The organism is Antarctobacter aquimaris (genome assembly GCF_900184945.1).
Lineage (GTDB): Bacteria > Pseudomonadota > Alphaproteobacteria > Rhodobacterales > Rhodobacteraceae > Maliponia > Maliponia aquimaris.
In genome coordinates this window covers 55,219-110,113 of record NZ_FXYF01000012.1, presented here as the reverse complement: position 1 = coordinate 110,113, position 54,895 = coordinate 55,219, and the positions used below count along the sequence as shown (strand labels likewise).

Sequence of the window (54,895 nt, the reverse complement as noted above, 5' to 3'; positions counted from 1 at the left end):
TAGGCACTCTGTGGCTTGAACCCCAGCCGCAGGTCCTGCCCTTCCTCGATGTCGTGCTGGCCGAACAGCCGCGCGGTGATCTGGTGGTCGTTCAGATGCGCGATCACGTTTGTGTCGCCGCCCAGCTTTTCGACGTGGCTGACGTGGATCGCCAGCGGCCCGTCGTCCGACAGGAACAGGTCCTCGGGGCGCACGCCCAGTGTCCGCTTGTCGCCTTCGTTCACCAGCCCGGCGGGAAAGAAGTTCATCGAGGGCGACCCCAGGAACCCGGCGACGAACTGGTTGGCCGGGTTGTTGTACAGCTCCATCGGGCTGCCCACCTGCTCGACCCGCCCGTCGCGCAGCACCACGATCTTGTCGGCCAGCGTCATCGCCTCGGTCTGGTCATGGGTGACGTAGATCATCGAGGCGCCCAGCTTGCGGTGCAGGGCGGCGATCTCCAGCCGGGTGTTCATCCGCAGCGCGGCGTCGAGGTTGGACAAGGGTTCATCGAAGAGAAACAGCTTGGGCTCGCGCACGATGGCGCGGGCGATGGCGACGCGCTGGCGCTGGCCGCCCGACAGCTCGGACGGAAAGCGGTCCAGGTAGGGCTCCAGGTTCAGCATGGCGCTGGCCTTGGCCACGCGCTGCTCGATCATCTCCTTGGACTGGCGTTCCTGCTTCAGCGCCAGCGTCATGTTGCCCCGCACGTTGAGGTGCGGGTACAGCGCGTAGCTCTGGAACACCATCGCGATGCCGCGCTTGGACGGCGGCACCACGTTGACCACCTCGCCGGCGATCTCGATCTCGCCGGATGTGGCATCCTCCAGCCCCGCGATCACCCGCAACAGCGTGGACTTGCCGCAGCCCGAGGGGCCGACGAAGACGACGAATTCGCCCTCCTGCACCTCGAGGTCGAGGTCCTTCAGGACGTGAACCTTGCCAAAGGACTTGTTCACCTTGGTCAGTTTCAGGGCGGTCATTGCGCGGCCTCCTCAAGCGAGACGGGGCGCCCGGTGCGGATGCTTTCATCGGCAGCGAGGCAAATGGCAAGCGACATGACGGCGTCGCTCATGTGGCGGGTGAGGTCGATGTCCTCGGCGATGGCGCGCAGCATGTAGGCGTGTTCGGCGTCGCACAGCTGCTGGTGGCCCGGCTCGTCCGGCATCTCGATGCGTCTGTCACCCTCGGGGCGGTGGACAAGGATGCCGCCCACCTTGGTGTGGCCGTCGATGTCGGCCGAGGCGCCCTTGTTGCCCTCGGTGATGGACACCGCGCCGTTGGGGCTGATCACGTCCTTCACGAAAAAGGCGGTTTCCGACATCATCGGTCCCCAGCCGGCCTCGTACCAGCCGACCGAGCCATCGGCAAAGATCACCTGGAACTGGCCGTAGTTGTACATGTCGGGCGCGATCTCGTCCGACAGGCGCAGGCCCATGCCGTGCACCCGGACCGGCGCCGCATCGGTGATCTGGCACATCACGTCGACGTAGTGCACGCCGCAATCGACGATGGGCGGGGTGGTCTGCATCAGCGCCTTGTGCGTCTCCCACTCGGCGCCGCGCGACTGCTGGTTGAGGTTCATGCGAAAGACAAAAGGCCCGCCCAGCGCCCGCGCCTCGGCGATCAGCCGCATCCAGGACGGATGATGCCGCAGGATGTAGCCGACGACCAGCTTGCGCCCGGTGTCCTGCGCCTTGGCCATCACCCGGCGCGCGTCGGCGACGGTGGTCGCCAGCGGCTTTTCGACAAAGACATGCGCGCCCGCCTCCATCGCCGCGCATGCATAGTCCGCGTGGCTGTCGGAATAGGTGGCGATCACCACGAGATCGGGGTTGGTCGCCATGCCCTCCTCGAAGGTCGGGAACAGCGGGTAGCCCTTCAGCTCTTCCGGCAAGTCGACCGCAGAGCGGTTGACCAGGCCGACGATCTGCGCGTCGGGGTGGTGATGATGGGCCAGCGCATGGCTGCGCCCCATGTTGCCAAGACCGGCGATCAGGACACGGGTCATTTGACAGCTCCCGAGGTGATGCCGCGGACAAGCTGCCGCGAGAAGATGACGTAGAGGACGAGGACCGGCAGGATCGCCATGGACAGCGCCGACAGGACGGCGTTCCAGTCGGTGACGAACTGCCCGATGAAGACCTGGCTGCCCAGCGTCAGGGTCTTGGTCTCCTCCGCCGGGGCGAGGATCAGCGGGAACCACAGGTCGTTCCAGATCGGGATCATGTTGAACACCGCGACCGTCGCCATGGCCGGGCGCACCAGCGGCAGCACGAGGCGAAAGAAGATCGTGTATTCCGACAGCCCGTCGATGCGGCCCGCGTTCTTGAGGTCGTCCGAGACCTGGCGCATGAACTCCGACAGGATGAAGACCGCCAGCGGCAGCCCCTGCGCCGTGTAGACCAGGATCAGCGCCCAGAGCGAATTCACCAGGCCTGTGGCGACCATCATTTCCAGGATCGCCACGGTGCCGATGCGGATCGGGATCATGATGCCCAGCGCCAGGTACAGCCCCAACAGCATGTTGCCGCGAAAGCGGTATTCGCTGAGCGCATAGGCCGCCATGGCGCCGAACAGCAGGATGAAGAACAGCGAGGCAACGGTGACGATCATCGAGTTCTGGAAGTAGAGAAAGAAATCCCCCTGCTTCATCACCGTCTGGTAACCGATGAGCGAGAAACTGTCGGCATCGGGCAGCGCCAGCGGCTCGCGAAAGATCGCCTTGCGGGTCTTGAAGCTGTTGATCAGGATCACGAAGACCGGGAACAGCGCGATAGCCGTGTAGAGGATCAAAGCACCATGCATGGCGACGGTGTTGAGCGGGTTGGAGCGGGCGCGGTTCACAGCTGGTACCTCCGCATGCGGGTCTGGATGCCGAACAGGTAGATGCAGACCCCGATCAGGATGATGGCGAACATGGCCCCGGCGATGGCGGACCCCATGTGCGGGTTGCCCAGCTGCAGTTGGAAGCCAAAGAAGGTGCGGTACATGAAGGTGCCCAGGATGTCGGTCGAGAAATCCGGCCCCGCCAGCGCGCCCTGGGCGGCATAGATCAGGTCGAAGGCATTGAAGTTGCCGACAAAGGTCAGGATCGAGATGATCCCGATCGACGGCAGGATCAGCGGCAGCTTGATCTTCCAGAAGGCGGCCCAGCCGGTGATGCCGTCGACCTCTCCGGCCTCGAGGATCTCCTCTGGGATGGTCAGCAGGGCGGCATAGATCAGCATCATCGGGATGCCGACGAACTGCCAGACCGAGATCAGCGCCAGCGTGGTCAGCGCGTATTCCTCGCGGCCCAACCAGGGGGCAAACAGGGATTTCAGCCCGACCGCGTCCAGCATCGACGGCGCGATGCCCCAGATCGGCGACAGGATCAGCTTCCACGCAAAGCCGACGATGACGAAGGACAGGATCGTCGGAATGAAGATCGCCGAGCGGTACAGCGCGGCAAAGCGCAGGCGCGGATGGCTGAGCAGCGCGGCCAGCAGGATCCCGATGGGGTTCTGCACCAGCATGTGCACCAAAAAGAACCAGAAGTTGTTGCCCAGCGCGTTCCAGAACTGGTCGGCCCAGATCGGATCGAAGAACAGGGTTCGAAAGTTGTCGAACCCGACAAAGACCCGCTCCTGCTCAACCTTGGAGTACAGCGCCAGCCGCAGGGTGTTGAACAGCGGGAAGATCATCACGGCGGTGTAGACGATCACGGCTGGCGCCAGGAAAACGGGAATGTGCCAGCGAACACGAGCGCGCTTCATGGGTCTCTCCGGATTTTCGGGGGGAGGATCCCGGGCGGTCCGTGCCGCCCGGGAAGGAGTGCTGGACGCGCAGCTTACTGCTGCGGGGCGTACCAGCTGGCCAGGCCGTCCTGCAGTTTCTGGCCCAGTTCCTCGGGCGTCGCGGTGCCCTTGATCGCGGCGACCGAGGCGCCCCAGGTCTCGTTCTCGAGGTTGGGCGTGCCACGCGACAGGATCTGGTAGGTCGAGCGGATGGTCGATTCGCATTCGGCGCGCCAGCCGACGATCTCCTTGGCCAGCGGATCCGACAGCTCGACCGGGGTCGAGGACAGCGGGAAGAAGCCCGGCAGCGCGTTGCCGAAGATCTCGGCGAACTCGGGGCTGGCGACCCAGGTCAGGAAGGTGCGCGCAGCTTCGGGGTTGGCGGTCTTGGCGTTCATCCCGATGCCGATGTCGGTGTGATCGGAGATGTAGCAAGTGTCGCCGGCGTTCTGGACCGGCGGCTTGAACGCGCCCATCTCGAAGTCGACCAGCCCGTTGAAGCCGGCGATTTCCCAGGACCCGGCCGGATAGATCGCCGCGCGGCCCAGGGTAAAGATGTTCTGGCTGTCGGGATAGGTCTGCGCCTCGTAGCCGTCGCCCAGGTAGTCCTTCCAGCGCGCCAGCGTGGCATAGGGCGCGACCCACTGAGCGTCGGTCAGCTTTTGCTCACCCTTGATGAGGGCAAGCCGGCCCTCTTCACCCTTCCAGTAGGTCGGCCCGATGTTGTTGTAGCCCATCGTGGCGGCTTCCCACTGGTCGTTGGTGCCCATCGCCATCGGGATGTAGGTGCCGTCCTCCTTGATCGCGTCGAGCACGGCAAAGAATTCGTCCTCGGTCGTCGGAACCGACAGGCCCAGCTCGGCAAAGGCGTCCTTGTTGTAGATGAAGCCGTGGATCACCGAGGCCATCGGCACGCAGAAGGTGGCCGCGCCGTCGTCGGTCTGCCAGGCGGATTTGGCCACGTCCGAGAAGTTGGCCATGGCGTCGAGGTCGCTCAGGTCGGCCAGGTGGCCCGCCTGGTACAGCGCCAGCGAGGCGTCGAAGGGGCGGCAGGTGATCAGGTCACCGGCCGAGCCGGCGTCCAGCTTGGAGTTCAGCACGGCGTTGTACTCGGCGGGCGCGCTGGGGGTGAACTGCACCTTGATGCCGGGATGTTCCGCCTCGAAGGCGGGGATGATCTTGTCCTGCCAGAGGGTCAGGTCGTCGTTGCGCCAGCTTTCGATGGTCAGCGTGACGTCCTGCGCCTGGGCGCCGGTCGCCACCAGCGCCGTCGTCGCCAGTATGAGTGTGAGGGTCTTGCGTGTCATGGTTATCCTCCCGGTTTGATCACGTCAGATTGGCGCGCCAGGGCGGCGCGCAGGTTGCCTTCGGTTTCGCGAAGTAGAGCGGTGGCCGCGTCGGGTGAAAGGCCCATGGCCGCCACCAGGATGGCCGGTTTCACCTCGCCGCCCGCACGGTCGAGCGCCGCTGCTGCCGCGCTGTCGTCGACCTCGGCGATGCGGGCGACGATGCCGGCGGCGCGGGCGCGCAGCTTGATGTTGTCGGCGCGCAGGTTGACCATCATGCCGTCGTGGATGTGGCCCAGGTCGATCGCCATGAGCGTGGACAGCATGTTCAGCGCGATCTTCTGCGCCGTGCCCGCGCCCATCCGGGTGGACCCGGACAGGAGCTCGGGCGGGGTTTGCAGGCAGATGGCATGGTCAGCGCCGTCGAACAGCGCCGCGCCGGTGTTGTTGGCGATGGCGATCAGGGTCGCGCCCTTGGCGCGGGTCAGCGCGGCGGCAGCCAGCGTGTAGGGCGTCGTTCCGCTGGCCGAGACGGCGATCAGCGTGTCGCGCGGGGCGAGGTCGGCCAGCGCCTGCGCCAGGCCTTCGGTGTCGTCCTCGGTGCCGCCGGGCATCTCGACTCCGGTCGGCAGGCCGCCCGCCATGTGGATGCGGATCTGCGCAGAAGGGATCGAGAAGGTGCCGCCCAACTCCTGCGCATCGGCCGCCGCCATCAGGCCCGAGGACCCGGCGGCCGCATAATGCAGCACACCGCCCTGCCGGATCGTGCGCGCCATGGCCAGAGCGCCACTGGCGATGGGGGTCAGCGCATCGCGCAGCACGGCCGCTGCGGCGATCTGCCCTTCAGCCAACAGGGCCGCGACCTCGGCCAACGGACGCTGATCCAGCCCCCGCGCCGCGTCGTGCAATGCCTCTGTGCGCCTGCCAGTCACCCGAATCCCCCCGCCGATTGACGACTAAGATACCTATTTAATACCTCTTGTCGATAGAATTTTTCACCACCCAGGAATTCGACGTGCTTTCGAGTGCCTTAATGAGGTTTTTCACTGTTTGGTATCTCATTCTTCTTCCATTTCCCCAATAGGTATTATAAAGGTATCTTCATGAGCGACTCGTCCACATATCACGTCCTGGCCGTCGATGGCGGCGGCACACGGTGCAGGCTGGCCCTTGCCGAGGGCCCGACCCTCACCACGGTCGAGACCGGCTCGGCCAATGTCTCGACCGACTTCGACGGCGGCGTTCGGGAAATCCGGGAGGGCCTGACGCGACTCGCGGCGCGCACCAGCCGAACGATCGACGACCTGACCCGCCTGCCCGCCTTTGTCGGCCTTGCCGGGGTGACCGGAGAAGCGATGGCCGGGCGGCTGCGCGGCGCCCTGCCCTTTACCCGCGTGCGCATCCTCGATGACCGCCCCGCCGCGTTGCGCGGCGCGCTGGGCGACGCGGACGGCGTCATCGCCCATTGCGGCACCGGGTCATTCTACGGCGCGCGCGCGGGCGGGCAGATGCGGTTCGCCGGCGGCTGGGGACCGGTGCTGGGCGACGAGGCCTCGGCCCAGTGGATCGGCTGCCTGGCGCTGGGCGTCACGCTGGAAACCGTCGATGGCCGCCTGCCTGCCTCGCCCCTGTCGCAGCGACTGCTGGCGGACCTGGGCGATGCGCCGGGCATCGTCCGCTTTGCCGGGCAGGCGCGGCCCACGGATTTCGGCGCGCTGGCGCCTTTGGTGACGGACCACGCCGCGCAGGGCGATGCGCTGGCCCGCCGCGTGATGCAGGCCGGCGCGGACGAAATCGCGCGCGCCCTGCCCGACATCGGTTGGACGCCGGATCAGCCGATCTGCCTGACCGGCGGTATCGGCCCGCACTACGCCCCCTATTTTCCCGCCGCGATGCAGGCCAGGCTGACCCGCCCGGCCGGCGAACCGCTGGCCGGGGCGATTGCCCTTGCCCGCGACCTGGCCCGGGAGACCGCGCCATGAGCGTGACCGACTTCCTGCGCCCCGAAGGCTGGCTGGATGCCGGCGGCGGGCCGCGCTACGTCCAGCTGGGGCGCCGGCTGGAGGCCGGGATCGACAGTGGCGTGCTGCCGCACAACGCCTCGCTGCCGCCCGAGCGCGAGATTGCCGAGATCACCGGTCTGTCGCGCGTCACCGTCCGCAAGGCAATCCGCGAACTGGTGCGCGAGGGGCTGATCGAGCAGCGCCAGGGCTCGGGCTCGTTCATCCGGATGCCGGTGGCCAAGCTGGAACAGTCGCTGTCGCAACTGACCTCCTTCACCGAGGACATGGCGCGGCGCGGGATGGACACCACCTCGCGCTGGCTGGAGCGCGGAGTCTTCCTGCCGACCGCCGAAGAGGTGGCGGCGCTGGGGCTGGGCGACACCGAACAGGTCGCCCGCATCTACCGCCTGCGCGAGGCGGGCGGACGGCCCATGGCGCTGGAACGCGCGACGCTGCCGCTCGACATCCTGCCCAATCCGATCGAGGTCACGACCTCGCTCTATGCGGTGCTCGACCGGCTGGGGAACCGCCCCGTGCGCGCCATGCAGAAGATTTCCGCCATCAACCTGCCGGCGCGCGAGGCGGGCCTGCTGGGCGTGCCCGAAGGCGCGGCGGGTCTGAGCATCGAACGCACCTCCTACCTTGCCAGCGGACGGGTCGCCGAACTGACCCGCTCGCTTTATCGCGGCGACGCCTACGATTTCGTGGCGGAACTGCGCCTGTGACACAGAAAGGCGGAACGCCATGCCCCCCCCCACCACGCAGATGCGCCGCGAAGTCGCCGAGATCCCCGAGGCGGTCGAACGGCTGCTGACAAACGGCGGCGCTGCCATCGCCACGGCCGCCGCGCGGGCGCGCGAGATCGATCCGCCCTACCTGCTTTCGGTGGCGCGCGGCTCGTCCGACCACGCCTGCACCTACCTCAAGTACGCCAGCGAACTGGTGCTGCGGCGGCCCATGGCCTCGGTCGGGCCGTCGGTGGCCTCGGTCTACGGTGTCACGCTGGAGGCGGCGGGGGCGGTCTGCATCTCTGTCTCGCAATCCGGGCAGAGCCCCGACATCGTGCGCATGACGCAGGCGCTGGGCGACAGCGGCGCGATGACGGTGGCGATCACCAACGATCCCGCCTCGCGCCTGGCCGGGATCGCCGACACCACCCTGCCAATCCATGCCGGACCCGAACGCAGCGTTGCCGCGACCAAGACCTTTGTCACGTCGCTGGTGGCCGGGCTCTGGCTGATCGCCGAGATGCGGCAGGACGCCGAGTTGATCGCCGCCATCCGCGCCCTGCCCGGGCAGCTGGAGCAGGCCACGCGCTGCGACTGGTCCGCCGCGGCCGAGGCCATCGACGGCACCTCGCTGTTCACGCTGGGGCGCGGCCCGTCCTGGGCGATCTCGAACGAGGCGGCGCTGAAGTTCAAGGAAACCTGCCTGATCCATGCCGAAAGCTATTCCTCGGCCGAGGTGCTGCATGGCCCGGTGTCCATCGTCGGGCAGGGTTTCCCGGTCATCGCCTTTGCCGCGCGTGACGCCGCCGAAAAGGGCCTGGCCGAAACCGCCGACGCGCTGGCCGCCAAGGGCGCGCGGGTCTTTGCCGTGACCGACCGCGTGAGTGCCGCGACGGCCCTGCCCCATGTCCGCACCGACCATTGGCTGACCGACCCCATCGCCGCGATCGTGTCGTTCTACGGCATGGTGGAGGCCGTCGCCGTGCGCCGCGGCATCGACCCGGACACGCCGCGCCACCTCAACAAGGTCACGGAGACAGTGTGAGCATGGCTGTGCTGACCTTCCGCAACGGCCCGATCTTCGATGGCACCCGCCTGCGGGCCGGGCATGCCGCCCGCTACGAGGACGGGCAGCTTGTGGCGCTCTTGCCCGAGGGGGACTGCGCCAAAGGGGGCGCCGAAGTCGACCTCCAGGGCGATATCCTCAGCCCCGGCTACGTCGATTTGCAGGTCAACGGCGGTGGCGGCGTGCTGCTGAACGACGCGCCCTCCCTCGACACGCTCCGCCGCATCGCCGAGGCGCATCACGGGCTGGGGGTGTCCGCCCTGTTGCCGACGCTGATCACTGACACACCCGACATCACACACGCGGCGATCTCGGCCGCCATCGCGGCCGTGCAGGCAGGTGTGCCGGGGATCGCCGGGCTTCACCTGGAGGGGCCGCACCTGTCGGTCGCGCGCAAGGGCGCACACGACCCCGCCCTGATCCGCCCGATGGAGACCGAAGACCTGCGCGCGCTGCTTGAAGCGGCAAGACAGCTGCCCATCCTCAAAGTCACCATTGCGCCGGAAAACGTCACCGAGGCGCAGGTCAGCGCGCTGGCCAAGGCGGGCGTGCTGGTGTCGCTGGGCCACAGCGACGCGGGGTATGACACCTGCCGGCGCTACTTTGCCGCCGGGGCGCGCTGCGCCACCCATCTGTTCAACGCCATGAGCCAGCTGGGCAACCGCGAACCCGGGCTGGTGGGCGCGGTGCTGGCCAGTGGCCATGTCTCCTGCGGGTTGATCGCCGATGCCGTCCACGTCCACCCCGAAACCATGCGCGCGGCCTGGGCGGCCAAGCGGGGACCGGGCCGGATCTACCTTGTCAGCGACGCCATGGCCGTGGCCGGCACCGACCTCACCGGCTTCACGCTGGGCGGGCGCAGGATCACCCGGCGCGACGGCGTGCTGACCTTGCAGGACGGCACCCTGGCCGGGGCGGACCTGGACCTGACAACGGCGCTGCGGGTCCTGGTGCAGCAGGTCGGCGTGGAACTGGAACAGGCGTTGCAGGCCGCGGTGAGCGTGCCTGCGGCAGTGATCGGGCTGACCTCCGATCTTGGGACCCTGACCGATGCGATCAGGATTTCCCCGGACCTCTCGGCCGTTCGACGCGCCGATCCCCGGTAACACGCGCCGTCGAATAGCCCTCTTTGACAGGGCAGGCGCATCGCCGGGACAGAGCGGCGGCATGGCCTTTCACGCCTCCAAGGGGTGTTTTACCTTTTCGCAGCAAGGGCCTTGGCCAAACGCCCAGACCATGTGAAACTGCCCGTGTCCAGCCACGGCGCGGCGACGACACAGCGAGGAGACCCAGACTGACAACGGACGACAACACAGGCGGCCGGGGCCAGCCCGCATCCGGGACCGATGCCTGAGGTGACGGGAACGGTCTCCATTTCGATCATCTACAGCATGATTGCGCTGATGATGGTTGGCGCACTGTTGTATCCGCTGTTTTCACAACCCCGCACCGCCCGCCTGTCGCTGAAGACCAGCATCCTGGTCGGGGGCGCATTCAGCATCAGCGATGCCGGGCTGATGCTGACCAGCATCGTGATCGAGGACCATGTCTTCCTGAACGCCTCCGCAGGCTTGCTGCTCTTTGCCGGATACCTCGGCGGGCCGGTTGCGGGCCTCATGGCGCTCTTGACCTCGCTGGCACTCCGCGCAGGATATGGCGGCGAAATGCTGCATCTCGGAATGGTCGCGCACACCGCCTACATGCTGGCGGGTCTTGTGCTGCGGCGGGTGCGGCCCATGGCCAACTGGCCCCAGTTCCCCAGCGGACTGCTGGGCCGGGCGGTATTGGCCTTTCTCCTGTTCTACACCGCGGCCATCGGGCTCGCCCTGCTGCTGCGGCTTGCGCCGGACCCCGGGCTGGCCACCAGGTACTTGCCGGTCTTCTACCTGGTCGGGACGCTGTCGGTGACCGGCACCTGGTTTGTCGTGCGGCAAAGCTGGCGTGTCGCCACCCTGGCCCGCGAAAACACCGCAATGCTGAAACAGCTGGAACTGATCTTCGAAACCTGCGGCATCGGGGCTTTCCGCTACGACGGCGAGACGGCCAAGCTGGATTTCCACGAGAGTTTTCAAAAGCTCTATGGCACGGACGGCGATCCCAAGCTGCACCCTTCGGATTTTGCCAGGCGGCAGGTGCACCCCGATGACCAGTCGGCGATGCAGGCCTACATCGCCGAGACGATAACCGGCACCGAGACCCAGGACAGCCACCTGTTTCGCGCCTACCGGAACGACGGCGCGCTGCACCACATGCGCTCCAACTGGAAACTGGAAGGCCTGACCCCGACCGGAAAGAGAAACATCATCGGGCTGCATGTCGATGTGACGGACGTGGTGGTGGCCCAGCGCGAACGGACAAGGGCGCTGGAACACATCGCCGCCATCGCGGAAAACGTGCCGGGCGGCATCTACGAATCGGTCTGGGAAGACGGCGAACCGCGCGAAGTGCTCTACGTCAGTCCGAAATGCGCCGAGATCTGGGGGCTGAGCGTGCAAGACGCGCTGCGCGCGCCCTACCTCATGGCGGCCCGGATGCAACCCGAGGCCTACGAAAAATCGCTCGCCGTCACCCGCGCATCTGTCGAAACCGGCCAGCCGGGAACCGCGCGGCTGTCGATGAAGGACGATGACGGTAAGACGCGCTGGATCGACTTCCGCGTTCAGGCGGTCGCCCAGCCGGACAACACGCACCACGTCTACGGGATCTTCGTCGACGTCACCAGCGAGGTGGCGGCGCTGGAGGAGGCGCGCAAGCAGGCCGAACTGGTTCACCAGGCCCAGAAAACCGAAAGCATCGGCCAGCTGACCGGCGGTGTCGCCCATGACTTCAACAACATTCTCGCCATCGTCATGGGCAATCTCGAACTGCTGCAAGACGAGATCACCGACCCAAAGCACCTGGAGATGATCAACGCCGGGCTGACGGCCAGCCAGCGGGGCGCCGGCCTGACACGCAGCCTGCTGGCCTTTGCCCGCCGCGCCCGGCTGCAACCAGAGGTGTTGGACCTGAATGCCGTCGTACGGCAGGCCAAGACCTGGATGGCGCGCGCGCTGCCCGAATCCATCGAGGTCGAAACCGTGCTGCTGGCGGGGCTCTGGCCGGTCAGGCTGGATGCCGCGTCGCTGGAAAGCGCGCTGCTGAACCTGATCCTCAACGCGCGCGACGCGATGGATGGCCACGGCCAGCTGACCATCGAAACCGCCAACATGCGCATCGAACAGGCGTATGTGGACGCCCGGAACGACGAGGTCCCGCCGGGCCGCTACGTCATGCTGGCGGTCACGGACACCGGATCGGGGATCGACCCGGAGACGCTGGGCCGCATCTTCGAACCCTTCTTTACCACCAAGGCGCCCGGCGCGGGATCCGGCGTGGGGCTTTCGATGGTTCAGGGTTTTGTCAGGCAGTCCGGCGGCAGCGTGCAAGTCTATACCGAGCCGGGCCATGGCACGTGCTTCAAGCTGTATTTCCCGGTTGCGGATGTCGTGGACCAGCCGGTGCCGGAGGACCAGCCTGCGGTGGACCAGCACGCCGGGACCGCCAGCATCCTGCTGGTCGAAGACGACGACAGCGTGCGCGCGGTTCTGACCGCCATGCTGGCGAGCGCCGGCTACCACGTCACCGCCGCGCGCAACGGCGACGCGGCCTATGACCTGGTCAAGGCTGGACCCGGCTTTGACGTGGTCGTCACCGACATCGTCATGCCCGGCAGCCTTCAGGGCACCCACCTCGCCCGTATGGTCCGCAACACCCACCCGAAGATACCCTTTGTCTTCATGTCGGGCTATGCGGCCGAGGCGACGGTGCATGGGAACGGCCTGCGCCCGCAGGACATCCGCCTGATGAAACCCGTGCCGAAAAGCGACCTGCTGCGCGCCGTGGCACAGGCGCTGATGTTCACCCGACGGGCCTGAAAGGACGAACGCGCGTCGCCGGGCGATCCTGCACTGGCGACCGGCCAGGAGGCGGCCCATGTCACCCGGGAACACCACGGCGCGAACCGTGTCGAAGACCCGGGATATCCAGATCAGGCGGAAGATCAGGCACCAGACATCGGTGATACGATCAGATCAACCGAACTCGGGCAGGTACAGCACCGGGTCAAAGAACCGTTGCCCTGGCATGGCGCCCCCCTCCAGCTTGATCTGGACCATCTCGGCCACCAGCTCGCGGCACAATGGCTCCAGCGGGGTCGCCACGATCAACGACACGTAGCCGTCGTCCAGCGCGCGCCGCGACTCGGGCGTGACCTCGTTGACCACCAGCGCGATCGGCCCGGCCCGCGCCTCCTCGCGCAGCGAGGCAATCGCGCCCTCCATGCCGCCCCCGGCCAGGTAGACCCCGACCAGATCGCGGTGCCGCGCCATCAGGTCGAGCATCGCCTCACAGGTCAGCTGGCGGGTCTCGAGGTTGACCAGCGTGTCCAGCACCTCGAACCCCGGCGCCGCCTCGCGGAACTGCGAACGGAACCCCGTCTCGCGCAGCTCGTGGCCATGCCAACGGTTCCCGCCGACAAACAGCGCGATCTTGCCCGGCCGCACCGCCGCGATGCTCAGCATCTGCGCCGCGCCGCGGCCAACCTTCAGATTGTTCAGCCCGAAATAGCCGGCGCGGACGTCCTGCGCGAAATCCGACAGCAGGGTGATGCAGGGCACGCCCGCCTCGGCCAGCCGCGCCACCGCCTCGGCCACGGTGCCGTGGTTGACCGCCGTCGCCGCCACGACATCTGCCCGACCCCGCATCGCCAGCAGGTGGCCTGCCACCTCCGCCGGCGTCTGCGTGTCGGAAAACACGATCTCCGCCGTGACCCGCGCGCCCTGCACTTGCGCGCAGGCGCGCCGCAGCGACTTGGCAAAGCCGGCATAGAACGCCTGCTTCTCCTTGCGCAGGACAAAGCCCAGCCGCACCTCCGGCAAGGGTCGCAGCACGTCCTGCGCGGCCAGGTTGCGGCCCTGGTAGCCCACCCGCGCCGCGGCCTCCGCCACCTTGCGCGCGGTGTCGTCACGCACCCCCGACGCGGCGGCGACCACCCGGTTCACCGTCGCGATGCTGACACCCGCCGCCTTGGCGACATCCAGAAGGGTCGGTCTCTTGGCCATGCCCGTCTTGATACATTCCTATCATGCACCGACAAGGGAATTGAGCCGCAAAGAGAGAAACGGCGCAGGACCGTTGGCAGCGTTTCCCGTCCTGCCCTATGGTTCGGCATCCGCAGGGGGAGGCACGGACATGACGCACCGGGATTATTCGATGCTGGGCACGGACGGCCAACGCGCGGTCGAAACCGGCCTTGCCGCGGCCGAGTGGTATCACACCGAGGTGCCGCGCAAGGAGATGAAGGTGCTGATGCAGCGCGCCGATCAGCCGGCGATCCGCGATACCCTGCTGCTGTTCGGCTGCATGATCGTTTTCGCGGGAATCGGCATCGTGCTCTGGCCCTCCTGGGCCTCGGCGCCGTTCTGGCTGGCCTACGGCGTGCTCTACGGCTCGGCCATGGACGCGCGCTGGCACGAATGCGGCCACGGCACCGCCTTCAAGACGCGGTGGATGAACGACTGGCTCTACCAGGTCGCCAGCTTCTGCATGGTGCGCAACCCGGTCACCTGGCGCTGGAGCCACGCGCGCCACCACACCGACACCATCATCGTCGGCCGCGACCCCGAGATCGTGGCCATGCGCCCGCCCGCCCTGCTGCGGATCGTGCTGAATGTCTTCGGCATCCTCGACGCCTGGAACGGATGGGGGCGGATGCTGCTGAACGCCTCCGGCCGGATCCACCCCGAGGAGGCCAGCTACATCCCCGAACAGGAACTGCCCAAGGTGATCCGCACCGCCCGCGTCTGGGTGGCGATCTACGCCGCCACCCTCGCGCTGTCCCTGGCGCTGGGGTCGATCCTGCCGCTGATGGTGATCGGGCTGCCCCGGCTCTACGGCGCCTGGCACCACGTCATGACCGGCGTGTTGCAGCACGCGGGCCTGGCCGACAACGTCACCGATCACCGGCTGAATTCGCGCACCGTCTACATGAACCCGGTCTCGCGCTTCATCTACTGGAACATGAACTACCACGTGGAACACCACATGTTCCCAATGGTGCCCTATCACCGCCTGCCCGACCTGCACGCCGCCATCCGGCACGACCTGCCTGCGCCCAGCCCCTCGATCCTGGCCGCCTATGCAGAGGTGATCCCGGTGCTGCGCCGCCAGTTGCGCCACGAGGACTATTTCCTCAAGCGTGACCTGCCGCCCCAGGCCCGCCCCTACCGCGAGGATTTGCACGCCGCTGCGCTGGGCGTGCCTGCGGAATAAGGCCCCAAAGGAGACCCGACCATGCCCTGGATCGACGCCTGCGCCACCGACGACATCGAGACCGAGGACCTGATCCGTTTTGATCACGGCGGCCGCACCTACGCCCTCTACCGCAGCCCGGACGACGCCTACTTCTGCACCGACGGGTTGTGCACGCACGAACAGGTGCATCTCGGGGACGGGCTGGTCCAGGGACACGAGATCGAGTGCCCCAAGCACAACGCCACCTTCGACTACCGCACCGGCGAGGCCCTCCGTGCGCCCGCCTGCATCAACCTGCGCACCTACCCGACCAAGGTCGAAAACGGCCGCGTCTGGATCGAGCTCTGAGTCCCGGCAACAGCCCGGCTGCCCCGCCACCGCCGGGGCTGTGGCATTTCGCCGGGTGTCACGGCCTTCTCGCCGCCGCGCCGGTCCACTAGATACTCGTTACGCGGCTTTGGCCGTGCAAAATGCCTGCGTGGTGGAACAGATCGCTTGCCCCCGGCAAGCACAGGCGACAGAGGACAGGCGGCGGCGTTCCCCCCGTCTCCTGGCCGGCCGTGCCCCCTGGGGATACATGACCCGGGGTCCGGTTTCCTGATCCGAGAGCATGACCGATGACCCAATCCATCAACATCGCCGAACCGGAGCACTCCGGACATCGGCTCGAGTATTTCCCCATCCCCTTCTTCGCCTCCGTGATGGGGCTGTCCGGCATGACCCTGGCGCTGCATGTCGCCGAGTTGCAGGCCGGCTGGCCGCCGCTGGCCAGCAGCGCCGCATTGGCGCTGACCGTCGCGGTGTTCGTCGGCCTGTCCGCGATCTATACGCTCAAGGCTTTGCGCTATCCCAACGCCGTGGCGCAGGAATGGCGCCATCCGGTCAAGCTGTCGTTCTTTCCGGCCCTCACCATTTCGCTGCTGCTGATCGCCACCGCGCTACAGGCGGTGCAGCCCGGCATCGCGCGGGCGCTCTGGGTGGTGGGTGCGCTGGGCCAGGCGGGCCTGACGCTGGCGGTGCTGTCCAACTGGATCGGCCACCGCCCGTTCCAGACGGTCCACATCTCGCCCGCGTGGTTCATTCCGGCGGTCGGCAACGTAGTGGCGCCGGTGGCCGGCGTGTCGCTGGGCTTTGTCGAATCCTCGTGGGTCTTCTTTGCGGCAGGGCTGGTGTTCTGGATGGTGCTGCTGGTGCTGGTGATGAACCGGCTGATCTTTCACGATCCGCTGCCGGGCCGGATGGTGCCGACGATCGCCATCCTGATCGCGCCGCCTGCGGTGGCGTTCCTCAGCTGGCTGCAACTGAACGGCGGGGTTCTGGACGCCACGGCGCGGCTGTTCTATGGCACGACCATCGTCTTTGCCCTGCTGGCGCTGACCCAGGTGCCCAAGCTGCGCGGACAGAGTTTTGCGCTGTCCTGGTGGGCGCTGAGCTTTCCGGTCGCCACCCTGACCATCGCCACCTTCCGTTTCGGGACGCTGGCGGGCTCTCCCGCCCACACCACGGCCGGCTTTGCCTGCCTCGCCCTGCTGGTGGTCATCGTCGCCGTGCTGATCGGCTTGACGGCGCGGGCCGTGGCACGGCACGAGATCTGCCAGCCCGAGTGAGCGGCCGGGTTCAGGGCGCCGTCAGATAGTCTGCCGAAACATAGCCGGACATGGACGGCGCCTTGGCCAGCGAGACCCGGCACCAGAGCTGACCCAGTTCGGTCACGCAGTCATGACGCGTCAGCTCCGTGCCGTCCGGCAGGCCCAGCTTGACCTTGTAGCCCAGCCCCGGCCCATAGCGGAGCTTCAGCAGTTCGTCCGGTCCGGCGCCCTTGACCACGGCGCGCCCGCCGGTCACCCCGGCGCATGCGGCGACAAGGAACAGCGCGCAAATGGCTGTGACTGTGGTTCTGCTCATGGTTTTGCCCTCGATGGTGCCTGATGCCTCCCCCGCTTTCTGACTCGGCGCAGGGTTCCGGTCCAGAATCGCGTTTTCCGAGCTGCGGGTCGAGTCCTGATCGGCCTGACGACTAGATTTCTTCACAGGCGCGACGCAGTGCCAGGGCCAGCGGAGGCAGCCGCCCTTGGCCTGCACCAAAGGGGCAGCTCGGGCCTGCCGCCTGAGAAGAAGACCCGCACGAGGCCTCGCTTCTGTATCAACGACTCGATACAGAAGCAGGAACAGCGCTCTTCTGCCTGGGATGAACCCAAGACCGGGCACCCCGACCGCGACCCCGCGCCAACACCACTCTGCCAAAGCCCGGACCACGAAAGGCCAAGACCATGACCCGGGACGACCCCCATCCCCCCTCCTCCGAGGATATGCCAGCGCCGCGCTCCCGGTTGGAGACGCTGGGCTGGAACGCCTTCTTTGCCGGGCAGGTCAGCGCCCAAGAGCTGGAGCTGACCCCGCCGGTGCGCGTCACCGAGGTGCATCGCTCCGGGTTGCGCGTGCTGGGGGATGGCATCGACACGGTCGTTCCGCCCGGCCCGGTTGCCACCGTGGGCGACTGGCTGCTGCTGAACCGGGTCCTGCCCACCTCCAGCCGCGTTCTGGAACGCAAGAGCCTGTTTCAGCGGCGCACCCCCGGCAAAGGCCGAGACCTTCAATTGATCGCGGCCAACGTGGACACTGCCTTTGTCGTGTCGTCCTGCAACCAGGATTTCAACGTGGCGCGGCTGGAACGCTATGTCGCCATGGCGCTGGAGGCGGGTGTGCCCCCGGTGATCGTGCTGACAAAGGTCGACCTTTGTCCCGATCCGGAGCCCTACCTTGCGCAACTGGCCGAGCTATCGACCCTGGCCCGCATCGTTCCGATCAATGCCCGGAGCGAGGCGCCCAAGGCCATGCTGGGCGAATGGTGCGGCGCCGGCCAGACGGTTGTCTTTCTCGGCTCGTCCGGGGTGGGAAAGTCGACCCTGGTCAACGCGCTGCTGGGCGATCCGCTGGTCGAGACCGCGCCGATCCGCGAGGATGACGCGCGCGGCCGTCATACGACCACGCATCGCCATCTGCATTTCCTGCCCAGCGGCTGCGCCGTTCTGGACACTCCGGGCATGCGCGAACTGCAACTGGCCGAGGCCGAGGACGGGATCGCCGACACCTTTGCCGACATCACCGCCCTGGCCGGCCGGTGCAAGTTCAACGACTGCGCCCACGAGTCCGAGCCGGGATGCGCCATCCGCGCCGCGCTCGACGCGGGCGAGCTGGACACCGCGCGGGTGGCCCGATGGCGCAAGCTGCTCGACGAAGAGAAGTTCAACACGACCTCCTTGGCCGAGCGCAAATCCAGCGCCAAGGCCCTGCGCAAGACGATCCGCGCCGTCAAGAAGAAGAACCGGAAGTAGTCCCATGATCAGGAAATACACCCAAGCCGACACCGACGCCCTGATCGCGATCTGGGAGGCGGCGAATGCGCTGGCGCATCCATTCCTGCTGCCGGAATTCGTGGCGCAGGTCAAAGAGGACATGCGCGCCATCTATCTGCCCAACGCCGAAACCTGGGTGATCGAGGACAATGGCCAGCCGGTCGGGTTCATCGCCATGGTCGACGCCGAGATCGGCGGGTTGTTCGTTGACCCCGCGCATCACCGCAAGGGGCTGGGCAAGGCGCTGGTCGACCACGTCGCGCAGATCAAGGGCCCGCTGCGCGTGGACGTGTTTGCGCAGAACACGGTCGGGCGGCCGTTCTACGAGCGGCAAGGCTTCGTGACCGAGGCGACCTATCTGCATGGGCCATCCGGCGAAGTGACCCTCCGGATGGCGATGCCCGGAGCGGCCTGACCGGGCATCGACACGTCTGCGCCGAAAGGTCTGGCGCGGCCCGCAGGTGCCCGGAGCGATTTCGCCGGTGGCGCTGGTTCGGACGCAGCCCCTGCCCCCTACCGCAGCGCCGGCAGGACCTTGGAGCGCTGCTCGCCCAGGCCCGAGATGCCCAGCGTCACGACCTCGCCCCCCTTGAGAAAGCGCGGCGGTTTCTGCCCCATGCCGACGCCCGGAGGTGTGCCGGTCGAGATCACGTCGCCGGGCTGAAGGCTCATGAAGCGGCTGCAATAGGCGATCAGGTGCGGCACCTTGTAGATCATCGTCGCGGTGGTGCCGGTCTGCTGCCGGACCCCGTCCACGTCCAGCCACATGTCCAGCGCGTCGATATCGGCCACCTCGTCCGGGGTGACCAGCCAGGGGCCGGTCGGCCCGAAGGTGTCGCAGCCCTTGCCCTTGTCCCAGGTGCCGGCGCGCTCGATCTGGAACTCGCGTTCGGACACGTCGTTGACCACGCAGAAGCCGGCGACATGGGTCATCGCGTCGGCCTCGTCGATGTAGGCGCCCGGTTCGCCGATCACGATGCCCAATTCGACTTCCCAGTCGGTCTTGACGCTGTCGCGCGGGATCTGGATCGGGTCGTTGGGGCCGCAGATGGCGGAAGTCCACTTGTTGAAGATCACCGGCTCGGGGGGGATCGCCATGCCCGCCTCTTCGGCGTGGTCGGCGTAGTTCAAGCCGATGCAGATGAACTTGCCCACGCGGCCGACGCAAGGGCCTAGCCGCAGGTCCCCCTGCGGGGTGCCCTCGACCAGCGGCAGCGTTTCGGGATCGAGCGCGCGCAGCGCCTTCAGCCCGTCGGGGCGCAGCGTCTCTCCGGCGATGTCGGCCACCACATCGGACAGGTCGCGCACGCGACCGGCGGCATCCAGCAGACCCGGTTTTTCGGCACCGGGGGCGCCATGGCGAAGAAGTTTCATCAAGTCTCCAGTTCTGGGATGGGATGGGCCGCCCGGTCGGGCGACCCCGTACGTTGTCACGGGTCTCAGGCGGCGCGCTCGCCGCCCAGCCCGGAAATTGCCTGGACCAGGCTGTCCTCTGTCACCTCCTCCGAGGTGAAGGTCCGCATGATCCGGCCCGAGTACATGGCGACGATCCGGTCGGCGACGTGCAAGACCTCGGGCATCTCCGAGCTGATGACGATGACCGCGTAGCCCTGTGCCGCCAGTTCGCGCAGCAGCTTGTGGATCTCGGACTTGCTGCCGACGTCGATGCCGCGCGTGGGTTCGTCCACGATCAGCACGCTGGGATGCATCGACAGCCACTTGCCGATGACGATCTTCTGCTGGTTGCCGCCCGACAGGTTGCCGACCCGCTGTTTCCAGCCCGGGGTGCGGATGTCCAGCCGGTCGCGGTACTGGTCAAAGATCGCCACCTCGGCGCCTTCGGCCATGAAGGGCCCGGCGGTCAGGTCGTCGACCTGCGGCAGGGTCATGTTGTCCCGGCAGTTCATGCCCAGGATCAGGCCCTGCCCCTTGCGGTCCTCGGGCACCAGGCTGATGCCGCGCGCGATGGCGTCGGCGGGCGAATGAATGCGCACCTCCTCGCCGTCCATCAGGATCTGGCCCGAAGACGGGTCACGCAGGCCGAACAGGGTTTCGGCGATCTCGGTGCGGCCCGCGCCGACCAGCCCGTAGAACCCCAGCACCTCACCCCGGCGCACGGCAAAGCTGACGTCGGTATAGAGCTTGCCGCAACTCAGCCCGCGCACCTCGAGCGCGACATCGCCCAGTTCGTGGTGAACGGCGTTGCGGCTGAGGTCCAGCTTGCGGCCGATCATCATCTGCGTGACGGCCTCCTCGGTCGTGTCGGCGGTGGCGACCGTGCCCTGGTACTGCCCGTCGCGCAGCACGGTGATCCGGTCGGTGATCTTGAAGATCTCTTCCATGCGGTGCGAGATGTAGATGATCCCGACGCCATCGGCCTTGAGATCGGCAATGACGTCGAACAGCACGCTCTTTTCCGCATCGGTCAGCGAGGCGGTGGGTTCGTCGAAGATCACCGCCTTTGCGTCGACCGTCAGCGCGCGGGCGATCTCGACCATCTGCTGGTTGGCGATGGACAGGTCGCCGACGCGGGTCCGCGCCGTGAAACCGACGTTCAGCTTTTTCAGGATCGCGTCGGTGCGCTGGAACAGGGTCTGCCAATCGACCCGGCCAAAGCTTTTTCGCGGCAGCTCGCCCAGGTAGATGTTTTCGGCCACGGACAGCTCCGTCGCCAGGCTCAATTCCTGGTGGATAAAGACGATGCCCTTGGCCTTGGCCTCGAGCGGGCCGCTCATCACCACCTGTTCGTCGCCGACGTAGATGCTGCCCTCGTCCGGCTGGTAGATGCCGCCCAGCACCTTCATCGAGGTGGACTTGCCGGCGCCATTCTCGCCCATCAGGGCGTGCACCTCGCCGGGCATGACCGTAAAGGACACGTTGTCGAGCGCGCGCACGCCGGGAAACGACTTGCCGATGTTCTCCAGTCGCAGGACGGGTTTTGCGTCGGTCATGCCTTCAACTCCTCTTTGCCCTTCACGTTCAACTGGCGGTCCAGGATCAGGACGGCGACCAGGATGCTGCCGATCACGAGGTTGACGGTCGAGGTGTCGGCCCCGATGTGGCCCAACCCCTTGCGCAAGAGCTGGATCGCAATGACCCCGCCGAATGTGCCGATCACGTTGCCCGCGCCGCCAGTGATCTTGGTGCCGCCCAGCACGACGGCGGTGATCACCCAAAGCTCGTAAAGCTGGCCGTCATTGGGATTGACCGAGCCGCTTTCGGAATAGAACACCACGGCGGACAGCGCCGCGAGAAAGCCGATGATGGCAAAGTTGATCATCATGTGCGGCCCGACGCGGATACCGGCATTGACCGCCGCCTCGCGGTTGTCTCCGATGGCGTAGGCGTTGCGGCCATGCACGGTCTTGGCCATCAGGAACCAGACCATCAGCGTGACGATCAGCAGCGCCCAGGACGCGGTGGCCAGGCCCAGGAAATGCGCCTCGGCAAAGTCCACCAGCGTCCAGTTCAGGTGGCTGGTGGGGTTCTCGCCGTTGAACATGAACACGATGCCGCGATAGCCCAGCATGGACCCCAGCGTGACGATGAAGGCATCCACGCCGGTCTTCCACACGATCAGCCCGTTGAGCGCGCCCAGCAGCGTGCCCACCGCCAAGGCCAGCAGCCAGGCCACCGGGATCACCCAGTCGCCGAGCCCGGCAAAGATCGGCCAGGTCAGGCTGTCCAGCAGGACGATGGCGGCGATGGCGAAGGTCGCGCCCACGCTGAGGTCGATGTTGCCGTTGACCATGACGATGGTCATGCCCATCGCGATGATCCCGATCGGGGCGGACTGCTTGAGCAGCAGCAGCATGTTCTCCCAATCCATGAAGGCCTTGTTCGAGAGCGACAGGAATTCCCCCGCGACGCTGAAAAAGATCAGCTCCAGCACGATGAAGCCCCAGATCGCGCCGCTTTTCAGCGCCTTGGACAGTGTTCCGGGTTGCATGTTATTCCCTCCCTGATTGTGCGCCCTAACGCTTCGCTGCTTGAGGGCTAGGCGATCGGCGACCAGAGCTTGCCGCGCTTGGCCGCAATGTCGAGCCAGACAGCAAGGATGATGATCACCCAGGTCACGACGAACTGGACGTAGAATTGCAGGCCCATCAGCAGCAGGCCGTTCTGGATGAAACCCAGGATCAGCACGCCGATCACGGTCTTGAAGATGGTGCCCGACCCGCCCAGCAGCGACGCACCGCCCAGGATGACCGCGGCCAGCACCTCCAGTTCCAGCCCCTGCCCCACCGTGTTCTGCGAGCCGAGCGAGCGGCTGGCCTGGATCAGGCCCGCCGTGGCCACGCAGGCCGAGGAGATCAGGTAACACTGGAACACCGTGCGCGCCCGGCGGATGCCGGAAAAGGTCGCCGCCGTGCCGTTGCCGCCCACCGCGTAGACCTTGCGTCCGAAGGGGGTGCGCGACAGCATCAGCCCCAGCAGCGCCGCCAGCGCGAGAAAGATCACGATGGGCACCGGGATGCCCAGCGCCGTGCCCTGCCCGAAGACGCCGAACCAGGTGCCTTCCTTGTCGGCGATGTCCATGTTCTTGCCGCCGGAATAGGTCAGCGTCAGTCCGTGGATCGCCGACAGCATCCCCAGGGTCACGATCAGCGAATTCAGCTTCATGTAGCCCACGAGGAACCCGATGATCGCCCCCAGGCACATCGTCATGGCGAACATCGCCGGGATCGCCATCAGCGGACCAAGCTTGTCGTGCAGGTCCAGCACCACGATGGTCGAGAATGACATCATGGAGCCGACCGACAGGTCGAGGTTGCCGCTGATCACCACAAAGGTGACGCCCAGCGCCATGACCCCCAGGATCGCCGAGGACCGCGCCACGCTCAGCACGTTGTCCGGTGTCAGGAACTTGGGGTTCGCGACGGTAAAGGCGATGATGAAGACCGCAAAGGCGATCAGGATGCCTTGTCTTGCAAGGACGCTGCCAATCTGTTGCCTGGTCAATCCAGCCATGTTCCCCTCCCTCGAGGCGCTTGCGCGCGGTGTTGTGTCCGACGTGCGGCCCGTTCGGCCGTGTCGTGCCCGGTCAGACCAGCGTCATGCCTCCGTCGATCATGACGATCTGTCCGGTCATGTAGTCGCTGTCGCGTGACGCCAGGAACGTCGTCGTGCCGGTGATGTCCGAGGGCCGCGCCACGCGGCCGCGCAGGATCCCGGCGGAAAACGCTTCCATCGCCTCTCCCGGCCTGTCCGCCGCGCCGATGTCGACCAGGTCCTTGTCGACCTGTTCCCACATCTCGGTCGCCACCACGCCGGGGGCGAACCCCGTCACCGTGATATCATGCTTGGCCAGGTCCCGTGCCCCGGACTGCGTCAACGAGACCACGGCCCATTTCGACGCGCAATAGGGCGCGACATTGTCAAAGCCCTGGCGGCTGGCCACCGAGGCGGTGTTGACGATCTTGCCGCCGCCGCCCTGGGCGATCATCTGCCGCGCGGCCTCCTGCATGCCGATCAGGCATCCCAGGCCGTTCACCCCCATGATGAAGTTCCAGTTGCCCTCGGTGACGTCGAGAAAGTTCATCGGCTTGTTGACGCCCGCGTTGTTGAACTTCACGTCCAGCCGGCCGAAGGTCTCGACCGTGTGGGCGATCATCGCGCGGACCTGCGCGCGGTCGGTGACGTCCACCTGGGCAGAGGTGACCGCGGCGGCGCTGTCGTTCAGCCTTGAGCGGTTCTGCTCCGCAACCTCGGCCACCTTGGCGCCGTTGATGTCGGCAAAACAGACCATGGCGCCTTCGTCCAGCAGTGCCTCGCCGATGGCGCGACCGATTCCCTGCGCAGCACCCGTCACCAGGCACACGCGCCCTGACACACGTCCCATGCCGCCTCCCTTCGTATTCGACTGTCGTGAGAGATAATGGCAGGGCGCGAAGGTTACCCCCCGCACCCTGCGCCGGGAGGAGTCCTCAGAAGACCGGCTTGGTGTAGTCGCCCATGTTGTCCTGGGTGATCTTCGGCGTGTCGAAGTAGTTCAGGAACGGCACATCCTCGCCGTTCAGAACGTCCAGCGCGGTTTGCAGGGCGGCCTCGGCATCGTCGACCGGCGACTGGTAGATCGAGCCCCAGTAGTCGCCAGCCTGCATCGCCTCGTAGCCGACGGCAAAGTTGGTGGCGCCGACAAAGATGATGCCTTCGCGGCCCGCGGCCTTGGCCGCGTTCAGCGCGCCGACGCCCATGTTGTCGTCGCCGGCATAGACGCCGTCGATGTCGTCATACTTGACCAGGAAGGCCTCCATGACCTGCTGCGACTTTTCGCGGTTCCAGTCGCCCGGCTGGGTCTCGACCAGGGTCACGTTCGGGCAGACCTCGGGCAGACGGTCCTCAAAGCCCTTGGCGCGCTCGATGGCCGTGGTGTAGCCCGGCTGGCCGCTGATCTGCACGATCTGGGCCTCGTTCTCGATGCCCATTTCCTTGAACTTGTCGCACATGATCTCGGCCGACCGGGCGCCCTGTGTGATGTTGTCGGGGCCGGAGAAGGACGCGACGAAGTCAAAGCCGGCCTCGGCGATGTTCGAGTTGGTCACGATGACCGGGATGCCGGCCTGCTTGGCCTTGCGGACGGCGGGGATGACGGCTTCGCCATTCGTCGGCCAGATGATGATGGCATCGACTTCCTGCTGGATCAGGTCCTCCATCTGGGCGATCTGGCGGGCCACGTCACCGCCGGCGTCCAGCACCACGACCTCGACGTCGGGGTTGGCTTCGGCGGCCGCGATAAAGGCCTTTTCATAGGTCGTCTGGTAGCTGTCGACGCCCACGTTGTTCTGGGTGATGCCGATCTTGTAGGTTTCGGCGGATACGCCGCCGGCCAGCGTCAGGACAGCGGTGCTCGCGGCGAGAATGGTGCGCAGTTTCATTCGTGTTTCCTCCCGGAATTCCTGTTTTCGGTCGTGACCCCTTTGCCCCTGGGGCGTCGGGCCCATCTTTCGGCGTGCCGAACGACTGGACACACCCTGCCGGTTTCCCGCCCCGAGGGGACGCCTGAAATATATCCATTATGGATAATCACACATCCACTTCGGATATTTTTCCGATACGATACGCAGGCCGCTTCCCACACCCTACAAGAGACCCGCAATGGCAAAACCCGGCCGCCCCGACAGGTCATCCACTCTGGATATCCCTGACGTGCCCCGCAAACCATCGTACCCGAAGGCCCCGACCGCATCCATGAACGCTCATTCAGGACATCGCAAACCTGCCTCGGGTGCCGCCGGCACGCAGACCGAGATGCTGGCCTTCCTGGGCGAGGTCTGCGACGAGCTGGAAAGCACCTTTGACCTGATGGGACCGAACGCGCACCTGCGCATGGCGCTGCACCTGTTGCAAGGGCACTTCGACGCCAAGATCGTGACCCCGACCTCGTTGATCGGCGCCAGCCGCGCGCCCTATGCCACGGCCAGCCGCCGCCTGAAGGACATGATCGAGGCCGGGCTGATCGAACAGCGCCCGCGCACCAAGAGCGGCAAGACCTTTTCCATGCACCCCAGCGAACGGCTGCTGGCCCAGTGGGCGCAGCTGGCCGGGCGGGTGCAGCGCTTGGCCGTCAGCCACTTTGGCGAAGACGGCGCCGCGCAGGACCCGAACGATTACTACTATGCCGCCAGCTATGCGCAGGCACAGTCCATCCCGCCGCTGGGTGTGCGGACCGATCCGCTGCGGCTGGCGGGCGGGTTGCGGGTGCTGGTGCATGGCGACCCCACCTTCATGGTGATGGACAACCTCAAGCGGCAGTTCGAACAGGTCCTGGGCACGCAGATCCACCAGCGCGCCTTTTCGATCGACCGACTGCGCGAAGAGGCGCTGCGCAACGCCGAGCGCACCGCCAGCCGCTTTGACATCATCGCTGTCGACCTGCCCTGGATCGGCGAGTTTGCCACCCGAAACGTGCTGATGCCGCTGGACAAGGTGATGGACATCGCGCGGCTGGATCCGGCCGATTTCCACACTGCCGGCTGGACGGCGGCCCATTGGGGCGGGCGGGCCTATGGCGTACCGGCACAGACCACGCCCGAACTGCTGTTCTACCGCCGCGACATCTTTGCCGAGGCCGGGCTGGAGCCGCCGACCACGACCGACGCGCTGCTGCACGCCGCGCGCGCCCTGCACGATCCGCGCCGGGGGCGGCACGGCATCGCCTGGAACGCCGCGCGCGGCACCGCGCTGGGCCATACTGTCCTGATGACGATGGCCGATTTCGGCCAGCCGGTGCTGAACCTGCCCAGGATCGCCGGCGGCTTTGACACCGACTGGCTGGCCAAGGGCGGTTACCGGCCCACCATCGACACCGAGGCCGGGCTGCACGCCGCCGAGTTCCTGCTGGAGTTGCTGCAATATTCGCCACCCGACATCCTGTCGATGTCCTGGTACGAACGGGTCCGCCCCTATGCCGCCGGCACCGTGGCGATGGCCTACGGCTACACCCTGCTGGCCCCCTACTTCGAGCTTGACGAAAGCTCGCCCGCTTTTGGCCAGACGGGTTACCTGCCGCATCCGGCGGGGCCTCGCGCGACCCCGATCGCCCCGGTGGGCGGCTACGTGCTGGGCATCCCGGCCAACCTGGCCCCCGAACGCATTCCGGCCGCCGCGGAAGCGCTGACCGTCTTCACCTCGCCCGAGGCGCAAAAGCTGTACGTCCAGAACGGCAGCCGCACCAACGCGCGCTACTCCGTCGGCGCCGATCCGGAGGTGCGCCGCGCCTCGCCGATCTTCGAGGCGGTGGACGGCATGTCCTGGCGCGACGAGCTGCAATTCTGGCCGCGCCCGCCGGTGCCCGAGATCGCCGGCATCATCCGCATCTGCGGCGAGGAATTCCACGACATGCTGCGCGGGATCACGGCCCCCCGCGAGGCGCTGCGCAAGGCCCAGGACAGGGCCGACGCACTGATCTTCGGATCGACCGACAAGGCCATCACGTGACAGGAGGAGGACGCACCATGGACCCCCATCGCCTCAAGGGTAAAAACATTCTCATCACCGGAGCCGCCCGCGGCATGGGTGCCGCCAACGCCGAGCATTTCGCCGAACAAGGCGCCAATGTCTGCCTTGGCGACCTGAACCTGGACGAGGCGCAGGCGGTGGCCAACCGCATCAACGCGGCCGGCAACGGCAAGGCGATCGCCGTCAAGATGGATGTCACCAAGCGCGCCGACAACGCCGCCGCCGTGGCCGCCACGGTCGAGGCCTTCGGTGAAATCAACGTGGGCCTGTTCAACGCCGGGCTGAACAAGCCGCGCTTCTTCATGGACATCGACGAGGACAACTGGGACCTCATCATGAACGTGAACACCAAGGCGATGTGGCTGGGCATGCAGGAAACCGCCAAGCAGATGATCGCCCAGGGCAAACGTGACTATCCCTACAAGCTGATCAACGTCGGCTCCATCGCCTCGCGCAAGCCGCTGGTGGACGTGACGGTCTACTGCACCTCGAAATACGGCTGCCTCGCGCTGACCCATTGCGGCGCCATCGGGCTGGCCGAACACAACATCACCGTCAACGGCTATGCGCCGGGCGTGGTCGTCACCCCGCTGTGGGAGCAACTCGACAAGGACCTGGTCGACATCGGCTTCAAGGAGCGCGAAGGCCAGGCCTATGACGACATCGTGCGCGACGCGCTGCAGATCAAGCGGGTGTCCTATCCCAAGGATGTGCAGGGCACCGCCGCCTTCCTCGTCTCGCCCGACAGCGACTACATGACCGGCCAGATGATCCACATCGACGGCGGCTGGTGCATCCAGTAACGCATTGAACTATCGCAACAACGGCACAGAAAAACGGGTACGCTTCGGCACCCGGAGGAGAACGACATGTCTCGCGCACTCATGCCCAACCTGCTGACGCCGCAGGATCTTGAACCGAACTGGAAGTGGGAAGGCCGGATTCCCGCCTGGGGTCACACCTCGGTGGATTTCGAACGCCGCATCGACCACGACCGCCTGCGCCGCTACCGCCTGGCGCGCACCCGCCAGGCACTGAAGGCATCCAACGCCGGCACGCTGCTGCTGTTCGACGTGAACAACATCCGCTACGTCAGCGCCACCAAGATCGGCGAATGGGAGCGGGACAAGATGTGCCGCTTTTGCCTGCTGACCGGCGATGACAGCCCCTATGTCTGGGACTTCGGGTCTGCCGCCGTCCACCACAAGAAGTTCTCCGACTGGCTGGAGCCCTCGCATTGCCTCGCCGGCGTTGTCGGCATGCGCGGCACCATCCCGCCCGAATTCGGCCTGATGAAGAAATACGCCAAGCAGATCGCGGGCCTGATCCGCGATGCCGGGATGGCGAACATGCCTGTAGGCGTCGACTATGCCGAAACGGCGATGTTCCACGCGTTGCAGGAAGAAGGCCTGAACGTCGTCGACGGCCAGCAGATCATGCTGGCGGCGCGCGAGATCAAGAACTGGGACGAGATCCAGCTGTTGACCCAGGCGGCCAGCATGGTCGATGGCGTCTATCACATGATCTACGAAGAGCTGAAGCCGGGCATCCGGGAAAACGACATCGTCGCGCTGTCCAACAAGATGCTCTACGAGATGGGCAGTGACGACGTCGAGGCGATCAACGCCATCTCGGGCGAGCGCTGCAACCCGCATCCGCACAACTTCACGGACCGCTACTTCCGGCCCGGCGACCAGGCGTTCTTTGACATCCTGCAATCCTACCAGGGCTATCGCACCTGCTACTACCGCACCTTCAACATCGGCCGCGCGACGCCCGCGCAGAACGATGCCTATGTGAAGGCCCGCGAATGGATCGACGCCGCCATCGCGCTGATCAAGCCGGGTGTCAGCACCGACACGGTGGCCAAGGTCTGGCCCAAGGCCGAGGAATTCGGCTTTCCGGACGAGGACACCGCCTTCGGCCTGCAATTCGGTCACGGCCTGGGGCTGGCGCTGCACGAACGGCCGATCATCAGCCGTGCGGTCAGCCTGGATCACCCGATGGAGATTCAGACCGGCATGGTCTTTGCGCTTGAAACCTACTGCCCCGCAACCGACGGTTACTCGGCCGCGCGGATCGAGGAAGAGGTCGTGGTGACCGAAACCGGCTGCGAGGTCATCAGCCTCTTCCCGGCCGAGGAACTGCCCATCGCGAACAGGTACTGACCATGAAAAATCCGTTCGACCTGACCGGCCGCAAGGCCCTGGTCACCGGCGGCGCAACCGGCATCGGCGAGGGCATCGCCCTTGCCCTTGCCGCCGCCGGGGCCGATGTCGCACTGACCTATCGCAGTCACCAACCCGAAGCCACGCTGGCCAAGATCAAGGGAGTGGGCCGGACCGCCGCCGCCGTGCAGGCGGATTTTTCCGGCATGGACGAGGCCGCCGCGTCGGAGGTGATCCGCTTTGCCTCCGAGGCGCTGGGCGGGCTGGATATCCTGGTCAACAACGCGGGCATCATCCACCGCGAGGATTCGGTCGATATGCCGCTGGCGGACTGGCGTCGCGTTCTGTCGATCAATCTCGACAGCGTCTGGCTGCTGTCCCAGGCCGCCGGGCGGCAGATGGTGGCGCAGGGTTCGGGCAAGATCGTGATCGTCGGCTCGGTGCTCAGCACCCAGGGCGGCCTGCGGGTGCCGGCCTATGCCTCCAGCAAACATGCCGTCATCGGCCTGACCCGCGCGCTGTGCAACGAATGGGCGCCGCATGGCGTGAACGTGAACGCCATCGCGCCCGGCTATACCGCCACCGACAACACCCAGGCGCTGCGCGACGACCCGGATCGTTCCCGCGCGCTGCTGGAGCGCATTCCGGCCGGACGCTTTGCCGAACCGGCAGAGATCGCCGGCGCCGCGGTGTTCCTTGCGTCCGATGCCGCCGCCTATTGCCATGGCAGCGTCGTAACCGTGGATGGCGGCTGGCTGGCCCGCTGACAGGAGAGACCCCATGAACACCCCCCTTCACGGAAAGACCGCGCTTGTGACCGCCGCGGGCAACGGCATCGGGCGCGCCTCGGCCGAGGCGCTGGCCCGGCTGGGCGCCAAGGTCATCGCGGCCGACATCGACGGCGCGGCGGTCGAGGCCGTGGCCGCCGGGACGCCGGGCATCACGGCGCAAAGGCTGGACGTGACAGACGCCGAGGCCGTCGCCGCCTTGGTCGCCTCCATCGCACCGGCGCATATTCTGGTGAACTGCGTCGGATGGGTGCACGACGGCACCATCCTCGATTGCGACGACGCGGCCTGGGACCGCTCCTTTGACCTCAACGCCAAGGCGATGTTCCGCGTGACCAAGGCGGTTCTGCCGGGGATGCTGGAAGCGGGCGGCGGGTCGATCGTCAACATCGCCTCGATCGTCTCCAGCGAGAAGGGCGCGCCGCGCCGCTTTGCCTACGGCGCTTCCAAGGCGGCGATCATCGGCATGACCAAGGCCATCGCCGCCGACTACGTCCAGCACGGCATCCGCTGCAACGCGATCTGCCCCGGCACGGTGCAGAGTCCGTCGCTGAACGACCGCCTCGCCGCAACCGGCGATTTCGACAAGGCGCTGGCCGCGTTCAAGGCGCGCCAGCCGATGGGCCGCCTCGGCACACCCGAGGAGATCGCCGAGATGGTCTGCTACCTGGCCGGCGACCTGTCGGCCTTTACCACCGGGCAGGCCTTTGCCGTCGATGGCGGGTGGTCGATCTGATGGGACTGGACCGCGCCGCCTCCATCGACGATCTGCGGCGCATGGCCCGCCGTCGCATCCCGCGCTTTGCCTTCGACCTGGTCGATGGCGGGGCGGAATCCGAACGCAACCTGAGGCGCAATTCCGAGGCCTTCGAGGACGTGCAGCTGACACCGCGCTACATGCGCGACGTCTCGCAGATCGACACCGGGGTGGACGTCTTCGGCCAGCGATATGCCGCCCCCTTTGGCATGGCGCCGATCGGGATGCTGAACGCCTTCTGGCCCAATGCGGACCTGACGCTGGCCCGGATGTGCCTGCGCGAGAACATCCCCTATGTCGCCAGTTCCGCCGCCTCCACCACCCTGGAGCAGCTTGCCGAGGCCGCCGGGGGCAACGGCTGGTTCCAGCTCTATGTCTCGGGCGACGACACGGTGACTGAAGGGCTGATCGCGCGGGCCGACGCCGCCGGTTACCCGGTGATGATGGTGACGGCGGATGTCCCCGCCGCCGGCAAGCGCGATCGTGATATCCGCAACCAACTGGCCGTGCCCTTCCGCATCACACCCGAGGTTCTGCTTCAGCTCATGCTGAACCCGCGCTGGTCGCTGGAGACGCTGCGCCACGGCAAACCCAACATCGCCAACTACGCCGACCTGTTGCAGGCCGCGACCTCCTATGCCGACGTGCAAAAGACCCTGATCACGCCCGGCTTTACCTGGGAGGATCTGAAGCGCCTGCGCGACCGATGGCCGGGCAAGCTGCTGGTCAAGGGCATCCTGCACCCGCAGGACGCGGTGCAATGCGCCGAGATCGGCTGCGACGGCATCGTGGTGTCCAACCACGGCGGGCGGCAGGTGGCCTTTGGCCCGCCGACCATCGAGGCGCTGCCGGCCATCGCCGCGGCCTTGAACGGACGGATGAACATCCTCATCGACAGCGGCATCCGGCGCGGCGCGGACCTGCTGCGCGCGCGGGCGCTGGGCGCGGATTTCGCGCTGGCCGGGCGGGCGCTGGCCTTTGGCGTCGGCGCCGGGGGCGCTGCCGGCGCGCAGCGCGCGATGGACATCCTCAAGCTGGAACTGGTGCGCGCGCTGGGCCAGCTCGGTGCCACCTCGTTCGATGCGGTCGGTCCCTCCGACCTCAGCACCGCAGCTGCGGGGCGCTGACGACCAACGGTGGCAAGGCTGTGGCGCACCCGTCGCCTCAGCCTTGCAGCGTCAAGGTCACCCTGTCACCGGCAAACCAGGTGCGGCCGTATTCCACCTGCCTCAGCTCCGCATCCACGTTCACGCCGGTTGACCGCAACAGCGGATCGCCCTCGCGCAGGTGCAGGTGCAGCGCCTGCGCCGCATCCGCCGCAACGGCGGTCAGCCGGGTCGAGGCGCGGGTGTAGTCGGCCACACCCACTTGGCGCAGCGCCTCGGTCACGCTGCTGGTTCCGGCCAGCGCGGTGTCGATGCCGGGCAGGCGGGCCAGCGGAAACACGCTTTCAAAGACCGCGATGGGCTGGCCGTCGGCCAGCGACAGCCCGTGCCAGGCGCAGACCGGATCGCCCCCGGCGATGCCCAGCGCGCGCGCCTCGCCGTCGGTCGCGGCGCGGCACTCGATCTGAAGCACCTCCTTGTCCGGGCGGCGCCCCGCTGCGGCAAGGTTTTCGTGAAACCGGACCCTGCGGCCGATGGGATAGTCGGTCGGCCGCGCCGCGACAAAGGCGCCGGACCCGCGCCGCGTGCGCACCAGCCCCTCTTCGACCAGTTGCGCCAGCCCGTGGCGCACCGTGTGCCGGTTCACGCCGAAACGGCGGGCCAGCGCCGCCTCGGTGGGCAGCTTGTCGCCGGGGGCATACCGCCCCTCGGAGATGTCGGCGCGCAACGCCTGCGCGATCACCTGCCAGACCGGCGTGCGCGCGCGGCCCCTGCCCTGAGTGTCCTCCAAGCTGTGCAAAACCCCGCTGTCTCGATCCGTCAAACCTGCTATGATATGTCTAGTTGTATAGGAATTGGCGAAGTTGTCGAGATGAAAGACCTCAGCGACCAGGAGGCCGAGCGCAAGGCCTGGATGGGCCTGATGGCCAAGGCGCCGGAAGGCCGGGTTGCCGCTCTGCTGGACGCGGCATGGACCCGGCCGGCCTTTACCTGGCTGCGCGCGCCCGAGATCGGCAGCGTCATGTTGCGCGGCCGCATGGGCGGCACAGGCGCGCCCTTCAACCTCGGCGAGATGACCGTGACCCGCTGCGCCTTGCGCCTGACGACGGGTGAGGTCGGGCACGCCTACGTGCAGGGCCGCCGCAAGGCGGATGCCGAAGCCGCCGCGCTGGTCGATGCGCTGATGCAGACCGATGCGGCCACCACCCTGCGTCAGGCCGTGCTGGACCCGCTGCGGGCCGAGCGCGCCACCCGCACGGAGGCCCGCGCCGCCAAGGCCGCCGCGACCAAGGTCGATTTCTTCACCATGGTCCGGGGAGAGGATTGATGCAGGCCCATGCCCTGGACGGCGGGTTCGCCACCCCGGCAATCGAGGCCGCCCACGCCTTTCGCGCCGTGATGGAGGCGATGGCGCGCCCCGGCACGATCCATCGCCTCACAGGGGCCACGCCGCCAGCGCCGCTGTCGCCCGCCGCCGGGGCCGTGCTGTTGACGCTCTGCGACAACGACACATCCCTGCACCTGGCCGGGGCAGCCGATTGCCCGGAGGTGCGCGAATGGGTCGCCTTTCACACCGGCGCACCGGTGGTCGGCCCGGAGCGGGCAATGTTCGCGCTGGGGACATGGGAGGCGCTGGCCCCGCTGTCTGCCTACCCCGTCGGCACGCCGGAGTATCCCGACCGCTCGGCCACGTTGATCGTGGAGTGCCCTACCCTTGAAGCGAATGGCACACCCCTGCGCGGCCCCGGCATCCGCGATACCGCCGCGCTGTCCTTGCCGGACCCGGAGGCCTTCCGCGCCAATCACGCGCTGTTCCCGCTGGGGGTCGATACGCTGCTCACCTGCGGCGACCGCATCGCCGCGCTGCCACGCTCGACGGAGGTCCTGTAGATGTATGTCGCGGTCAAGGGCGGCGAGCGCGCCATCGAGAACGCCCATGCCTGGCTGGCCGAGGAACGGCGCGGCGACACGTCGGTGGCCGAACTCACCCTTGCGCAGATCCGCGAACAGCTGAGCCTCGCGGTCAATCGGGTGATGGCCGAAGGCTCGCTCTACGATCCCGACCTGGCAGCGCTGGCGATCAAGCAGGCGCGCGGCGACCTGATCGAGGCGATCTTTCTCATCCGCGCCTACCGCACCACCCTGCCCCGGTTTGGCGCGTCAACGCCGATCGACACCGCCGCCATGGCTTGCGACCGGCGCATCAGCGCCACCTTCAAGGACCTGCCGGGCGGGCAGGTGCTGGGGCCGACCTTCGACTACACCCACCGGCTTCTGGACTTCAAGCTGGCCGCCGAGGGCGCGGTGCCCGAAGCGCCGCAGAGCCAGGCCAAGCCCGGTCCCGTACCGCATGTGACCGGTTTTCTGAACCGCGAAGGCCTGATCGAGGAGGCGCCGCAGGACGACACGCCGCCGCCCGACCTGACGCGCGAACCGCTGGCGATGCCCGCCGACCGCGCCCTGCGCCTTCAGGCTCTGACCCGTGCCGACGAAGGGTTTACCCTGGGCATGGCCTATTCCACCCAGCGCGGCTATGCCCGCACCCACGCCTTTGTCGGCGAGCTGCGCATTGGCACCGTCGCGGTCGAGATGGACATCCCCGAGCTGGGCTTTGCCATCGAGATCGGCGAGATCACCCTGACTGAATGCGATACGGTGAACCAGTTCAAGGGGTCCAAGACCGAACCGCCGCAATTCACCCGCGGCTATGGCCTTGTCTTTGGCCAGACCGAGCGCAAGGCGATCTCCATGGCGCTGGTCGACCGCGCGCTGCGCTGGCAGGAGCTGAGCGAGGATTTCACCGGCGCCCCGGCGCAGGACGCGGAATTCGTGCTGTACCACGCCGACAACATCCAGGCGACCGGGTTCCTCGAACACATTAAGCTGCCGCATTACGTCGACTTCCAGTCCGAGCTGGAACTGGTGCGCAAGCTGCGCCGCGAGGCAGGCGCGAGCGGCCCGCCCGTCGATGACGGCACTGGCGAAGGCGGAGGGCAGCCCGGATGACCGACTACAACTTTGCCTATCTCGACGAGCAGACCAAACGGATGATCCGCCGCGCCCTGCTCAAGGCGCTGGCAATTCCCGGCTACCAGGTGCCCTTTGCCAGCCGAGAGATGCCGATGCCCTACGGCTGGGGCACCGGCGGCGTGCAGGTCACCGCCGCCGTGCTGACTCCGGACGACCGGCTGAAGGTGATCGACCAGGGCGCAGACGACACGACCAACGCGGTGTCGATCCGCAGCTTCTTTCGCCGCACCGCCGGGGTCGCCACGACCACCCGCACCGAAGAGGCGACCGTCATCCAGACCCGCCACCGCATCCCCGAGGCCCCGCTGACCGAAGGCCAGGTGCTGGTCTACCAGGTGCCGATCCCCGAGCCGCTGCGGTTCCTTGAGCCGCGCGAGAGCGAGACGCGCAAGATGCACGCGCTGGCGGACTACGGGCTGATGCATGTAAAGCTCTACGAGGACATCAGCCGCCATGGCCACATCGCCACCGCCTATGCCTACCCGGTCAAGGTCGAAGGCCGCTATGTGATGGACCCCTCGCCGATCCCCCGGTTCGACAACCCCAAGCTGGCCCATTGTCCGGCAATCCAGCTGTTCGGCGCGGGGCGCGAGCAGCGCATCTATGCCTTGCCACCCTACACGCAGGTGGTCAGCCTCGATTTCGAGGATCACCCCTTTGAGCCGTCCAAGGCGGACTATCCCTGCGGGCTGTGCGGCGCTGCGGACAGCTACCTGGACGAGGTGATCACCGATGACATGGGCGGGCGGATGTTCGTCTGTTCGGACACCGATTACTGCGAGACCCGGCAAGCGCAAGGCTTTCGCGGAAAGGACGCGGCATGAGCGAAACGCCCCTTTTGTCTGTGCGCGGCCTCAGCAAGAGTTACGGCGCGCACCTGGGCTGCGCCGAGGTGTCGTTCGACCTCTGGCCCGGCGAGGTCATGGGGATCGTCGGCGAAAGCGGGTCGGGCAAGTCGACGCTGCTGGGCTGTCTGGCCGGGCACCTGGCCCCGTTCGCGGGCCAGGCGATCTATGACACCCGCACCGACGGCCCGCGCGACACCGTGACCATGTCCGAACCGGAACGGCGGATGCTGGGCCGCACCGACTGGGCCTTTGTCCACCAGAATGCCCGCGACGGGCTGCGCATGGGGGTCAGCGCCGGCGGCAACGTGGGCGAACGGCTGATGGCGGTGGGCGCACGGCACTACGGCGACATCCGCGGCCGGGCGGCCGATTGGCTGGCGCGGGTCGAGATCGACTCCACCCGCATCGACGACCGGCCTGCGACCTTTTCCGGCGGGATGCAGCAACGGTTGCAGATCGCGCGCAACCTGGTCACCGGGCCACGGCTGGTTTTCATGGACGAACCGACCGGCGGGCTGGACGTCAGCGTGCAGGCACGGCTGCTGGACCTGCTGCGCGGGCTGGTGCGCGACATGGGGCTGTCGGCGGTGATCGTGACGCATGACCTGGCCGTGGTGCGGCTGCTGGCGGACCGGCTGATGGTGATGAACTCCGGCCGCGTGGTGGAAAGCGGACTGACCGACCAGGTGCTGGACGACCCGCAGCACGCCTACACGCAGTTGCTGGTGTCCAGCGTGTTGCAGGTCTGAGACGTCGCCCGCGGGGGCTGTCTGCCCCCGCACCCCCGAGGGTATTTTCAGCCAGAAGAAGCCATGATCGAGATCGAGAGCCTGTCCAAGACCTTTACCCTGCACACCCAGGGCGGCGCGGTGATCCGGGTGCTGGACGGCGCGCGGCTGTCCGTTGCGCCCGGCGAATGTGTCGCCCTGACCGGCGCCTCGGGCGCGGGCAAGTCCACCCTGATGCGCATGATCTACGGCAACTACCGTGCCGCCTCGGGGTCCATCCGCATGGGTGGCGTCGACGTGGCCCGCGCCGAGCCGCGCGATATCATCCGCCTGCGGCGCGAGACGCTGGGCCATGTCAGCCAGTTCCTGCGCGTCGTGCCGCGCGTGCCGACGCTGGACGTGGTGGCCGAGCCGCTTCGCGCCGTGGGTGTGCCCATCGAAGAAGCGCAGGACCGCGCGCGCGTCCTGCTGACGCGGCTCAACATCCCGCGACGGCTGTGGCCGCTGTCACCCACCACCTTTTCGGGCGGCGAACAGCAGCGGGTGAACATCGCGCGCGGCTTTGCTTTTGCCTACCCCGCGATGCTGCTGGACGAGCCGACCGCCAGCCTCGACGCCGCCAACCGCGCGGTCGTGCTGGACCTGATCGACGAGGCGAAGGCGCGCGGCGCGGCCATCGTCGGCATTTTCCATGACGAGGCGGTGCGCGCCCGGGTCTGCGACCGCGAGATCGACGTCGGGCGCTTTGCCCCGGTGCCCGCGGCATGACCGGCGGGCGGCTGATCGCCGTGGTCGGGCCTTCCGGCGTCGGCAAGGACAGCGTCCTGGCGGGGATCGCCGCGCAGGCGCCCGAGATGCGGCTGGTACGCCGCGTCATCACCCGCGCACCGGACCTGGGCGGCGAGGTGTTTGACGCGATGACACCCGAGGCCTTTGCCGAGGCCGTGGCCCAAGGCGCCTTCTGCCTGCATTGGGACGCGCACGGGTTGCGCTACGGCATCCCCGCGCGGGTGCTGGACGAAGTCCGGACCGGCATGGACTGCCTGGCGAACCTCTCGCGCAGCACCCTGGCGGAGGCGGCGGCGACCTTTCCGCGCCTGCTGGTTCTCCACATCACCGCCGCGCCCGAGGTCCTGGCGCGGCGGCTGGCGGATCGTGGGCGGGAAAGCGGCGATGACATCGCCCGGCGCCTGCGAGACGCGGCCAAGCCCTTGCCCCCCGGCCTTCGGACCGTCACGCTGTCCAATGACGGGCCCTTGCCGCAGACCGTCGCGCGGGCGCTGGCAGCCCTGCGGAGGGGACAGCCCCCCGACGGCGCCACGCAAGACCCCGCCGCCGACAAGACGGCGCGCCGTGACTGGAGGACGTGACATGACCTCTGCCTTCCCCTCCGCGCCGCGCGCCGCCCCGCAGGATGGTGAATCCCCGCCTGCCCTGTGCCTCGCGAATGCGCGCCTGGTCCTCAAGGATTGCGTGCTGACCGGCCATATCACCATCGAAAATGGCATGATCGCCGAGATCGTCGAGGCTGATCGCGTCCCCTCAGGCGCAGTGGATTGCGGCGGCGACCTGGTCCTGCCGGGGCTGGTCGAGCTTCACACCGACAACCTGGAACGCCATATCGAGCCGCGCCCCGGCGTGGACTGGCCGCACCTGCCGGCGATCCTGGCCCATGACGCCGAGCTGGCCTCGGCCGGGATCACCACGGTCTTTGACGCGATGCGCGTGGGGTCGATCCACGACGGCAAGGGGCGCCACCGGCCCTATGCCCGCGCGCTGGCGGACGAGCTGATGGGCCTGCGCGCGGCGAACCACCTCAGGATCAGCCATTTCCTGCACCTGCGGGCCGAGATCTGCTCGGAAACGCTGCTGGAGGAAATGGCCGCCTTCGGGCCACAGGATCGCGTCGGCATCGTCAGCCTGATGGATCACACGCCGGGCCAGCGCCAGTTCCGCGACCTGACCGCGCTCAAGACCTATGTCGCCAAGAAGCGCGGCATGACCGATGCGGAATTCGTCGCCCATGTCGCGGGCCTGAAGGCGCTGCGGCAGCGGATCGGCACGCGGCACGAAACCGGCGCGGTGGCAGAGGCGCGCCGCTATGGTGCCGTTCTGGCCAGCCATGACGACACAACGGCCGACCAGGTGGCCATCTCGCACGCGCATGGCGTCGGCTTTGCCGAGTTTCCGACCAGCCGCGAGGCCGCCGAGGCCTGCCGTGCCCAGGGCATCGCGGTGATGATGGGCGCGCCCAACCTGATCCGGGGCGGATCGCATTCCGGCAACGTGGCCGCGCGGGACCTGGCGGAGGCAGGATTGCTGGACATCGTGTCATCGGACTATGTGCCCTCGGCGCTGCTGCTGTCGGCCTTCCGGCTGGCTACCCTGTGGAACGATCTGCCCCGCGCCGTCGCCTGCGTCACCGGCGCCCCGGCCCGCGCTGCCGGGCTGTCGGACCGGGGCAGGCTTGCACCCGGTCTGCGGGGCGATCTCCTGAGTGTCGGGCTGCTCGGCGAAACACCCTTGTTGCGCGGGGTCTGGAGCCGGGGCGCAAGGGTGGCCTGACACCGGGCGAGCCGGTCAGGCCGTGCTGGCCAGTTGCTCTTCGAAATGGTGGCAGGCGACGGACCGCAGCTCCGACACCGGCCGCATCGCGGGCGCGGTTGCGCCACAGGTCGGGGTCGCCAGCGGACAGCGTGGGTGAAAGGCGCATCCCGAGGGCGGCGACAGCGGCGAAGGCACCTCGCCCTCGATGGTGTCGAAATGCACCAGTTCGTCGGCATCCAGCACCAGCTTGGGCACGCTGCCGAACAGGGCGGCGGTGTAGGGGTGCGCCGGGGTGCCAAAGACCTGCGCCACCGGTCCCAGTTCGACGATGCGGCCCAGGTACATCACGGCGACGCGGTCGCTGAGGTGCTGCACGACCGACAGATCGTGGCTGATGAACACGCAGGTCAGGCCCAGGTCACGGTTCAGTTCCAGGAACAGGTTGATGATCTGCGCCTGGATCGACACGTCGAGCGAGGCGACCGGCTCGTCGCAGATCAGCACGTCGGGCTGCATGGCCAGCGCGCGGGCAATGGCGATGCGCTGCCGCTGGCCGCCCGAGAACTGGTGCGGGTAACGGTCGACCCAAACGGGGTCCAGCCCGACACGGTCGAACCAGCCGGCGACATAGCTGCGCGCCTGCGCCTTGGTGGTCAGTCCGTGGGCAATCGGGCCTTCTGACACGGTTGCACCGACCTTCATGCGCGGATCGAGACTGGCGAATGGGTCCTGGAACACGGTCTGCACGCGGGTCGTGACCTTGGTCCCCCGCGCCATCACCGGCGCTCCGTCCAGCGTCACGGTGCCGGAGGACGGCGGCAGGATGCCCGCGATCAGGCGGCCCAGCGTGGACTTGCCGCAGCCGGATTCCCCGACGAGGCCCAGCGTCTCGCCCTTGCGAACCGAGAGCGTGACATCCGAGACGGCGCGGACAGAGCGCGTTTCGACATTGGCGCCCAGTTTGGCGGCGATCTTTTCGCCGGTGGTCAGGTTGGGCCCGAACAGGCGGCTGACGTTGTCGATGGTCAGAAAGGCGGTCATGCGGGGGCCTCGGCGTCTTGTCCCACCGGGTGAAAGCAGCGCCAGCCCCGGTTGCCGTGCAGGGTCATCTCCGGGTCGCTCTTGCAGGCCTCGGTTGCCCGGTCGCAGCGCGGCGCAAAGGGGCAGCCCGGCGGCAGCGACAGAAGCGACGGCGTGGTGCCGGGGATCTGCGTCAGGGGCGTGCCCGGCTGCGCCATCGCCGGCAGCGAGGCGATCAGTCCGGCGGTGTAGGGGTGGCGCGGATGGCGCAGCAGCGTGGCGGTCGGCCCCTGTTCGACGATGCGGCCCGCGTACATCACGGCCAGTTTGCTGGCGAGGCTGGAGACCACGACCAGGTCATGGCTGATCCAGATCATCGCCGTCCCGGTTTCGCGCGCGAGGTCGCGCATCCGGAACAGGATCTGCGCCTGGATCGACACGTCCAGCGCCGTCGTCGGCTCATCCGCCACGATCACGGCGGGGCGGTGCAACAGCGCGATGGCGATGGCCACCCGCTGGCGCATCCCGCCCGAGAACTCGTGCGGATAGGCGCGCAGCCTGGCGCGGGCCGAGGGAATGCCCACTTGCGTCAGCAGGTCCGCCGCCCGGGTTTCGGCGGCGCGGGCGCTCAGCCGTTCATGGGCGTCGATGGCCAGCTTCATCTGCTGACCGATGGTCAGCATCGGGTTCAGCGTGGCGATCGGATCCTGGAAGATCATGGAGATCTCGCTGCCGCGCCGGCTGCGCATCGCCCGTTCCGACAGGGTCGTCAGCTCGGTGCCGTTGAGTTTGATCGTGCCTTCGACGATGCGCCCCGGGGCATCGACCAGCCCGATCAGGGAAAAGCCGGTGACGGTCTTGCCCGATCCGCTTTCGCCGACCAGCCCCATGATCTCGCCGCGCGCCAGGTCGAACGACACGCCGGACACCGCCTTGACCACGCCCGCGCGGGTGAAGAAATGGGTGCTCAGGTTGCGGACGCTGAGGACGGGATCACTCATTTGCGCAGCCTCGGATTGAACTGGTCGCGCACCTGGTCGCCGACGATGTTGATCGCCACGATCAGGATGATCAGCGCCACGCCCGGATAGACCGAGATCCAGTAGCGGCCGCTCATCATGTAGGGAAATCCGTTCGAGATCAGCATGCCCAGCGACGGTTCGGTGACCGGCAACCCCAGGCCGAGAAAGCTGAGCGTCGCCTCGAGCGAGATCGAATTGGCGATCTGCACGGTGGCGACCACGATCAGCGGCGGCGCGCAGTTGGGCAGCATGTGCCGCCACACCACGAGGCGCCCGCTGAGCGGCGTGGCCAGCGCTGCCTCGATATAGTCCTTGCCGCGCTCGGCCTTGGCCGCGCCATAGGCGGTGCGGGCGAAATAGGCGTATTGCGCCGCCACCAGCGCACCGATCAGTTGCGCCTTGCCCTGGCCCAGCAGCGCGACGATCACCAACGCCAGCAGGATCGCCGGAAAGGACAGTTGCAGATCGACCAGCCGCATGATCAGCGCCTCGATCCGGCCGCCCAGGTAGGCCGCGAGGATGCCCAGCGTCGTGCCGATGGTCAGCGAGACAAAGCCCGCCGCCAGCCCGATCTGGATCGAGATGCGCAGCCCGTAGAAAATCGCCGACAAGAGGTCGCGGCCCTGCGGATCGGTGCCCAGGACATGGGTGTAGCCGCCCGAGCCGACAAACCCCGGCGGTCGGCGGCTGTCCATCAGCGACAGCCTGGCCAGGTCATAGGGGTCCTGCGGCGACACCAGAGGGGCAAAGAGCGCCAGCAGGATCATCGCCGCGACGACGACAAGGGCGACGACGGCGATCCGGTTTTCCCGGAACTCGGCCCAGAAGCGGCGCAGCGGCGTGCTGGGGGTGCTCATGCCGAAGCCCCGTGGCGCACCCGCGGGTCGATCAGGGCAAACACCAGGTCGATCACGAAGTTGATGGTCACGAAGAGGAAGGCCACGAGGATCAGGTAGGCGACCATCACCGGGCGGTCGAGCACGGTGATGCTGTCGATGATCAGCTTGCCCACCCCCGGCCAGGAAAAGATCGTCTCTGTCACCACCGCAAAGGCCAGCGTCGATCCCAGTTCGAGGCCAAAGACCGTGATGATCGGGATCGAGATCAGTTTCAGCAGGTGGCGGCGCAGGATCGTCGCCTCTGACAGACCGGCGGCGCGGGCGAACTTGATGGTGTCGGTCAGCATGATCTCGCGTGTCCCGGCGCGGGCCAGGCGGATCATCATCGCCAGCTTGAACAGCGCCAGGTTGACCGCCGGCAGGACGATATGGGACAGCCCGTCGAGCGTGGGAAAGGACCAGGCGACGCCCCAGATCTCGACCGTGTCGCCCCGGCCACCCGCCGGCAGCCAGCCGAGGTTGACGGCAAAGAACAGGATCAGGATCAGCCCCACCCAGAACGACGGCACCGAAAACCCCAGCACCGAGACCGCCATGATCGTCTTGGAGACCCAGCTGTCGGGCCGGTAGCCGGCGTAGACGCCCAGGCCGACCCCCAGCACGGTTGCCGAGATCACCGAGATCAGCACCAGTTCCAGCGTCGCGGGCAGCCGGCCGCCGATCAGCTCCAGCACCGGCACGTTGTAGACGAAGGACCGCCCCAGGTCGCCCTGCAACAGGTTGGAAATGAAGATGAAATATTGCTCATACAGCGGCCGGTCGAGGCCCAGTCGGCGGATCGCCTCGGCCCGGATATCGGCGGTGGCCTCGGGCGGGATCACGATGTCGATGGGATTGCCGATGGCGTAGACGCCGCAAAAGACGATCACCGACATGACGGCCATGACCAGCACGGCTTGCAGAAATCGCTGGATGATGAAGCCGAGCATCGGGTCTCCCTAAGCACACAGCGACTGCCGGGCGGCGTGGGAGCCGCCCGGCCGCGTGTCACATCGTCCGGTCAGTTGGCCGGCGTGATGAAGAAGGCCAGCGTGTCCTCGTCGAACCGCGGCTCGAACTTCAGCGCGCCCGCCTTGGCGCCCCAGACCGTCTGAAGCTGCACGATCGAGATATAGGCCTTGTCCGCCATGATCTTGGCCATCGCTTCTTCGTAGGTGGCGCGGCGCTGATCGGCGTCCATCATCGTGGCGGCGGACTGCAGCAGGGCGTCGACCTCGGCGTTCTTGTATTCGATGCGGTTGAAGGCCCCCAGCTTCACCTCGGGATCGTTGGAATGCGCCAATGCGCCCAGCGTGTAGGACGCCTCGCCGGTCAGGGTGCCCCAACCGTTCATGAACATGGAGTATTCCAGCCGCGCCTGCGCCGGGAAGTAGACCGTCTTGGAGATCGCGTTGACGTTGGTCTTGATGCCCACCTGGGTCAGCATCTGGCCCAAGCCCTGACAGATCGCGCCATCGCCGGGCAGGCGGTCGGCGGTGCAGTAGAGATCCACCTCGAAACCATTGGGATACCCCGCCTCGGCCAGAAGCGCCTTGGCCTTGGCCGGGTCGTAGGCCGGCATCGGGATGTCCGTGTTCGACCCGAAGAAGTCCGGCGGCATCATCTGGTTGGCCGGTTTGCCCAGGCCTTCCAGCACGATGTCCACCATGGTGTCACGGTCGATCGCAAAGTCGATGGCCTGGCGCACCTTGAGATCGCGCAGCGGGTTTTCGGCAAGCGCCGAACCGTCGATGGCACGCACCAGCGGTGTTTTCTCGCGCTGGTCCAGTTGCAGGTTCATGATGTAGACGCTGTCGCCGATGACCGCGTCGATGTTCGGGTCCTGCTCCAGCGCCAGGTAGTCGATCGAGGAGACGTAGTTGATCACGTCCACCTGCCCCGCCTTCAGAGCCGCCAGGCGCGAGCTGTCGTTGGGGATCTCCTTGCGGATCACGGTTTCCCATGGACCCATGCCGCGCCAGTAATCGTCGTTGCGCGTCAGCACGAGGTCGCCCTTGGGCTCCCAGCTGACGAACTTGTAGGGGCCGGTCCCGATGGTCGCCGCGCCCGAGTTGAAGCCCTGCGCAGCGGTTTCGGGTGTGGAGTAGTCCGCCGCCGCCTCGGACGAGACGATGAACAGGCGGATGAAGTCGTTGGGCAGGGTCGCGGCCTGGCCATCGGTGTGGATGTGGATCGTGTGAGGGTCGATGATGTCGACACCGGCCACGCGGCGCACGTAGATCGCCGTGGTCGTCGGGCCGGTCACGACCGGGATCCGCTCGATCGAGAACTTCACGTCCTCGGCGTCAAAGGCGGACCCGTCGTGGAACTTCACGCCTTCGCGCAGCTTGAATTCCCAGGTGTCGTCGTCGACCGGCGTCCAGCTGGTCGCCAGTCCCGGTTCGATCTGCAGGTCCGTGCCGGACCAGACAAGCGTGTCAAAGATATGCTTGGCGGCTTCGGCATGCGAGCCCAGCGCCGAGAAATGCGGGTCCATCGATTCGGGGCCACCGCGCACGCCCATCGTGAGGGTCTGCGCCATGGCCGCGCCCGCCCCCGTCAAGCCCAGCGCAAACGCGAGAGGCGTAAGGAATTTCTGGTGTTTCATGAGTTTTCCTTCCTGTTGTTGGAACAGGCAGCAGACCCCGTCCCGTGTCGCCCTTTGCCCAGCGTGTGTTCCATTTGGAACTTGCTTTCAAAGAATGTGGGGAGATAATGTACCAGTCAAGTTCAATCTGGAACTCAATCCGGTCAGCCCTGTGGTCCTTGAAATTATGCCAGATCCCCAGCCCGCCACGGATGAGAATCCCGGCACGCCCCAAGAGGAACGCGCCCCGGACATGCTGGATGCCAAGCTGTGGGATAACCCCTGTCCCTTCACCTTTCGGATCAATTACCTGGCGTTGCTCTACAACACCTCGCTCTACACCTGGGTGCAGGACACCTACGGTCTGAAGCGGCTGGAATATGTCGTGCTGTACTCGCTGGCCCTGGCCGATGGCGGCAGCGCGCGGGACATCTCGCGCACCTCGGGCTTTCCCAAGAACACCCTCAGCCGGGCGATCCGGCGGCTGGAACTGATGGGCCTGATCGAGGCCCGCGACAAGGCCCCCGGCGGCGGCCGCAAGCAGGCGCTGCACCTGTCCGACAAGGGCTGGGCACTGTTCCACGAGACCGTTCCCGCCTTCGAGGCGCAGGAAAAACGGATGCTGACGGTGCTGTCGGACGGCGAACGCCAGATGCTGTTCGAACTGCTGTCCAAGGTGGTGCTGGACGCCGAAAGCTGGGCCAGCGCGCTGCCGCCCGAGGCGCGGCCCGCCAAGACGACAAAAAAGGAAGGAAAGACGCTATGAAGGTCGCCGACATGAACTGGCGTGACGTCGAGTCGGCCGCCGGCCGCGATCCGCGCTGCATCCTGCCCATCGGGTCGACCGAACAGCATGCGCAGCTGTCGCTCTGCGTGGACATGATCCTGGCCGAAAAGGTCTCGGTCGATGCCGCCGAGCCGCTGAACATCCCGGTCTTTCCGGTGATGCCCTACGGCCTGGCCCCCTATTTCAACGCCTATCCCGGCACGATCTGCCTGCGGGTCGAAACGCTGATGGCGGTGATGCGGGATGTCGTGGCGTCGGTTCGGCGGGCCGGGTTTCGCCGGATCCTGATCGTTAACGGGCACGGCGGCAACAATCCCGTCGGCGCGCTGGCGCAGGAGCTGATGGGCGAATACGGCGACACCTCGATCAAGTTCCACAACTGGTGGAACGCCCCCGCGACCTGGGCCAAGGCGCAGTCCATCGACACCACCGGGTCGCACGCCAACTGGATGGAGAACTTTCCCTGGACGCGCCTGGCCCATGCCCCCGCGCCGGAGGGCGAAAAGGCCCCGGTCGACATGGCGGCGATGAAGGCCTGCCCGCCGGCGCAGGTGCGTGACCTGCTGGGCGACGGGTCCTTCGGCGGCCCGTGGCAGCGCCCGGACGCTGACATGCTGGCGATCTGGGAGACCGGCGTGGCCGAAACCCGCGCCGCGCTGGAGGGGCCCTGGGCCGAGGTCGGTCATGACTGAGCCGGTTCTGATCTGGGGCGCGGGGGCCATCGGCGGTATCCTCGGGGCCTACTGGGCCCGGGCCGGGGTGCCGGTGCTGATGGTCGACATCGTGCCCGAGCATGTCGCCGCCTGCGCCACCAGCGGCCTGGCGATCGAAGGCCCGGTCGAGGAGTTCACCCAGGTCGTGCCCTGCGTCACGCCCGAACAACTGACCGGCACCTACCGCCGAATCGTGCTGGCGGTAAAGGCGCAGGCGACCGAGGGCGCGCTGGCGGCGCTGGCACCGCACCTGGCCGAGGACGGCTATGTCCTCTCCGCCCAGAACGGCCTCAATGAGCGCGTGATCGCCCGGCATGTGGGTGCGGAGCGGACCATGGGGGCCTTTGTCAACTACGGCGCGGACTGGATCGGCCCCGGCCGCATCCTGTTCGGCAACCGGGGCGCGGTCGTGGTGGGCGAGATCGACGGCAGCCAGCGCGACCGGACGCGCGAGATGTTCGAACTGTTGCAGGTGTTCGAGCCGAACGCCGTCCTGACCGACGACATCTGGGCCTATCTCTGGGGCAAGCTGGGCTATGGCGCGATGCTGTTCGCCACCGCGCTGACCCCGGACAGCATGACGGCCAACTTTGCCGACCCCGCGCGCGGCCCCGCGCTGATGGGACTGGCGCGCGAGGTCATGCAGACAGCCCTGGCCGAGGTGGTCGCGCCGAAGCCTTTCAACGGGTTCGACCCGGCCGCCTTCATGCCCGGTGCCGGCGACGCGGCCGCGCTGCAAAGCCTCGCCGCCCTGGCCGATTTCAACTCCAAGACCGCCAAGACGCATACCGGCATCTACCGCGACCTGGCCGTGCGCAAGCGCAAGACCGAGGTCGATCCGCAGGTTGGCACAGTGGCCGAGATCGCGGCCGGGCACGGCATCGACACGCCCCTGCTGCGCCGGTTGGTGGAGCTGATCCACGACATCGAGGACGGCCGCCGCGACATGTCGGCGGACACGTTCCACGAACTGACCAAGGTGCTGAGATGACCGCCCGCACGGCGCTTGTGACCGGGGTGGTCGGCGGCATCGGCGCGGCGATTGCCGCGCGGCTGGCGGCGGATGGCGCGCGGGTGATCGTGACGGACCTGCCGGGTGACGCGCTGGACGAGGCGGCTGGCCGCCTCGACTTGCCCTGCGACGGCGCCGACCTCGGCGATCAGGCCTCGGTCAAGGCGCTGATGCAACGGATCGCCAAGGACCACGGCACGCCGGACATATTAGTCAACGCCGCGGGCGGCGTGCGCGGCCAGGTCGGGACATCGCTGGAAGAGGTGGAGCCCGATGCCTGGCACGACATCTTTGCCATCAACGTCGACGCCACGCTCTACCTGTCCCAGGCGCTTGTCCCCGCGATGAAGGCAGCTGGCTGGGGGCGCATCGTCACCATCAGCTCTGGCGCTGGCCTGCGGCCCAGCCTGACCGGAATCCACGCCTACACCGCCGCGAAACACGCGCTGGTCGGGCTGACCAAGCAGCTCAGCCTCGAACTGGGACAACACGGGATCACCGTCAATTCCATCGCGCCCGGCTTCATCCTGTCCAATCCCTCGTCGCGCCGCCAGTGGGACTCCTACGGCCCGGAAGGACAGGCGCAATTGCTGGGCCGCATCCACACCCGCCGGCTGGGCACGCCCGAAGACATCGCTGCCGCCGCAGCCTTTCTGACCTCGCAGGAGGCCGGCTGGATCACCGGCCAGATCCTGAGCGTGGACGGCGGCATCACCTGAAGAGAGAGACCCGATGACCGACCCCGTCCTGGCCCATGCGCTCGACCGGCAACCGCAGCTGATCGAGACCCTGAAAACCCTGGTCGCCTGCCCCTCGGTCGGGGCCGATCCCGCCATGGCGCAGGGCATGGAGGACGCCCGCCGGATCGTCGAGGCGCGGCTGGTGGCGATGGGCTTTGCCAACGCGCAACGCCTGACGCCGGCGGACGGGCGCGGCCAGCCGGCGATCTATGCCGAGCGGATCGACGCCCCTGGCAAGCCGACGATCCTGGTCTACGCGCATTACGACGTGCAGCCGCCCGACCCCTTGGCCAAGTGGGAGACGCCGCCGTTCGAGCCGGTCGAACGGGATGGCCGGCTGTACGGGCGCGGGATTTCCGACGACAAGGGGCCGATGATGATCGCGCTGGAGACCCTCGCGGCCTTCGTGGCGGTCGAGGGGCGGCTGCCGGTCAACGTGAAGCTGCTGATCGAGGGCGAAGAGGAAACCGGCTCGCCCTCCCTGCCCGGCATATTGGAGGCCCATCGCGCCTTGCTGGCCGCCGATGCCGTCCTGTCCGCCGACGGCGCGCGCTGGCGTCCGGACCTGGTGGCGCTGAACGTCGGCTCGCGCGGGAACGCGGGGTTCGAGGTGCGGGTGCAGACAGCGGCGCAGGACCTGCACTCGGGGCGCTATGGCGGCATCGTCGCCAACCCCCTGCACGTCCTGTCGAAACTGGTGGCCAGCCTGCATAGCGACGACGGCCGGATCGGCGTGCCCGGCTTCTACGACGGCGTGGCCGAGCCGACCAACGCCGAACGCGCCGAGATCGCCGCGATCCCCTACGACGAGGACATGGGTTTTGCCGCCATCGGGGCCAAGCCGCATGGTGAGGCAGGATATTCCTCGCTAGAGCGGCTGTGGATGCGGCCCACGGTGGACGTCAACGGCATGTGGGGCGGTTACACTGGTGCCGGGTCCAAGACCGTGATCCCCAACGAGGCCTTTGCAAAGCTGACCATGCGCCTTGTCCCCGGGCAGGATCCGGACACCGCCAAGCAGGCGGTCATCGCGCACCTCAAGGCCAATCTTCCCCCCTATGCGAAGATGGAGGTCTACGGCGACCGGGGCCAGGGCGGCGCCTATGCCGTGCCGCCGGATCACCCGCTCCTGAAGGCCGCGGTGTCGGCGCTGGAACATACGACCGGGCAATCGCCGCTAAAGGTGCGCATCGGTGCCTCGCTGCCGCTGACCGAGATCGTGTCGCGGGTGCTGGGGCTGGATACCGTCATGTTCTCCTTTGCCCTGTCGGACGAGAATTTCCATGCCCCGAACGAGTTCTTTCGCCGGTCGTCCATCGCCGACGGGCTGGCCGCCTGGGTGCGGATCCTGCGCGAGATCGCGCAGATCGCACCGGGCGATTTTGCCCCCTACCGGCGCTAAGTGACCGCGCCCGCAGCCATCAACAACCGTTACGGCGCGCTGCTGCTGATCGCGGCCGCGGGGGTGTTCACGGCCGACGTGACGGTGCTGCGGTTCCTGTCGCCGGATGTTCCCTTTGCGCAGATCATCTTTTTCCGGTCGATTTGCCAGCTGCTGATCGTGGCGCTGTGGATCGGCATGACGCGGCCCGCGCTGTTCGGGTCGCCGCGCTGGCCGCGCCTGGTGCTGCGCGGCCTGACCAGCCTCATCTGCTGGTGGCTCTACTATGCCAGCTTCCAGTCGCTCGACCTCGCGCTGGCATCGACACTGACCTTTACGACCTCGCTTTTTGTGGTGGCGATGGCGCCGTTCGTGCTGGGCGAACGGATCGGGCTGATGCGCGGGCTGACCACGGTGTTGGGCTTTGTCGGGGTGCTGATCGCCAGCGAGGTCAGCGGCCTGACAGTCAAACCCGGCATCTTGTTCGGGCTTGGCTCCGCCTTTGCGGCGGCGATCCTGATCTTTCAGAACCGCGTGCTGGCGCGGACAGAGCATACCGCGACGATCATGTTCTGGATCGGACTCGTCGCCAGCGCCGGGACGATGCCCGCCGCCGTGGCGGGCTGGACGGACCTGGGCCTGTCCGACAGCCTGTTGCTGTTGATGGCCGGTACGCTGGCGACGCTGGGCATGCTCCTGACGGTCGAGGCCTACCGCTTTGGCGAGGTTTCGGCGCTGGCCACCTTTCCCTATGCGCGGATCCTGTTCGCGCTGGCCATCGGCCGTTTCGTCTTTGCCGAAACCGCATCGCTGCGCGAACTGACCGGCGCGGCGGTGATCATGATCTGCGGCCTGCTGGCCAGCGAGTACCGCTGGCGCAGGATCCCCGGCCCGCCGACCGGCGGCACCTCGCTGTAGGATCGCCTCAGGGCAGCTGCGCGGTATCGCCCTGGATCCTCAGCTTCCAGTTCTCGATCAGCGTCTTGTCGGTCTTGAGACGGCTGGCCAGGTAGTACAGACGCTGCGTCGCCGGGCCGGTCGGCGCGGTCTCGAAGCGCTGCTTGAGGTAATAGGGTGGAATGGCCTGCGAATAGAGCGTCGCCGTCACGGTCATCGTTTTGGGGTCGACCCCCTGCGGCAGCGCGATCCGGTAGGTGAGCACGTCCTTGCCCGCCTTGACGCCCGCATCCTGCGCCGCGCGCCCCTCGGGCATCGTCGCCTTCATGAAGGCGGCGGTGACCTCGGAGTCGCCGAAGCGTTTCACAAAGGCCTCGGTCCCCGGCTCCGCCGCGCCCCAGGGCAGCAGCCGGTTGTCCTTGGGGTGGTAGACCCGGTGGACAAAACTGGTGGTAAACTGCTTCTCAGCGTTCTGCGTCAGTTCCTCGTAGATCTGCACCTGGGTCTGGTCGTCGATCAGGTCGTGGTGCGGCTGGTACAGCGCCTCGGTCGCCCCTTCCGGCACATAGTCCAGGAACTCGGTCTTCAACGGCGCGTCGTCGGGCCCGACGATGACCCCCGCCCCGTTGGTACAGCCGGAACACCACAGCTGCTGGCCGCTGGCATCCGTCACCTTCACCTCCAGAAAGGCGCGGCGAAAGCCGACGCCCGAGGGCAGGCGGTGGCCGGTCTTGTTGTCGACGCTGACGACCGCCTCCAGCGTGCCGTCCGCTCCGGTCAGGCTCTCGATCCGGACATCCGCCGTCTCGTCCCGCGCTTGCAGGGCCATGGTGTCCAGCGACAGCTGCGCGCCGTTGGTGGCATAGGTCATCGGGTCCTTGGGGCCGAGGCCCATCTCCTCGTCGAACTGCGACAGCATGGCGACCATGAAGGCGTTCAGCCCGACAAAATTGTGCCGCTTGTAGTCGTCGCGGAACGGCACCTCGATGTCCTCGTGCGGCAGGGCGTGGGGCACATCGGGCAGGTTGGTGTCCTGGATCGAGGCGATCTGCGTGGTCAGGCTGTCGATCCTGGTCTTGCCGTCCAGCGTTTCGAAATCGCCCTTCATGTGACAATCCTGGCAGGACTGCGCGGTGCCCGCGTCGGCGAACTGGCTGTTCTGCCATTCGAGAAAGGTGGCCTGCTCGACCGAGTGCTGGAACTTGACCAGCGGTTCGCGGTAGGTCGCGCCGTACTGGTCCGACAGGAAGCTGACGGCGTTCCTGGCCGCGTCGTTCAGGATTGCCTGTTCGGCGGCGGTGAAGCCCGGCAGCGGCTTGTCCGTGGGCGCATCGACATTGGGCAGGTTGATGGTGTGGCAGGCGCCGCACATCTCGCTGTCCTTGATGTAGGCGTCATGCACCGGCGTGATGCCCATGGCGTTCTGCATCGGCTTTTGCCGGACATCCTCGAAGGGGCCCATCAGTTCGGTCGCGGCGTTCATGCGAAACACGCCGGTGGTGCCGTTCATCAGGTAGGTGTCCAGCTTGTTGTAGTCCGGCTGGCCTTGGGCCCGCTGCGGCGGCGCGATGTGGTGGCAGACGGAACACGAGATGCCTTCGCGCGCGAGGTTGCCGTAGAGGTGATAGTCGTACGTCCCGTCGGCGATCTGCTTTTCCTTGGCCGCCCGGGTCAGCGGGGCGTGCAACAGGGCGTACTCGGGTTTGAAGACATTGCCATCGAGGCCCAGGTCGGGCGCGGCGTGCGCGTCGATCTCCAGCTGGCGTTGGCCCATCGCGCCGTGACAGGACAGGCAGGTGGTGCCCAGATTCGGGGCCAGATCGCCGGCGCCGGACTGCTCCAGCAGGGCGAACTCGGACTCGAGCTGCGCAAAAAAGACCGGGTCGCGCCCCGCCAGCCCCATCGGCGACCAGCGCCATTCGCCGTATTCCGAGATGTTGTAGCCGTCGCCGTAGTTCGGCCCGCTCTTGATGAACATCGTCACCCCCGAGGGCGCGCCGCCCAGCCCGCCGTGACAGCCGACGCAGTTGTCCGAGGTCAGGAAATGCTGGGTGTCGTTGGGGCGCGCGGGGACATGGTCCAGCCATTCGCTGGGCAGGGTCTGGAGGTTGGCGCGCGTGACGTCGATCCCGCCGCTGGGCGGAAACATCGCGGCAAAGGCCGGGTTCACTTCGGTCGGGGAGGTCTTGGCCGCCGCCACGTGCGCGGCGCGCATCGCGCCCGGATCATGCGCGTCGTCGAGGTAGGAGTCGATCATGTCCGACAGGCTGACGCCAAACGCGGGCTTTTGCTGTTTCGGCAGGTCGCGCCAGCTTTCGTCGACGCGAAAGATCATCGGCTCGCCGGGGTAGCCCTCGACGTTCTCGAGCGCGGAAAAGATCAGCTCCTCGGCGGCGGAGGCATGGCAGCGCATGCACATCCCGTCGCCCCCGGCGCCCAGCGGCGGGCTGTAGGGCGGCGCGAAACTGTCGATGACCGGCTTGCGCGCCTTCATGTCGTCCGCGTTGGCGAAATAGACCGAGGCAAAGAACCAGCCGCCATGCGACAGCGAACTGTCCTTGACCATGACCGTCCAGTTCAGGCCGCCGGTGTCATAGGCATAATCCACCGTCTCCGCCTCGACGCGGGCGGGGTCGTCCTTGTACTGTTCGACCAGCATGGCGCGGTGTTCGTTGTACTTGGCCGATGGCGGGCTCACCATTTCCTTGATGACGATCGCGCCATCGGCGATCGCGCCATCGCGGCCACCTTCCAGCCAGGTGATGATCTCCGGCGAATAATACATGCGCACGGCCGGATGGATGCCAAAGCTCATGTTGAAGACAAAGGGGCCCGTGTCGCGCCAGCTCTTGTCGCGTGCCCAGCCCAGGTCCACGTAGGCGCGCCGCGCGATCCAGGGAAACAGGACGTTCTCGTAGTCGATGAGGGGCAGGCTGCCGGGCAGCGGCAGATCGGCAGGCTTGGCCGCAGTGACGGACCCGGTGGCGTCGAACGCCGTGGCGGGTTTGGCCACGGACAGCAGCAGGCACAGTCCGAGCGCGAAATATCCAGGGCGCGTCATCATCAAACTCCGGTTGAATATGAACGCCCAGCATCAAGCAAAAGGCGATTCGAAAGAACCGGCTGACGCGAAAAAAATGCCCCGCTCATGAAGGTTTGTGGTGCGCGGCGTTCCTTTCGCCTTTGGCCAGAGGGATTTATGTCGCGATTCCAGCGTGTTCACCAACCTTCCAGGTGCGCCGCCTCGCTTGGGGACGTTCAGACCCCTCCGCCCTGTGCCGCTTGAACGTGCTGGCATGGGTGCAGCAGGCTCTTGGACAGTTTTGCTTCGGCCTCGGCCTGAAGCCGGCGATAGGCTTCGATCACGATGGACCTGATCCAGATCCCGCCCGCATCCTTGGCCAGGCGCGAGCTCCAGAAAAACCGGACGAGAACCGGCGCGAGATCGACCGGCGGCTGCATGGCGACAAGGCCATGTGCCTCCATGTCCCAGGCCATCAGGATCGCCGGAAACGTCGCCAGGAAATCCGACCGGGCAAGAATCGAGGCGACGCCAGCCGAGTCCCCGATCATCGCGCTGACCCGGCGCGTTTCGCCCCCGGATGGGCCGGAAACGGGAAACGGGTTTTGCATGGAACGGGTCACGTTGACCATGAGATGGGGATAGCGACGCCACGCCTCCCGTCCCCAATCGGCGAGCGCGGGGTGATCCTTGCGCGCGAAGGTGACCCAGGAAAATGGCTCCATGACCTGTTCATCGAGCCCGTCCGGCAGGCGTGGCTCTCCTCCCAGGTGGGCAAGATCGATCAGCCCTTCGCTGAGCGCGGCATAGACGTCCCGATGCGCAGGCAGCCATTCGATCCTTACCCCCGGCGCCTCGGCCTCGACCCTTGCCGACACCTCCGCGATGACCCGCGTCAGGGTCGGCATCGCGATGCGAAACACCCGGTCGCTGGTTGCCGGGTCGAACAGCGTCCGGGGCGCGATCACCCGGCGGATGCTGCGCAGGATCGGGCGCACGTCGTCGATGATGGCTTCGGCAAAGGGACTCGGTTGCATCGTGCCGCCGACCCGGACAAGCAAAGGATCGCCCAGTTGCTCCCTCAGCCTGGAAAGCGCGTGGCTCACCGCGGACTGCGTGCGGCCGATCTGCTCGGCGGTTGCCGTCACGCTTCGGGTGTCCATCAAGACCTCGAAGATGACCAGAAGGTTGAGATCGACACGGGATAAATCGATTTCATTCATGGTGTATGAAATCGTTTCGTTCGACTTTTCTGCGCTCTTTCAGCCATCATCACCTCAACGGATGGAAAACCGGCAATCTTGATCCATCCCATTCATAGAGGAGCTTGGCTGACATGGCACTCGAAATCATCGGCGCGGGATTCGGCAGGACCGGCACGTATTCCCTCAAGGCCGCCGTGGAACGGCTGGGTT

General features: G+C 67.0%; 53 protein-coding genes (2 of these 53 running past the window's edge). 31 read left to right on the top strand and 22 right to left on the bottom strand.

The features are described 5' to 3' along the window. The 6 genes from MAA8898_RS19060 to MAA8898_RS19035 all read right to left on the bottom strand — a co-directional run. Positions 1–962: the 5' portion of an ABC transporter ATP-binding protein gene (locus MAA8898_RS19060; RefSeq protein ID WP_094022620.1), read on the bottom strand. It extends 34 nt beyond the left edge of the window; only the first 962 of its 996 coding nucleotides appear in the window; it begins with the start codon at positions 960–962; the stop codon falls past the left edge of the window. Next, on the bottom strand, positions 959–1,990 hold the full coding sequence (locus MAA8898_RS19055; RefSeq protein WP_094022619.1) for a Gfo/Idh/MocA family protein: 1,032 nt from the start codon (positions 1,988–1,990) through the stop codon (positions 959–961). The genes MAA8898_RS19060 and MAA8898_RS19055 overlap by 4 nt, the downstream gene beginning before the upstream one ends. After that, positions 1,987–2,787: a carbohydrate ABC transporter permease gene (locus MAA8898_RS19050; RefSeq protein WP_370738632.1), complete on the bottom strand. Its 801-nt coding sequence runs from the start codon at positions 2,785–2,787 to the stop codon at positions 1,987–1,989. The genes MAA8898_RS19055 and MAA8898_RS19050 overlap by 4 nt, the downstream gene beginning before the upstream one ends. A 35-nt stretch (positions 2,788–2,822) precedes the next feature. Beyond that, a complete protein-coding gene (locus MAA8898_RS19045; protein ID WP_094022617.1) occupies positions 2,823–3,737 on the bottom strand; it encodes a carbohydrate ABC transporter permease in 915 nt (304 codons plus the stop codon). Positions 3,738–3,811: 74 nt separating this feature from the next. Next, on the bottom strand, positions 3,812–5,065 hold the full coding sequence (locus MAA8898_RS19040) for an ABC transporter substrate-binding protein (protein WP_094022616.1): 1,254 nt from the start codon (positions 5,063–5,065) through the stop codon (positions 3,812–3,814). A gap of 2 nt (positions 5,066–5,067) precedes the next feature. Beyond that, positions 5,068–5,976, bottom strand: coding sequence for an N-acetylmuramic acid 6-phosphate etherase (locus MAA8898_RS19035; RefSeq protein ID WP_094022615.1), 909 nt, complete (start codon positions 5,974–5,976; stop codon positions 5,068–5,070). Between the two features lie 171 nt (positions 5,977–6,147). Between MAA8898_RS19035 and MAA8898_RS19030 the strand changes: the two genes are divergently transcribed. From MAA8898_RS19030 to MAA8898_RS19010, 5 genes are all read left to right on the top strand, one after another. Continuing rightward, the gene (locus MAA8898_RS19030) at positions 6,148–7,026 is read left to right on the top strand and encodes a glucosamine kinase nucleotide-binding domain-containing protein (RefSeq protein ID WP_094022614.1); all 879 of its coding nucleotides are present in this window, start codon (positions 6,148–6,150) and stop codon (positions 7,024–7,026) included. Further along, the gene (locus MAA8898_RS19025; protein ID WP_094022613.1) at positions 7,023–7,772 is read left to right on the top strand and encodes a GntR family transcriptional regulator; all 750 of its coding nucleotides are present in this window, start codon (positions 7,023–7,025) and stop codon (positions 7,770–7,772) included. Before MAA8898_RS19030 ends, MAA8898_RS19025 begins: the two co-directional genes overlap by 4 nt. A 19-nt stretch (positions 7,773–7,791) precedes the next feature. After that, a complete protein-coding gene (locus MAA8898_RS19020; RefSeq protein WP_094022612.1) occupies positions 7,792–8,820 on the top strand; it encodes an SIS domain-containing protein in 1,029 nt (342 codons plus the stop codon). Positions 8,821–8,822: 2 nt separating this feature from the next. Then, positions 8,823–9,947, top strand: a complete 1,125-nt coding sequence (gene nagA / locus MAA8898_RS19015; protein WP_370738631.1) for an N-acetylglucosamine-6-phosphate deacetylase — start codon at positions 8,823–8,825, stop codon at positions 9,945–9,947. Between the two features lie 240 nt (positions 9,948–10,187). Beyond that, a complete protein-coding gene (locus MAA8898_RS19010; protein ID WP_094022610.1) occupies positions 10,188–12,755 on the top strand; it encodes an ATP-binding protein in 2,568 nt (855 codons plus the stop codon). Positions 12,756–12,911: 156 nt separating this feature from the next. Here MAA8898_RS19010 and MAA8898_RS19005 read toward each other — a convergent pair whose 3' ends face one another. Further along, positions 12,912–13,940, bottom strand: coding sequence for a LacI family DNA-binding transcriptional regulator (locus MAA8898_RS19005; protein WP_094022609.1), 1,029 nt, complete (start codon positions 13,938–13,940; stop codon positions 12,912–12,914). A gap of 130 nt (positions 13,941–14,070) precedes the next feature. On the opposite strand from MAA8898_RS19005, the gene MAA8898_RS19000 reads away from it, so the two are divergent. The 3 genes from MAA8898_RS19000 (at position 14,071) to MAA8898_RS18990 (ending at position 16,739) form a co-directional block, all read left to right on the top strand. After that, entirely contained in the window at positions 14,071–15,150 is a 1,080-nt protein-coding gene (locus MAA8898_RS19000; protein ID WP_094022608.1) for a fatty acid desaturase family protein, read from the top strand. 21 nt (positions 15,151–15,171) lie between these two features. Then, positions 15,172–15,480 carry a MocE family 2Fe-2S type ferredoxin gene (locus MAA8898_RS18995; RefSeq protein ID WP_094022607.1) on the top strand — a complete coding sequence of 103 codons (309 nt, stop codon included), beginning with the start codon at positions 15,172–15,174 and terminating at the stop codon, positions 15,478–15,480. Positions 15,481–15,749: 269 nt separating this feature from the next. Then, positions 15,750–16,739, top strand: a complete 990-nt coding sequence (locus MAA8898_RS18990; protein WP_094022606.1) for an SLAC1 anion channel family protein — start codon at positions 15,750–15,752, stop codon at positions 16,737–16,739. A 10-nt stretch (positions 16,740–16,749) separates the two neighbouring features. On the opposite strand, the gene MAA8898_RS18985 is transcribed toward MAA8898_RS18990, so the two are convergent. After that, entirely contained in the window at positions 16,750–17,037 is a 288-nt protein-coding gene (locus MAA8898_RS18985) for an SH3 domain-containing protein (RefSeq protein ID WP_094022605.1), read from the bottom strand. 365 nt (positions 17,038–17,402) lie between these two features. On the opposite strand from MAA8898_RS18985, the gene rsgA reads away from it, so the two are divergent. Continuing rightward, the gene (gene rsgA / locus MAA8898_RS18980) at positions 17,403–18,467 is read left to right on the top strand and encodes a ribosome small subunit-dependent GTPase A (RefSeq protein ID WP_094022604.1); all 1,065 of its coding nucleotides are present in this window, start codon (positions 17,403–17,405) and stop codon (positions 18,465–18,467) included. Between the two features lie 4 nt (positions 18,468–18,471). After that, positions 18,472–18,903, top strand: a complete 432-nt coding sequence (locus MAA8898_RS18975; protein WP_094022603.1) for a GNAT family N-acetyltransferase — start codon at positions 18,472–18,474, stop codon at positions 18,901–18,903. Between the two features lie 98 nt (positions 18,904–19,001). Here MAA8898_RS18975 and MAA8898_RS18970 read toward each other — a convergent pair whose 3' ends face one another. From MAA8898_RS18970 to MAA8898_RS18945, 6 genes are all read right to left on the bottom strand, one after another. Further along, on the bottom strand, positions 19,002–19,862 hold the full coding sequence (locus MAA8898_RS18970) for a fumarylacetoacetate hydrolase family protein (protein ID WP_094022602.1): 861 nt from the start codon (positions 19,860–19,862) through the stop codon (positions 19,002–19,004). 65 nt (positions 19,863–19,927) lie between these two features. Then, positions 19,928–21,439: a sugar ABC transporter ATP-binding protein gene (locus tag MAA8898_RS18965; RefSeq protein WP_094022601.1), complete on the bottom strand. Its 1,512-nt coding sequence runs from the start codon at positions 21,437–21,439 to the stop codon at positions 19,928–19,930. After that, positions 21,436–22,437 carry an ABC transporter permease gene (locus MAA8898_RS18960; RefSeq protein ID WP_094022600.1) on the bottom strand — a complete coding sequence of 334 codons (1,002 nt, stop codon included), beginning with the start codon at positions 22,435–22,437 and terminating at the stop codon, positions 21,436–21,438. The genes MAA8898_RS18965 and MAA8898_RS18960 overlap by 4 nt, the downstream gene beginning before the upstream one ends. Before the next feature lie 47 nt (positions 22,438–22,484). Then, on the bottom strand, positions 22,485–23,459 hold the full coding sequence (locus MAA8898_RS18955) for an ABC transporter permease (RefSeq protein WP_094022599.1): 975 nt from the start codon (positions 23,457–23,459) through the stop codon (positions 22,485–22,487). Positions 23,460–23,532: 73 nt separating this feature from the next. Beyond that, positions 23,533–24,330, bottom strand: coding sequence for an SDR family oxidoreductase (locus MAA8898_RS18950; RefSeq protein WP_094022598.1), 798 nt, complete (start codon positions 24,328–24,330; stop codon positions 23,533–23,535). A gap of 85 nt (positions 24,331–24,415) precedes the next feature. Next, positions 24,416–25,366, bottom strand: coding sequence for a sugar ABC transporter substrate-binding protein (locus MAA8898_RS18945; RefSeq protein ID WP_094022597.1), 951 nt, complete (start codon positions 25,364–25,366; stop codon positions 24,416–24,418). A gap of 313 nt (positions 25,367–25,679) precedes the next feature. Here MAA8898_RS18945 and MAA8898_RS18940 point away from each other — a divergent pair, with 313 nt between their 5' ends. The 6 genes from MAA8898_RS18940 (at position 25,680) to MAA8898_RS18915 (ending at position 32,289) form a co-directional block, all read left to right on the top strand. Beyond that, positions 25,680–27,428: an ABC transporter substrate-binding protein gene (locus MAA8898_RS18940; RefSeq protein ID WP_094022596.1), complete on the top strand. Its 1,749-nt coding sequence runs from the start codon at positions 25,680–25,682 to the stop codon at positions 27,426–27,428. A 17-nt stretch (positions 27,429–27,445) separates the two neighbouring features. Next, entirely contained in the window at positions 27,446–28,252 is an 807-nt protein-coding gene (locus MAA8898_RS18935; RefSeq protein WP_094022595.1) for an SDR family NAD(P)-dependent oxidoreductase, read from the top strand. A 66-nt stretch (positions 28,253–28,318) separates the two neighbouring features. Further along, positions 28,319–29,617, top strand: a complete 1,299-nt coding sequence (locus tag MAA8898_RS18930) for a M24 family metallopeptidase (RefSeq protein WP_094022594.1) — start codon at positions 28,319–28,321, stop codon at positions 29,615–29,617. A 2-nt stretch (positions 29,618–29,619) separates the two neighbouring features. After that, complete coding sequence (locus MAA8898_RS18925) at positions 29,620–30,384, top strand: glucose 1-dehydrogenase (RefSeq protein ID WP_094022593.1); 765 nt, start codon at positions 29,620–29,622, stop codon at positions 30,382–30,384. Between the two features lie 13 nt (positions 30,385–30,397). Further along, on the top strand, positions 30,398–31,141 hold the full coding sequence (locus tag MAA8898_RS18920) for an SDR family oxidoreductase (RefSeq protein WP_094022592.1): 744 nt from the start codon (positions 30,398–30,400) through the stop codon (positions 31,139–31,141). Continuing rightward, positions 31,129–32,289 carry an alpha-hydroxy acid oxidase gene (locus MAA8898_RS18915; RefSeq protein ID WP_094022591.1) on the top strand — a complete coding sequence of 387 codons (1,161 nt, stop codon included), beginning with the start codon at positions 31,129–31,131 and terminating at the stop codon, positions 32,287–32,289. The genes MAA8898_RS18920 and MAA8898_RS18915 overlap by 13 nt, the downstream gene beginning before the upstream one ends. A gap of 37 nt (positions 32,290–32,326) precedes the next feature. Here MAA8898_RS18915 and phnF read toward each other — a convergent pair whose 3' ends face one another. Beyond that, positions 32,327–33,058: a phosphonate metabolism transcriptional regulator PhnF gene (gene phnF, locus MAA8898_RS18910; RefSeq protein ID WP_094022590.1), complete on the bottom strand. Its 732-nt coding sequence runs from the start codon at positions 33,056–33,058 to the stop codon at positions 32,327–32,329. An 81-nt stretch (positions 33,059–33,139) separates the two neighbouring features. On the opposite strand from phnF, the gene phnG reads away from it, so the two are divergent. The 8 genes from phnG (at position 33,140) to MAA8898_RS18870 (ending at position 39,439) form a co-directional block, all read left to right on the top strand. After that, entirely contained in the window at positions 33,140–33,595 is a 456-nt protein-coding gene (phnG, locus tag MAA8898_RS18905) for a phosphonate C-P lyase system protein PhnG (RefSeq protein WP_094022589.1), read from the top strand. Further along, positions 33,595–34,158, top strand: coding sequence for a phosphonate C-P lyase system protein PhnH (gene phnH, locus MAA8898_RS18900; protein ID WP_094022588.1), 564 nt, complete (start codon positions 33,595–33,597; stop codon positions 34,156–34,158). The genes phnG and phnH overlap by 1 nt, the downstream gene beginning before the upstream one ends. Continuing rightward, entirely contained in the window at positions 34,159–35,274 is a 1,116-nt protein-coding gene (locus tag MAA8898_RS18895; RefSeq protein WP_094022587.1) for a carbon-phosphorus lyase complex subunit, read from the top strand. Continuing rightward, on the top strand, positions 35,271–36,122 hold the full coding sequence (locus MAA8898_RS18890) for an alpha-D-ribose 1-methylphosphonate 5-phosphate C-P-lyase PhnJ (RefSeq protein WP_094022586.1): 852 nt from the start codon (positions 35,271–35,273) through the stop codon (positions 36,120–36,122). The genes MAA8898_RS18895 and MAA8898_RS18890 overlap by 4 nt, the downstream gene beginning before the upstream one ends. Then, positions 36,119–36,895 (top strand): phosphonate C-P lyase system protein PhnK, encoded by a 777-nt coding sequence (gene phnK, locus MAA8898_RS18885; RefSeq protein WP_094022585.1) that lies wholly within the window; start codon positions 36,119–36,121, stop codon positions 36,893–36,895. Before MAA8898_RS18890 ends, phnK begins: the two co-directional genes overlap by 4 nt. Positions 36,896–36,958: 63 nt before the next feature. Continuing rightward, the gene (gene phnL / locus MAA8898_RS18880; protein WP_094022584.1) at positions 36,959–37,642 is read left to right on the top strand and encodes a phosphonate C-P lyase system protein PhnL; all 684 of its coding nucleotides are present in this window, start codon (positions 36,959–36,961) and stop codon (positions 37,640–37,642) included. Continuing rightward, entirely contained in the window at positions 37,639–38,244 is a 606-nt protein-coding gene (phnN, locus tag MAA8898_RS18875) for a phosphonate metabolism protein/1,5-bisphosphokinase (PRPP-forming) PhnN (RefSeq protein ID WP_094022583.1), read from the top strand. Before phnL ends, phnN begins: the two co-directional genes overlap by 4 nt. A 1-nt stretch (position 38,245) precedes the next feature. Next, positions 38,246–39,439, top strand: a complete 1,194-nt coding sequence (locus MAA8898_RS18870; RefSeq protein WP_094022582.1) for an alpha-D-ribose 1-methylphosphonate 5-triphosphate diphosphatase — start codon at positions 38,246–38,248, stop codon at positions 39,437–39,439. 15 nt (positions 39,440–39,454) lie between these two features. On the opposite strand, the gene MAA8898_RS18865 is transcribed toward MAA8898_RS18870, so the two are convergent. The 5 genes from MAA8898_RS18865 to MAA8898_RS18845 form a co-directional block, all read right to left on the bottom strand. Continuing rightward, entirely contained in the window at positions 39,455–40,462 is a 1,008-nt protein-coding gene (locus tag MAA8898_RS18865; protein WP_094022581.1) for an ABC transporter ATP-binding protein, read from the bottom strand. Continuing rightward, the gene (locus tag MAA8898_RS18860; RefSeq protein ID WP_094022580.1) at positions 40,459–41,442 is read right to left on the bottom strand and encodes an ABC transporter ATP-binding protein; all 984 of its coding nucleotides are present in this window, start codon (positions 41,440–41,442) and stop codon (positions 40,459–40,461) included. Before MAA8898_RS18860 ends, MAA8898_RS18865 begins: the two co-directional genes overlap by 4 nt. Next, on the bottom strand, positions 41,439–42,320 hold the full coding sequence (locus tag MAA8898_RS18855; protein WP_094022579.1) for an ABC transporter permease: 882 nt from the start codon (positions 42,318–42,320) through the stop codon (positions 41,439–41,441). Before MAA8898_RS18855 ends, MAA8898_RS18860 begins: the two co-directional genes overlap by 4 nt. Next, positions 42,317–43,291, bottom strand: a complete 975-nt coding sequence (locus MAA8898_RS18850; RefSeq protein WP_094022578.1) for an ABC transporter permease — start codon at positions 43,289–43,291, stop codon at positions 42,317–42,319. Before MAA8898_RS18850 ends, MAA8898_RS18855 begins: the two co-directional genes overlap by 4 nt. A gap of 71 nt (positions 43,292–43,362) precedes the next feature. Further along, entirely contained in the window at positions 43,363–44,949 is a 1,587-nt protein-coding gene (locus tag MAA8898_RS18845; RefSeq protein WP_094022577.1) for an ABC transporter substrate-binding protein, read from the bottom strand. A 232-nt stretch (positions 44,950–45,181) separates the two neighbouring features. Here MAA8898_RS18845 and MAA8898_RS18840 point away from each other — a divergent pair, with 232 nt between their 5' ends. Genes MAA8898_RS18840 through MAA8898_RS18815 form a run of 6 tightly spaced genes read left to right on the top strand, consistent with a single transcriptional unit; the run spans position 45,182 to position 50,479 of the window. After that, positions 45,182–45,694 carry a MarR family winged helix-turn-helix transcriptional regulator gene (locus tag MAA8898_RS18840; RefSeq protein WP_245853485.1) on the top strand — a complete coding sequence of 171 codons (513 nt, stop codon included), beginning with the start codon at positions 45,182–45,184 and terminating at the stop codon, positions 45,692–45,694. After that, positions 45,691–46,407 carry a creatininase family protein gene (locus MAA8898_RS18835; RefSeq protein WP_094022575.1) on the top strand — a complete coding sequence of 239 codons (717 nt, stop codon included), beginning with the start codon at positions 45,691–45,693 and terminating at the stop codon, positions 46,405–46,407. The genes MAA8898_RS18840 and MAA8898_RS18835 overlap by 4 nt, the downstream gene beginning before the upstream one ends. Continuing rightward, the gene (locus tag MAA8898_RS18830) at positions 46,400–47,419 is read left to right on the top strand and encodes a ketopantoate reductase family protein (protein ID WP_094022574.1); all 1,020 of its coding nucleotides are present in this window, start codon (positions 46,400–46,402) and stop codon (positions 47,417–47,419) included. Before MAA8898_RS18835 ends, MAA8898_RS18830 begins: the two co-directional genes overlap by 8 nt. After that, positions 47,416–48,159 (top strand): SDR family NAD(P)-dependent oxidoreductase, encoded by a 744-nt coding sequence (locus tag MAA8898_RS18825; protein WP_094022573.1) that lies wholly within the window; start codon positions 47,416–47,418, stop codon positions 48,157–48,159. Before MAA8898_RS18830 ends, MAA8898_RS18825 begins: the two co-directional genes overlap by 4 nt. 13 nt (positions 48,160–48,172) lie before the next feature. Further along, positions 48,173–49,582: a dipeptidase gene (locus MAA8898_RS18820; RefSeq protein WP_094022572.1), complete on the top strand. Its 1,410-nt coding sequence runs from the start codon at positions 48,173–48,175 to the stop codon at positions 49,580–49,582. Further along, positions 49,583–50,479: a DMT family transporter gene (locus tag MAA8898_RS18815; protein ID WP_094022571.1), complete on the top strand. Its 897-nt coding sequence runs from the start codon at positions 49,583–49,585 to the stop codon at positions 50,477–50,479. It abuts the gene before it with no gap. A 7-nt stretch (positions 50,480–50,486) separates the two neighbouring features. On the opposite strand, the gene MAA8898_RS18810 is transcribed toward MAA8898_RS18815, so the two are convergent. Further along, the gene (locus MAA8898_RS18810) at positions 50,487–53,519 is read right to left on the bottom strand and encodes a hypothetical protein (protein ID WP_217900515.1); all 3,033 of its coding nucleotides are present in this window, start codon (positions 53,517–53,519) and stop codon (positions 50,487–50,489) included. A gap of 197 nt (positions 53,520–53,716) precedes the next feature. Further along, positions 53,717–54,703, bottom strand: a complete 987-nt coding sequence (locus tag MAA8898_RS18805; RefSeq protein ID WP_094022569.1) for a LysR family transcriptional regulator — start codon at positions 54,701–54,703, stop codon at positions 53,717–53,719. Positions 54,704–54,816: 113 nt separating this feature from the next. Between MAA8898_RS18805 and MAA8898_RS26365 the strand changes: the two genes are divergently transcribed. Beyond that, positions 54,817–54,895, top strand: the 5' end (the start) of a protein-coding gene (locus MAA8898_RS26365; protein WP_176445232.1) for a sulfotransferase family protein. The gene runs 557 nt beyond the window's last position; the window shows 79 of its 636 coding nt (coding positions 1–79); the start codon lies at positions 54,817–54,819; its stop codon lies beyond the right edge, outside the window.

What these genes read in the sequence shown, in the direction of transcription:
- phnG (WP_094022589.1), top strand. Translation starts at nt 33,140, where the DNA reads ATGAAAGACCTCAGCGACCAGGAGGCCGAGCGCAAGGCCTGGATGGGC.
- MAA8898_RS18850 (WP_094022578.1), bottom strand. Translation starts at nt 43,291, where the DNA reads ATGCTCGGCTTCATCATCCAGCGATTTCTGCAAGCCGTGCTGGTCATG.
- MAA8898_RS18990 (WP_094022606.1), top strand. Translation starts at nt 15,750, where the DNA reads ATGACCCAATCCATCAACATCGCCGAACCGGAGCACTCCGGACATCGG.
- MAA8898_RS18845 (WP_094022577.1), bottom strand. Translation starts at nt 44,949, where the DNA reads ATGAAACACCAGAAATTCCTTACGCCTCTCGCGTTTGCGCTGGGCTTG.
- MAA8898_RS18975 (WP_094022603.1), top strand. Translation starts at nt 18,472, where the DNA reads ATGATCAGGAAATACACCCAAGCCGACACCGACGCCCTGATCGCGATC.
- MAA8898_RS19050 (WP_370738632.1), bottom strand. Translation starts at nt 2,787, where the DNA reads ATGCATGGTGCTTTGATCCTCTACACGGCTATCGCGCTGTTCCCGGTC.
- phnN (WP_094022583.1), top strand. Translation starts at nt 37,639, where the DNA reads ATGACCGGCGGGCGGCTGATCGCCGTGGTCGGGCCTTCCGGCGTCGGC.
- phnK (WP_094022585.1), top strand. Translation starts at nt 36,119, where the DNA reads ATGAGCGAAACGCCCCTTTTGTCTGTGCGCGGCCTCAGCAAGAGTTAC.
- MAA8898_RS18945 (WP_094022597.1), bottom strand. Translation starts at nt 25,366, where the DNA reads ATGAAACTGCGCACCATTCTCGCCGCGAGCACCGCTGTCCTGACGCTG.
- MAA8898_RS18930 (WP_094022594.1), top strand. Translation starts at nt 28,319, where the DNA reads ATGTCTCGCGCACTCATGCCCAACCTGCTGACGCCGCAGGATCTTGAA.
- MAA8898_RS18995 (WP_094022607.1), top strand. Translation starts at nt 15,172, where the DNA reads ATGCCCTGGATCGACGCCTGCGCCACCGACGACATCGAGACCGAGGAC.
- MAA8898_RS18870 (WP_094022582.1), top strand. Translation starts at nt 38,246, where the DNA reads ATGACCTCTGCCTTCCCCTCCGCGCCGCGCGCCGCCCCGCAGGATGGT.
- MAA8898_RS19010 (WP_094022610.1), top strand. Translation starts at nt 10,188, where the DNA reads ATGCCTGAGGTGACGGGAACGGTCTCCATTTCGATCATCTACAGCATG.
- MAA8898_RS18925 (WP_094022593.1), top strand. Translation starts at nt 29,620, where the DNA reads ATGAAAAATCCGTTCGACCTGACCGGCCGCAAGGCCCTGGTCACCGGC.
- rsgA (WP_094022604.1), top strand. Translation starts at nt 17,403, where the DNA reads ATGACCCGGGACGACCCCCATCCCCCCTCCTCCGAGGATATGCCAGCG.
- phnH (WP_094022588.1), top strand. Translation starts at nt 33,595, where the DNA reads ATGCAGGCCCATGCCCTGGACGGCGGGTTCGCCACCCCGGCAATCGAG.
- MAA8898_RS19000 (WP_094022608.1), top strand. Translation starts at nt 14,071, where the DNA reads ATGACGCACCGGGATTATTCGATGCTGGGCACGGACGGCCAACGCGCG.
- MAA8898_RS18985 (WP_094022605.1), bottom strand. Translation starts at nt 17,037, where the DNA reads ATGAGCAGAACCACAGTCACAGCCATTTGCGCGCTGTTCCTTGTCGCC.
- MAA8898_RS18935 (WP_094022595.1), top strand. Translation starts at nt 27,446, where the DNA reads ATGGACCCCCATCGCCTCAAGGGTAAAAACATTCTCATCACCGGAGCC.
- MAA8898_RS18895 (WP_094022587.1), top strand. Translation starts at nt 34,159, where the DNA reads ATGTATGTCGCGGTCAAGGGCGGCGAGCGCGCCATCGAGAACGCCCAT.
- MAA8898_RS18810 (WP_217900515.1), bottom strand. Translation starts at nt 53,519, where the DNA reads ATGACGCGCCCTGGATATTTCGCGCTCGGACTGTGCCTGCTGCTGTCC.
- MAA8898_RS19020 (WP_094022612.1), top strand. Translation starts at nt 7,792, where the DNA reads ATGCCCCCCCCCACCACGCAGATGCGCCGCGAAGTCGCCGAGATCCCC.
- MAA8898_RS18855 (WP_094022579.1), bottom strand. Translation starts at nt 42,320, where the DNA reads ATGAGCACCCCCAGCACGCCGCTGCGCCGCTTCTGGGCCGAGTTCCGG.
- MAA8898_RS18840 (WP_245853485.1), top strand. Translation starts at nt 45,182, where the DNA reads ATGCTGGATGCCAAGCTGTGGGATAACCCCTGTCCCTTCACCTTTCGG.
- MAA8898_RS18860 (WP_094022580.1), bottom strand. Translation starts at nt 41,442, where the DNA reads ATGAGTGATCCCGTCCTCAGCGTCCGCAACCTGAGCACCCATTTCTTC.
- MAA8898_RS18965 (WP_094022601.1), bottom strand. Translation starts at nt 21,439, where the DNA reads ATGACCGACGCAAAACCCGTCCTGCGACTGGAGAACATCGGCAAGTCG.
- MAA8898_RS19040 (WP_094022616.1), bottom strand. Translation starts at nt 5,065, where the DNA reads ATGACACGCAAGACCCTCACACTCATACTGGCGACGACGGCGCTGGTG.
- MAA8898_RS18890 (WP_094022586.1), top strand. Translation starts at nt 35,271, where the DNA reads ATGACCGACTACAACTTTGCCTATCTCGACGAGCAGACCAAACGGATG.
- nagA (WP_370738631.1), top strand. Translation starts at nt 8,823, where the DNA reads ATGGCTGTGCTGACCTTCCGCAACGGCCCGATCTTCGATGGCACCCGC.
- MAA8898_RS18950 (WP_094022598.1), bottom strand. Translation starts at nt 24,330, where the DNA reads ATGGGACGTGTGTCAGGGCGCGTGTGCCTGGTGACGGGTGCTGCGCAG.
- MAA8898_RS18960 (WP_094022600.1), bottom strand. Translation starts at nt 22,437, where the DNA reads ATGCAACCCGGAACACTGTCCAAGGCGCTGAAAAGCGGCGCGATCTGG.
- MAA8898_RS19055 (WP_094022619.1), bottom strand. Translation starts at nt 1,990, where the DNA reads ATGACCCGTGTCCTGATCGCCGGTCTTGGCAACATGGGGCGCAGCCAT.
- MAA8898_RS18940 (WP_094022596.1), top strand. Translation starts at nt 25,680, where the DNA reads ATGAACGCTCATTCAGGACATCGCAAACCTGCCTCGGGTGCCGCCGGC.
- MAA8898_RS18825 (WP_094022573.1), top strand. Translation starts at nt 47,416, where the DNA reads ATGACCGCCCGCACGGCGCTTGTGACCGGGGTGGTCGGCGGCATCGGC.
- MAA8898_RS18820 (WP_094022572.1), top strand. Translation starts at nt 48,173, where the DNA reads ATGACCGACCCCGTCCTGGCCCATGCGCTCGACCGGCAACCGCAGCTG.
- MAA8898_RS18920 (WP_094022592.1), top strand. Translation starts at nt 30,398, where the DNA reads ATGAACACCCCCCTTCACGGAAAGACCGCGCTTGTGACCGCCGCGGGC.
- MAA8898_RS19045 (WP_094022617.1), bottom strand. Translation starts at nt 3,737, where the DNA reads ATGAAGCGCGCTCGTGTTCGCTGGCACATTCCCGTTTTCCTGGCGCCA.
- MAA8898_RS19005 (WP_094022609.1), bottom strand. Translation starts at nt 13,940, where the DNA reads ATGGCCAAGAGACCGACCCTTCTGGATGTCGCCAAGGCGGCGGGTGTC.
- MAA8898_RS18830 (WP_094022574.1), top strand. Translation starts at nt 46,400, where the DNA reads ATGACTGAGCCGGTTCTGATCTGGGGCGCGGGGGCCATCGGCGGTATC.
- MAA8898_RS18805 (WP_094022569.1), bottom strand. Translation starts at nt 54,703, where the DNA reads ATGAATGAAATCGATTTATCCCGTGTCGATCTCAACCTTCTGGTCATC.
- MAA8898_RS18865 (WP_094022581.1), bottom strand. Translation starts at nt 40,462, where the DNA reads ATGACCGCCTTTCTGACCATCGACAACGTCAGCCGCCTGTTCGGGCCC.
- MAA8898_RS18955 (WP_094022599.1), bottom strand. Translation starts at nt 23,459, where the DNA reads ATGGCTGGATTGACCAGGCAACAGATTGGCAGCGTCCTTGCAAGACAA.
- MAA8898_RS18835 (WP_094022575.1), top strand. Translation starts at nt 45,691, where the DNA reads ATGAAGGTCGCCGACATGAACTGGCGTGACGTCGAGTCGGCCGCCGGC.
- MAA8898_RS18970 (WP_094022602.1), bottom strand. Translation starts at nt 19,862, where the DNA reads ATGAAACTTCTTCGCCATGGCGCCCCCGGTGCCGAAAAACCGGGTCTG.
- phnL (WP_094022584.1), top strand. Translation starts at nt 36,959, where the DNA reads ATGATCGAGATCGAGAGCCTGTCCAAGACCTTTACCCTGCACACCCAG.
- MAA8898_RS19030 (WP_094022614.1), top strand. Translation starts at nt 6,148, where the DNA reads ATGAGCGACTCGTCCACATATCACGTCCTGGCCGTCGATGGCGGCGGC.
- MAA8898_RS19025 (WP_094022613.1), top strand. Translation starts at nt 7,023, where the DNA reads ATGAGCGTGACCGACTTCCTGCGCCCCGAAGGCTGGCTGGATGCCGGC.